Genomic DNA, 55,867 nt, shown 5'->3' on the forward strand with positions numbered 1-55,867 from the left:
AAGGCGCGCTCGTAGTCCCGTTCGACCCCGAGGCCCAGCGCGTACATCACGCCGATCAGCTCTTCGGCCTCGGCATTGCCCGAGCGCGCGGCAGGGCGCAGCTCGTCCATCGCGGCGGCGAACTCGTTCGCTTCCATCAGGTCGCGTGCGACTTCGAGATCCGCCCATGCCGGGCTTGCGAGAGCCAGCGAAGCTGCCAGAATTGCCACATGACACCGACGCGTGCCGCCCATCTGCTGCTCCTTTCGCTGTGGCCCGCCTGGGCCGCGGCCGGCGCCCTGCCGCCGCCACTGACCGACGCCGACTTTCGCGACGCCGATCCCGCGAAGGCCAGGATCGGCCAGCTCCTGTTCTACGACAAGATCCTCAGCGGAAACCGGAACATTTCGTGCAGCACCTGTCACCATCACGACCATGCGGGGGGCGACGGGCTGAGCCTGGGGATCGGAGAAGGCGGCAGCGGGATCGGCCCCGAGCGGACACCGGGAACCGGCGACGACCGGATCATGAAGCGGGTGCCGCGCAATGCCTCCGCGCTGTGGAACCTCGGCCACCGCGACATCGACGTGCTGTTCCACGACGGCCGGCTCGAGGCGTCGGACCTCTACGACAACGGGTTCAACTCGCCCGCGCAGGAATGGCTGCCGCTGGGCCTCGACGGCATCCTCGCCGCACAGGCGCTGATCCCGCTGACCGCGCAGTTCGAGATGGCCGGCAATATCCGGGAGAACGACGTCGCCGGCGCCATCAACGACCGCATCGACGCCGCGTGGCCGATCCTCGCCAAGCGTGTGCGCACGATCCCCCAATACGGCGAGATGTTCGTCGAGGCGTTCGACACGATCGACGATCCCGCCGAGATCACCATCGTCGAGATCGGCAATGCCATCGCGGATTTCGAGATCCTCGAATGGACCAGCCACGACAGTCCCTTCGATGCCTATCTGGACGGTGACGAACAGGCGCTCTCGCCGAAGGCCGCGCGGGGCATGGGGCTGTTCTACGGCAAGGCCGGCTGCGACGGGTGCCATTCGGGGCAGCTGCTGTCGGACCAGCAATTCCACGCGCTCGCCCTGCCGCAGTTCGGGCCGGGGCGCACGCGGCTCTTCGACCCCGCGGCCCGCGATGTCGGGCGGATGGGCGAAAGCGACCGGCTGGAGGATGCCTACCGTTTCCGCACCCCTCCGCTGCGCAACGTCGCCCTGACCGCGCCCTACGGTCACAACGGCGCCTATCCGACGCTGGAGGGGATCGTGCGCCACCATGCCCGTCCCCGCGCGATGCTCGAGGCATGGACGCCCGACATGGCCCACCTGCCCGACGTGCCGTGGCTGGAGCCGATCGATTTCGTCGTCGCCGAGAACCGGCGCGAGCGGGCACGCCACCGCGCCGCGCTGGACATCGAACCGGTTCCGCTGACCGAGGACGAGATCGGCGACCTCGTGGCCTTCCTCGAAAGCCTCACCGGCGCCACCGCCCGCGACCGCCCCTTCGGCCGACCCGTGACGGTGCCAAGCGGCCTGCCGGTGGAGTGACGTCGCACCCCCTGTCGACGGCCGCCGGATGGTCTAGGTGTCGCGGGCGACACCGAGGAGGCCGCGACACGTGCTGAGCGTCGATACCCTGAGCAAGACCTATCCCGGCGAGGCCGGACCTACCGCCGTGCTGAAGGGCGTGTCGTTCGGGCTGGACGATGGCGACACAATGGCGCTGCAGGGGGAAAGCGGCTCGGGCAAGTCGACGCTGCTGCACCTGATCGGCGGGCTCGACCGTGCCGACAGCGGGCGCATCGTGATCGGAGAGGACGAGGTCACGGCGCTGGACGATCGCGGCCGCGCACGCTTGCGGCGGGACAGTGTCGGCATCGTGTTCCAGCAGTTCAACCTGATCCCCTCGCTCACCGTGGCCGACAACCTGGCCTTCCAGGCGCGGCTCGCCGGACGGCGGGACACCGACTGGGACGCCCGCCTGACCGAGCGGCTGGGCCTGGCCGACCATGGCAAGAAGTATCCCGAACAGCTGTCGGGCGGACAGCAGCAGCGTGTCGCCATCGGCCGCGCGCTGGCCGCCAAGCCGCGTCTCGTGCTGGCCGACGAGCCCACGGGCAATCTCGACGAGGACACCGGAGAGCGGGTGCTGGACCTGATGCTCGACCTCGTGAGGGAGACCGGCGCGACGCTTCTGATGGTGACCCATTCCGCACAGCTCGCCGCGCGCATGAACCGGCGGCTCTACCTGGAACGCGGGGCGCTCAGCGGATGATGCAAGCCGGCCTCCACGCGCTGCTGTCGCATTGGTGGCGGCGGCCCTTCCAGCTTGTCACGCTTCTGCTGGGGCTGGCGACGGCCACCGCGCTGTGGTCCGGCGTCCAGGCGATCAATACCGAGGCGCGCGCCAGCTACGACCGCGCCGCTCAGGCGCTCGGGGCCGAGTCGCGGGACAGGATCGTGGCCCGCGACGGTGCCGCGATCAACCAGGACGACTTCGTGGCGTTGCGCCGCGCGGGATGGCTGGTGACCCCGGTCGTCGATGGCCGCGTCCAGACCGAAAACGGCAGCATCCGGCTGCTCGGCGTCGATCCCTTCACCCTGCCCGGCGGCAGCCTGCCAGGTGATCTAGCGGATACCGCCCTGGACCTGTCTTTCCTGACGCCACCGGGACAGGTCGTCGTGTCACCGGCCACTGCCGACCGCCTTGCCGGAACCGACCTGCCGCCCATCGTTCGGGTCGAGGGCGTCGCGCCCGCGATGGGCTATGCCGATATCGGCATCGCACAGGACCTGCTGGGGCTGAGGGGGCAACTCTCCTACCTCCTCGTTCTCGACGACCAGCCGCTGACCCGTCCGTCGCTGGACACTATTGCGCCGGACCTGCGTGTCCGCGAAGGCCAGGGTCAGGCGGACCTCGCCCGCCTGACCGACAGCTTCCACCTGAACCTCACGGCCTTCGGTCTTCTCAGCTTCGCGGTGGGGCTGTTCATCGTTCGCGGGGCCGTCGGGCTGGCGTTCGAGCAGCGCAGGCCGGTCTTTCGCACCTTGCGGGCGCTGGGGCTGTCGACGCGGGCGCTGCTGGGCCTGCTGATGGCCGAGCTTCTGGTCTTCGCGGTCGTCGCCGGGGCGCTCGGCATCGCGCTCGGCTACCTGATCGCGACGCTGCTTCTGCCGGACGTGGCGGCAACACTGCGCGGCCTCTACGGCGCCAGCGTCGAGGGTGAGCTGTCGATCGCGCCGGTCTGGTGGCTGACGGGGCTGGGGATCTCGGTGCTGGGGACGGCGATCGCCGCCGGATCATCGCTGTGGCAGGTGGCCCGGCTGCCGCTGCTCGCACCCGCTCAGCCCCGTGCCTGGGCGATGGCGCGCGAACGCTCGATGCGCTGGCAGGCCGTCGCGGCGCTGGCCCTTGCCGTCCTGGCCGCGCTGACCGGATGGCTGGGAAGCGGATTGGTGGCAGGCTTCGCGATGCTGGGCGCACTGCTGATCGCCGCGGCGCTGGCCCTGCCCCTGATCCTGCACGGCGCCCTCAGGCTGGGCGGGCGGATGGCGCGCGGCCCCGTGCGCGAGTGGTTCTGGGCCGATACGCGGCAGCAACTTCCGGGGCTGTCGCTGGCGCTGATGGCGCTGCTGCTGGCGCTTGCCACGAATATCGGCGTCGGCACGATGGTGTCGTCCTTCCGGCTGACCTTCACCGGCTGGCTCGACCAGCGGCTTGCCTCCGAACTCTACGTCACCGCCGAAGACGAGGCGCAGGCCGGCGACCTCCGCGCGTTCCTCGAAGAACGCAGCCGCGCGGTCCTACCGATCTTCTCGGCCGAGGGAGAGATCGGCGGCCTTCCGACCGAAATCTACGGTGTCGCCGACCACCCGACCTACCGGGACAACTGGCCGATCCTGTCGGCGCAGCCGGATGTCTGGGACCGGGTCGCGGAGGGTGACGGCGTCCTGATCAACGAGCAGCTGTCGTATCGCGACGACCTGTCGCCGGGCGACGCGATCATCGTGTCGGGCTGGCAGACCGAGGTGGCCGGCATCTACAGCGACTACGGCAATCCCCTGGCTCAGGTGCTTGTGGGCATGGACGCGCTCGACCGCTTCGAGGATGTGCGGCGGACCGAGTTCGGCGTCCGCATCGACCCGTCCGAGACCGGGGCGTTGACCGACGCGCTGATCGACACGTTCGGCCTGTCGCCCGACGCAATCGTCGATCAAGCACGGCTCAAGCAGATGTCCCTGAGCGTGTTCGAGCGCACCTTCGCGGTGACGGGGGCCCTCAACGTGCTGACGCTGGCGGTGGCGGGCTTTGCCATTCTGACCTCGCTGATGACGCTTGCCACGATGCGCCTGCCGCAACTGGCGCCGGTCTGGGCGCTGGGGCTGACGCGCGGGCGGCTCGCACGGCTGGAGATGTGGCGCGCGCTTCTGCTTGCCGGGCTGACAATGCTGCTGGCCCTGCCGGTGGGGCTGCTGCTGGCCTGGGTTCTGCTGGCGGTCATCAACGTCGAGGCGTTCGGCTGGCGGCTGCCGATGCACCTGTTCCCCGGCCAGTGGGTGCTTCTGATGGGATTGTCGCTGCTGGCCGCGCTCTTGGCCAGTCTCTGGCCGGCACGCCGGATCGCGCGGACGCCGCCGGCGGATATGCTCAAGGTCTTTGCCAATGAACGTTAGACACCAGTGGACACCGGTTGGCCCCGTCAGGGCCGCCACCCTCGCGCTGATGGCAATCGGGGGGCTGGCGGGACCTGCCGCGGCGCAGGGGTTCGCAGGGATGGGCACCGATGCCGAGGGATATGCCCTGCCGCAGCCCGGCGTCGCGTTCTCCTTCCCCGCCGACCACGGGCCGCACCCGGCCTTTCGCATCGAGTGGTGGTACATCACCGCCAATCTCGAAGGCCCCGAGGGCCGCGCCTACGGCGTGCAGTGGACCCTCTTCCGCAACGCCCTCGCCCCCGGCGGCACGGACGCGCCCGGCTGGGCGGCGACGCAGGGGTGGATGGGCCACGCGGCGCTGACCACGCCCGAAAGGCACTTCGTCACCGAGCGGATCGCACGGGGCGGCATCGGGCAGGCCGGTGTCGAGAGCGACCCGTTCGAGGCGTGGATCGACGACTGGGGCCTCTCGGGGCCCAGCCTCTCGGACGTGCGCATGACCGCCACCGGCCCCGACTTCGCCTATGACCTGGCCCTCGCCACCGACCGTCCGTTCGTGCCACAGGGCGACAACGGCTACTCGGTGAAGTCCGAGGCGGGACAGGCGAGCTACTACTACTCGCAGCCCTTCTACCAGGTCGAGGGCACGCTCACCCTGCCGGACGGCAAGGTTCAGGTGACCGGCGATGCCTGGCTGGACCGGGAATGGTCGTCCCAGCCCCTGGGCGACGATCAGACCGGGTGGGATTGGTTCTCGCTGCACCTCGACGGCGGCGAGAAGCTGATGGGCTACCGGCTGCGCGACGCGAGCGGCGACGATTTCTTCGTCTCGACCTGGATCGCGGCGGACGGCACGCCGACGCCCTACGAGGACGGCCACCTGCGCGGCACGCCGTTGGAGCGGACCGAGGTCGCCGGGCGCGAGATACCGACGCACTGGTCGCTGGCCCTGCCCGAGCGCGATCTCGACATCGAGGTGCGGGCGATCAACTCCGCGGCGTGGATGGACACCAGCGTGGCCTATTGGGAGGGGCCGGTGACGGTGACCGGCAGCCATGACGGGATCGGCTATCTGGAGATGACGGGATATGAGTGAGTGGTTCGAGACGCTGGACGGCTTGCGCGACGCGGCCTGGCGCCGGTTGGCCGGGGGGCCCGACGACGCGACGGGGCCGCTGCGGACGCTGTCGCTCTCCACGGTGGATGCCGACGGTCACCCGGCGGCGCGCACCGTGATCGTGCGCGCGGCGGACCGCGAGGCGGCCAGGCTCGACGTGCATACCGACCTCAGCTCGTCCAAGGTCGCGGAACTGCGCGGTACACCTCGCGCGGCGCTTCTGAGCTGGGATCCGGAGACGGCGCTGCAAGTGCGGCTGTCGGCTCACGCCGAGGTGCTGTCGGGCGAGGTAGTGGCGCCGATCTGGAGCCGCGTGCCCGACACCGCGCGACGCAACTACGGCGGCACGCCGCCGCCCGGGACGCCCCTGCACGCCCCCGGGACCTACGAAGAGACCATCGACCGCGACCGCTTCGCTGTGCTGCGCTTTCACGTCGAGACGATGGAGGTGCTGCATCTTGGAACACGGCACCGCCGCGCGGTCTTTGGTGGCCGCGGCGACGGACGGTGGATCGCCCCCTGACACTCCCGCCTCAAGAGGCTAAGGGACGTCAGACCGCCCAACACCCGGACCGACACCGATGCAGACCCTGCCCCTGACCCGCGACCTCGTCCTGATCGGCGGCGGCCATGCGCATGCGCTGGTCCTGCGCGCCTGGGGGATGAACCCCCTGCCCGGTGCAAGGCTGACCGTCATCAATCCCGGCCCGAGCGCGCCCTATACCGGAATGCTGCCGGGCTACGTCGCCGGCCACTACACCCGCACCGAACTCGAGATCGACCTGGTCAAGCTGGCGCGGTTCGCCGGGGCGCGGCTGGTGCTGGGCCGGGCGACCGGGCTGGACCGGGCGCGCGGTCTCGTCGAGGTGGAGGGGCGCGCGCCGCTGGCCTATGACGTCGCCTCGATCGACATCGGCATCCATTCCGAGATGCCGGCACTGCCCGGCTTTTCCGAAAACGGCATCGCCGCGAAACCGCTGGAGCGGTTCGCCGAGGGCTGGAGCGCGCATCTCGACCGGCTGCTTGCCGAGCCGACGCTGATCGATCGCGGCGCCGTCGTGATCGGCGGCGGTGTCGGCGGGGTCGAACTGGCGATGGCGATGGCCCACGGCGCGCAGGCCGCGACGGGCCGCGTGCTGCCCGTCACCGTGGTCGAGGCGGGCACCGCCCTGCCCGGTGTCGGCCGCCGGGCGCGCGCCGCACTGATGCGGCATCTAGACCGGCTGGGCGTGCAACTGATCGAGGGGCGGGAGGTACGCCGGGTCGAACCCGATCTCGTGGAACTGGCCGATGGCACGCAGGTCTCCACCGGCTTCACAACCGGCGCGGCGGGCGCGCGGCCCCACGGATGGCTGGCGCGGACGGGGCTGACGCTGACCGACGGCTTCGTCACCGTGGACCGGACACTGCGCAGCTCAGACCCGTCGATCTATGCCGCCGGCGACTGCGCCCATCTCTCGCACGCACCACGACCCAAGGCCGGGGTCTATGCGGTGCGGGCCGCCAGGGTACTGGACCGGAACCTGCGCGCCGCGCTCGGCGACGGCAAGACGCGGGCCTATCGGCCGCAGCGCAGCTATCTCAAGCTGATCTCGCTGGGGGAGAAATCCGCTGTCGCCGAAAAGGCCGGCTTCAGCGCCGAGGGGCCGCGGCTGTGGCGCTGGAAGGACCGCATCGACCGCCGCTTCATGGACCGACTGTCGGACCTTCAGCCGATGGCCGCACCCGCACTGCCCCGCCATCGCGCGGCGGGGCTGGCCGAAGAGGTCGCCGGCGGCAAGCCGATGTGCGGCGGCTGCGGCGCCAAGGTCGGGCGCGGCGCGCTGGCCAAGGCTCTGGCCGGGCTGCCGCCGATCACGCGCGACGACATCGTTACCGGCGCCGGCGACGACTCCGCGATCCTCAGGATCGGTGACACGCGGCTGGCCCTGACGACCGACCAGCTGCGCGGCTTTACCGAGGATTGGGGCCTGATGGCGCGGATCGCCGCGGTGCACGCGATGGGCGATGTCTGGGCGATGGGCGGGGCGCCGCAGGCGGCGCTCGCCACGCTGACGCTGCCGCGCCAGACGACGGAGATGCAGCAACGCATGCTGGCCGAGATCACCGCCGAGGCGAACGCGGTGTTCGAGGCCGAGGGCGCGGCGATCGCGGGCGGGCACACCGCGCTGGGGTCGGAGCTGTCGATCGGCTTCACCGTCACCGGTCTGTCGCCCCGCATCCCGATCACGCTGTCCGGCGCAGAACCGGGGGACGCGCTGATCCTGACCCGGCCGCTCGGCTCGGGCACAATCCTGGCGGCCGAGATGGCGCTCGAGGCGCGGGGCACATGGGTCGCGGCGGCGCTGGAGCACATGGCGCGACCGCAGGGCGACGCGGCGCGGATCCTCGCCTCCGCGAACGCGATGACGGACGTGACCGGCTTTGGGCTGGCCGGGCATCTGAGCGGGATGCTGGACGCCTCGCAGGTGGGCGCTCGGCTGCAACTGACATCTATCCCGCTGATGGAGGGCGCGCTCGAGCTGTCCCGTGCGGGGACGCGATCGACGCTCTACCCCTCGAACCGCGAGATCGCGCAGGCGATGATCCTGCCCACCGACGACCGCGCCGAGCTGTTGTTCGATCCACAGACGGCGGGTGGCCTTCTGGCCGCCATCCCGCCGGACGAGGCCGACGCGTGCCTAGCGGCCCTGCGCGAGGCCGGCCATCCGGCCGCCCGGATCGGCACGATCCTGGACGGTCCCCCGCTGATCGAAGTGAACTGAGCGCTACTCGGCGGCCTGCCGGTCGGGCACCATCGCGTCGAGCCGGTCCGCGATCCGCTCGACATCGTCGGGTTGCAGCCCCTCGGTCTTGACCGTGCCGAGGAAATCGCCCTCGCCCCGGCCGCGCTGCTTGGCGTACCGGGGGTCATAGTGCCGCTCCATCAACTCGGCCGCGAGGGTTTGGAACGCGCCCTCGCGCAGAAGCCCGGTCCAGCGCTCGACGGTCTCGGCCCCCTGCAGCCGCTTGAGGCCCGCAATGATCTCTTCCGTCCGCCCCGGCGCGGCGATGAGATCGGCATAGGCGCGGGTCAGGTATTCGGCGCGGGCCTCCAGCGGGGCCGAAATCTCGACCCGCGGGGCGCGGCGCATCTCGGCCCAGAGCGCGGGCGGCACGATCCGGGCGCCAACCTTGGACGATTCCGCCTCGACGAAGACCGGCCGCGCCGGGTCCAGCGCCGCGACCTCGCCCGCCAGCGCGCTCTCGAAGCCCTTCTGTTCCGGCTGGTCGGCACCGGTGCCGCCGAAGACCGAGCCGCGATGGCGGGCCAGCCCTTCGAGGTCGATCACCTGCCTCCCCCGCGCCCGGAGCGCGGCCAGGATGTCGGTCTTGGCGGTGCCGGTGTTGCCGTCGACCAGCACGACCCGGCTCGGGAACGGCCGATCATAGAGCGCGGCCTTCACCGCCCGCCGGTAGGATTGGTAACCGCCCGCGACGAGATCGACCCGCCAGCCGATCTGCGACAGGATCCCGGCGAACGAGCCCGAGCGCTGCCCCCCGCGCCAGCAATAGACCAGCGGCCGCCACCCGCCGTCGTGATGCGCCAGCGGCCCCTCGATATGCCGGGCCGCGTTGCGCGCCACCAGAGCCGCGCCGATCTTGCGGGCGCGGAAGGCGCTTTCCTGGACGTAGATCGTTCCGACCTCGGCCCTTTCGGCATCGGACAGCACCGGCAGGTTGATCGCGCCGGGCACGTGATCCTCGGCGTATTCCGACGGTGAGCGCACATCGATGATGGTGTCGAAGTCGAGCGCCCGGAGCGCGGCGAGGTCTGGGATCTGAACGGCCATGGGGCGAGGAATAGGCCCTCAGCGCAGAGAGGCCAAGAGCGCGTCCGCCATCGCGCGGCCGCTCTCCCAGGCATGCTCGGCCTCGGGACCGAGGGCCCAGTCGCCTCCCGCCAGAAGCGTCCCGTCATCCGTGGCAAGACAGCGCTGCCCCAGCGCCCGGGCGGTGCGGGCATAACGCCAGCGATGCGCCGCGGCATGGACCGGCGGCGTGGCGGGATCGAGCTCGGCCAGAAGCGCCTTCGCGGCCGCCTCCCTGTCGAGTTCGAGGTTCTCCGCGCTCCACGCCGCGTCGGCATGGGCGGCAATGCGGCGGGGGCGCGGCGCGCGGTCCGGCAGGCTCCCCTGCTCGACGATCTGGGCAAAGACACCGCCCGGCGCGGGAAGCGTGACCTCGTCCTCCCACGCGGCGAGAAGCGTCCAGCAAGGCGCCATGTCGACCCGCTCGAAGGCGTCGTCCGGCAGATGGGCGCCGACCAGTTCGGCCGCCTGCGGCGCCGGGATCGCGACGATCACCGCGTCGAACCGGCCGAGCGCGTTTCCTTCGCCGTCGGCAAGGCTCCAGCCGACACCGGCGCGGGCCACCTCGCCGACGCGGACGCCACGATGGACGGTCAGCCCCTCGGCCAGCGGCTTGCACAATCCGCTGGCCCCCGGAAGGCCGACGGCGTCGTTCCCCTTGCCGTCGTCGTGCCAGGCGGCGGCGCCGGCCTGCACCAGCGTTTCCACTAGCGCGGCGAAATCCTCGTTGCGAACGGCGATGCCCGGTGCGCCATGGTCATACGGGCCGTGATCGGTGCGGCGCGTGGCCAGCCGTCCGCCCAGGCCGCGCCCCTTGTCGAAGACGACCGGCGTTCGGCCCGCGTCGGCCAGGCGCCGCGCGGCGGTCAGGCCGGCCAGTCCCGCGCCAATGACGGCGATGGTATCGTGTGTCTCGGTCATTCCGGGCGACCTAGTGCCCCGCGGCACGGCGTCACGCCGGCGGACCCCGCCACGCGTCAAGCTATCTCGTCCGATCGGAAGATGACCGAAGGGAGGCTTTCCATGCGACTGCGCTTTTCACTCGCCCTCGCCGCACTTGGCGGCGCCACCGCCGCGCAGGCGGAGATCACGGGCAACTATCACGAATACACCGTCGGCGACCGGACCTTCGAGGGGTATGTCGCCACGAACACCGCTCTCGACGAGCCGCGCGGCACGGTGCTGATCGTCCACGACTGGGACGGGATGACCGAGTACGAGGAACGCCGCGCCGACATGCTGGCCGCGCTCGGCTATACCGCCTTCGCCATCGACGTCTACGGCGCGGATACCGACCCGCAGACGACCGAAGAGAACCGCTCCCTCTCCGGCGCGCTCTACGAGGACCGCGAGACGTTCCGCGAGCGGCTGATGGGGTCGATCGAAGAGGCCGGGAACATCCCCGGCGCGAGCGACGACATGGTGCTGATGGGCTATTGCTTCGGCGGCGCGGCGGCCCTCGAAGCACTGCGCGCCGGGGCCGAGCTGGACGGCTTCGCGACGTTCCACGGCGGGCTCGAGACGCCCGAAGGCCAGGATTACAGCGCCGCTGAGGGACCCGTGATGGTGTTCCACGGCTCGGCCGACCCTGTCTCGGGGATGGAAGCCATGGCGGGGCTCCTGAACAACCTGCAGGAGGCCGGGATCGAACACGGGGCCGAGGTCTTCGGCGGCGCGCGCCATTCCTTCACCGTCTGGGGATCGGACGACTACGACCTCGAGGCCGACCAGGCGGCATGGCGCGGCTTTCAGGAATTCCTCGAAGAGGCGCTCTGAAGCGCGGAACCGTGGTGTGTCGGGGGATGGTGCCGGTCGAGGGACTCGAACCCCCGACATCCTGATTACAAATCAGGCGCTCTACCAGCTGAGCTAGACCGGCCCTGCCCGCGTCTCTAGGACGTGCGCCGGGGCGGCGCAAGTCTCAGCGATTTGTCCGGGCCAGAACGATGACCGCTACCAGCCCGACACCCATCACCAGAAGCGCCGCGGGCGAGGCCTCGCCAATCCGTTCGAGCGAGGCCTGCTCGTGCACCCGTGTCGCCAGCGTGTTGTAGTTGAACGGCCGCAGCAGCAATGTCGCAGGCAGTTCCTTGACGCAATCGACGAACACCAGCAAAAGCGCCGTCCCCAGCGACGCGCGCATCAGCGGCGCGTAGACATGGCGCAGCGTCCCGCCCGCACCCAGCCCCAGCGCCCGCGCCGCCATCGGCAGGCTCGGCGACACCCGGCCCATCGCCGAATCGGCCGCGCCCTGGGCGATGGCGAAGAAGCGCACGCAATAGGCCACCACGATCGCCGCGGCCGAGCCGGTCAGGATCAGCCCAGGATCGTGCCCCGTGACCGCCAGGATCGCGTCCGCCAGTGCGTTGTCGAACGCGGCCAGCGGGATCAGGATGCCAAGCCCCAGCACCGCACCCGGTGCCGCATAGCCGATCGTCGTGACCGGCATCAGGCGCCGGGGCAGCGACCGGCCCGCCAGCCGCACGCCATAGACCAGCACCAGCGCCCCGAGCACCGTCAGCAGCGCCGCCGCGCCGCCGGCGACGACCGTGTGCATCAGCGACCGCCCCAGACCCGGCGCGAGCCACGCGTCGGGGTGGCGGAGGGCGTGCCAGCCCATCACGCCCACCGGCAGGACGAAGCCGACGGCGAAGGGGACGGCGCAGGCCAGCGTCGCCGCAACACCGCGCCAGCCGGTCAGGTCGATCGCCGGCATCGGACGCTCGCCGCGCGTCGCGCGATGGGTCCGCCCCCGCCGACGGCTGCCGCGTTCGAGCCCCATCAGGGCCAGCACCATCACCAGGATGACGCAGGCGATCTGCGCCGCGCCGCCCGCGCTGTTCATCTCCAGCCAGACGGTGAAGATGCCGGTCGTAAGCGTCTGCACGCCGAAATAGTCGACCACCCCGAAATCGTTGACCGTCTCCATCATCACGATGGCGGTTCCCGCCGCGATCGCCGGACGTGCCAGCGGCAGGGCCACGCGAAAGAACCGTGCCCAGGGGCCCGAGCCCAGCAGGCGCGCGACCTCGATCGCGTTGCCGGATTGCTCGCGGAAGGCGGCGCGCGCCATGAGGTAGACATACGGATACAGCGCGGCGGCAAGCACGACGATCGCGACGCCCTGCGAGCGGATGTCGGGAAACCAGTAGTCCCCCGCCGACTGCCAGCCGAACAGCGCCCTGAGACCGCGCTGAACCGGGCCCGCGTATTCCAGAAAGTCGACGATGGCGTAGGCGCCGACATAGGCCGGGATCGCCAGCGGCAGCAGCAGCAGCCATTCCAGCCAGCGCGCTCCGGGAAAGCGGTAGCTGACGATCAGCCAGGCGGTCCCCGTGCCCACCACCGCCGCCGAGATCCCGACGCCCAACATCAGGAGCACCGAGTTGCCGAAATAGCGTGGCAGCACCGTCGACAGAAGCTGCGGCCAGATGTTCTGGCCCGGCGTCAGGGCCAGCCAGCCGACCGTGACGAGCGGCAGGAGAACGAGCGCGGCAATAGCGATGGCGGCGACCGACCACAGGTCGATCCGCGGCAGCGGGCGGGCGTCCGGCGATGCTTGAGTCTTTTGATCGACCATGATGCGCACCTAGCGCCTCAGGGGGTCGGAAGTCCACCAAAAGGCGCTGGTCATCGCGGACGCAACGCCGCAGAAAGACGCGATGGAGATTGCCTTTCACATCGGCGCGCACTGCACCGATCACGACCGGCTGGTAAAGTCGCTGCTGCGAAACCGCGCGCGCCTGGCCGAACACGGCGTAAGCGTTCCCGATCCGCAGACCTACCGCCCGCTCCTGCGCGATCTGATCACGACGCTGCGCGGCGAGACCGCCACGAGCGAGCGGCAGGACGCCACGCTCGAAGCGATCCTTGAGGGCGAGGATCCCGCCCGGCTCGTGTTGTCGAACGACAGCTTCATCTCGGTGCCGGGCCGCGCCATCGGCGACGGGATGCTCTATCCGCGCGCGTTCAAGGCCGGGTGGCTGCGCCGGGCGTTCGCCGACCACACGGTCACGTTCCACCTCGGCATCCGCAACCCGGCCAGCTTCGTCCCCGCCCTCGTCGCCGCGCAGTCCGACGACAGGCGCCCGCAGCCGGACGTGCTGCACGGAACGGACCCGCGCGAGCTGTCATGGTCGGGCTTCGTCCTGCGCCTGCAGGAGGCGGCGCCGGACGCCGGCATCGTTGTCTGGTGCCACGAGAACGCGCCACTGCTTTTCCCGACGATCCTGCGCAGTATCGCGGGCCTGCCGTCCTCCGCGCACCTGCACGGCGATTTCGACATGCTGCGCCACATCATGTCCGACGAGGGCCAGCACCGCCTGCGCGCCTACGTCAAGCGGCACCCGCCCGCACAAGCAGAGACCCGGCAGCGGATCATGGCGGCGTTCCTCGACAAGTTCGCCCTGCCCGGCACGCACCAGACCGAGATCGATCTGCCCGGCTGGTCGCCCGCGCTGGTCGACGAGCTCACGGCGCTCTATGCGGCCGATATCGACCGGCTCGCCGCGATGCCCGGGGTCACCCTGCTGGCCCGGTAGACTGTCCGCCGCCAGGGGCCGGGCAGGCCTTGCCCTCGCAGGGGGCGGGCTGGGCGGGTGGCGATTTCGGGAACCACAGGCGTGGCATCTCGGGAATGGTCGACTGCGCCCGTGCCCCGCCCGCGATCGACAGGCACACGATGGCACAGGACAGGACTCGGTGAAACGTGAGGATCATAGTCTCGTCCCCCCTTGCGGCACATCGGGATGTGCCGGGCGATGACGGCCGGCCGACATGCCGGACGATGACGAGACTACCGCAAAGGCGCGTGCGCCGGTATCGACCCGAAGGGGTACATCATTCCGGTGGGCACGGCCTCGCGGGGATCAGCCCATGCCAAGCGCCTGCTTGTACATGTCAAGCACCGCCTCTTCCTCGGCGATGTCGTCGGGCTCACGCTTGCGCAGCGCGATGACCTTCTTCATCACCTTGGTGTCGTAGCCGCGCCCCTTGGCCTCGGCCATGACCTCTTTCTGCTGTTCGGCGATGTCCTTCTTGTCCTGCTCCAGCCGCTCGTAGCGTTCGACGAACTGTCGCAGCTCGTCCGCCGTCACACGATAATTGTCAGAAGGGGGATCGACGATGTCGCTCATGGGAAACGCCTTGCTTTCGCGGGATGAGCCCGCCTCCTACAAGCCCGCGCCGGCCGGGACAAGATGCGTCGATTGCCGCGCGCGGGGTTTCACGCTAGGCACGCGCACCTGAAGGACACGGCAACACGGAGGCTGGGGCGATGGAAGCACTTGTATGGGGCGGCGCCGCGCTTTCCCTTCTGGGTCTGGCGGGCCTCGTCTGGTGCATCGTCGAGGCCTGGCGCGCGCGGCGGGCCGGCCTGACGGACGAGGCGCTGCGCGCACGGCTTCAGCGCCTCGTCGCCTGGAATCTCGGAGCGCTGGCAATATCGGCGCTCGGATTGATGATGTGCCTGCTGGGTGTCATCCTGTCCTGAGGTCAAACCTCAGACAGGGACATTGTCCCACAGATCGTCGGGCTCGGCGGTCGCGACGGGTCTGGTCGAAGCAACGCGCAAGTCGGCGCTCGACGACAGGCGACGGCGCAGCGCCGCCTTGACCTCGTCGATGCGTTCGGGCTGGGTGAGCACAGTATCAACCAAACGGTCGATCTCGTCCGTCTTGCGGTATTGGCGCATTGGCCAGTCCTCCCATGGCAGCTCGGGTACGGCAGACTGTACCCTTATCCAAAAGTCTAACATGACGGAGCGTCAGCTGCGAAGCACGAAAGAGCAGCTTCGGCACATTGGCGCCCGCTCTGCCGATCAGGGTGGCAGGGTGACGTTCCGCTGCGCATCTCAGGTACGCGCCGACGCTGGAAACCCGCCGCGCGCGGCGATACTGTCCGCACATGGAAATCCGCACCATCACCCCCGCCTACGCCGTCTCGCCGCAGATCACGCCCGAGGATGTGCCCGCGCTGGCCGAAGCCGGCTATAAAGTCATCATCTGCAACCGCCCCGATTCCGAGGTCGGCCCGGACGAGAACGCCGCAGCCGTGCGCGCGGCGGCCGAGGCGGCCGGCCTTGCCTTCCATGACAATCCGGTGGTCAACGGCGCGCTGACCGAGGACAACGTCACGACCCAGGGCAAGGTGCTGTCCGAGGCAGAGGGCCCGGTCTTCGCCTATTGCCGGTCGGGCACCCGCTGCACCATCGTCTGGGCGCTGTCGCAGGCCGAGCATGCCTCGCCCGACGACCTGATCGAGACGGCGGGCCGCGCCGGATACGACATTGCCGGGCTGCGTCCGCAGCTCGAGATGATGGGCAAGCGGGGCATCACCCGCACCTAGCCCTCGTCGGTCAGCTGCTGCGGCTCCCAAGTGTCGGGCGCGGCGGCGTCAGCGGCGCCTGTCAGGCGCACCGCCCTATGCCCGCCGCTCTGTCCCAGATGCGCCCAGCCCAGCGTGGCGCCGCCCGGCCCCGCCAGGCGCGCACGGGACAGCGCGTCGCGCGGGATGGGAACCAGGTCGCCCCGCTGTAGATCGCGGGCCCGACCCACCGGCAGCGGCAGCCGGACCAGTTCGACCGAGACCGGAACCTCGGCCTGGAGAACCGCCTGTTCGAGCCGCCCGCGCCAGAGGTCGGGGTCATAGACATCGGCGGCCTTCGGCTGCGGCAGCAGCAACCGCAGGACACCGCTCCGCCCGGTGCCGACCCCCAGCGCCAGATCGAACCGCAGCACGAGGTGCGGCGCGTCGGCCAGCGCCAGCGCGGCCGCGCGGCCATCGGCCAGCCGGGTGCCATAGCGGAACCCGCGGCCCGGCGCGTCGTCGTATCCCTCGGCTTCGGCGTCGAAGGTGCTGAGCACCCGGTCGATCACGTCGGCCAGCATCGTGGCATCGGTGATCGTCGGCTGACGGCTGGGCGCGGCGCGGGCCAGCACCTTGCCCATCGTCTGCGCCTCGATCACCGCCGAGACGAGCTGCGACGACACCATCGCGACTCCGAGCGCGCCACCCGGCGCCTCGAGCAGCGCGATCAGGTCGTCCTCTTCGGGCAGGTCCGCCCGCTCGGCCGCCGGCACATCGGCCTGTTCGAACGCGGTCAGCGCCGCCGGCAGGCCGGCGCCGCCGGACAATCCCTTGACCAGCGCCAGCCGCCAGGCACGGCGCAGAGCCGGTTCGACACCGGCCAGCCGATCGTCGGCCCGGTCGATCATCCGGTGCAGCGTGGTCTGCCGTGCCTCGGCCGTCATGGAGTCCGTCCGCTCTTCCTGAGGGGCCTTCCTGCCAAAATGCCGTTACCAAACGCTTACGCCGCGCGGACATTCGCCAGAGGCAGCGTGACGCGGAACGCCGCACCGCCCTGCCCCGGCAGATACGAGATCCCGCCGCCCAGCCGGACCATGATCTCGCGGCAGATCGCCAGGCCCAGCCCCGCGCCGCCCGCCGCCGAGGTGTCCCCGAGGCGAGAGAACTTCTCGAAGATCACCGCCTGCGCGTCGCGCGGAATCCCCGCGCCGTTGTCGACGAAATCCACCGATACCGCCACGCCGCCGCGCCGCACCGCGATTCCCAGCTCGGGTTCGGCCGCGTCGCAGTATTTACGCGCGTTGGCGATCAGGTTGATGAACACCTGCGCCAGGCGGTCGGGGTCGGTCCGCAGCGGCACCTGTTCGTCGGCCGGGTTGCGGCGGATGCGCAGCCCGTCCGCGCGCGAGCCGGTGGCCGTCACCGCCCGGTCGATCACCTGCGACAGCATCACGTCCTGCTCGTTCAGCGTGACCTGCCCGTTCTCCAGCACGCTGAGGTCCAGCAGATCGTCCAGAAGCCGCGTCAGGCGCAGCGCCTCGTCATGGATGATGCCGGCATAGCGGCTGCGGGCCTCGGGCTCTTCGACGCCGCCGTCCCGCAGGATCTCGGAGAACGACCGGATCGAGGTCATCGGCGTGCGCAACTCGTGGCTGATCTGGCTGAGAAAGGCGTCCTTCTGGATCGACAGCGCCGTGAGCTTCTCGTTCGCCTCGCGCAGCTGTCGGGCGGTGCGGCTGAGTTCGGCCGACTTCGCCTCGAGCTGGGCGGAGTATTCCATGATCTGCGCGGTCTCGTCGGCCACGCGCATCAGTTCCTCGACCGACACCGCCGCCCCGCCGGTGATCTGCCCCAGCATCGCATGGGCCGTCGCCGCCCCGACCGACCCGGCCAGTTCGCGTTCGAGCCGGTCGAGGAAATCCGACGTGGTGTCAGGCAGGTAGCCCTGCTTGCCCTGCGCGGACGCCTCGGCCTGGAACAGCGCCTGCGCCTCGGACGGGCCCAGGATGCGCTGCGCCATGATCAGCAGGTCCTCGGCCTCGGCCATTCCCGGCGACCAGCCGCGCGCGCCGGCCGGGTGGCGGAAGACATGCACGAAATCGGCGCCCTGCAACCGCTCCAGCGGCGTCGGAAAGGTCAGCAGCGAGCCCGCGCAGAAGGCCAGCGTGTTCAGCAGGATCGACCAGAACAGCGCATGGATCACCGGGTCCATCGCGCCGGTGCCCAGCAGCGCCTGCGGCCGCAGCCAGCCCACGCCCCAGGGTCCGTCCTGCAGCAGCGCGGCGGGCATCGCGGCATCGGGGCCGAAGCTGGGCAGGAGCAGCGCATAGAGCCAGATCGCGAACCCCACGCCCACGCCGAGCGCCGCCCCGACCCGCGTCGCCCCGCGCCAGAAGATCCCGCCCAGAAGCGCCGGCAGCACCTGCGCCACGCCCACGAACGAGATCAGCCCGATCGCCGCCAGCGCGGTCCCGCCCCCCGACACCCGGAAATAGGTATAGCCCAGCCCCAGCACGCCGATGATCGACAGCCGCCGCGACAGCAGCAGCACGTTGCGCACGTCGCCCGACATCGACGCGCCGTCGGTGCGGGTGGCCAGCCAGATCGGCATGACGATGTGGTTCGACACCATCGTCGCCAGCGCGATCGCCGCGACGATCACCATCGAGGTCGCCGACGAGAACCCGCCAAGGAAGGCGAACATCGCCAGCACCTCGCGGTCGAACGACAGGGGCAGCGTCAGGACGAACAGGTCGGGATTGCTGCCCTCGGGCATTGTTGCCAGCCCCACGACCGCGATCGGGACGACGAAGAGACTCATCGCGAAGAGATACAGCGGAAAGGCCCAGCTGGCGGTGGCCAGGTGCCGCTCGTCCGCGTTCTCGACGACGAGGACGTGGAACATCCGCGGCAGGCACAGGAAGGCCGCCGCCGACAGGAAGGTCAGACCGATCCAGCGGCCCGGCGCCACCTGCCAGTCGCTGATCGGTGACGCGTCGATGTAGCGGTAGATGTCGCCCGGACCGTCCGCCACCGACCACACCACGAAGGCCCCGACCGCCAGCAGAGCCAACAGTTTGACCACGGCCTCGACGGCGATGGCGGTGACGACGCCGTGGTGACGCTCGTTCACGTCGATGTTCCGGGTGCCGAACACGATGGTGAAGATGGCCAGCCCCGCCGCGACCCACAGCGCCGTGGCCTCGAGGTCCGGGCTCTGCCAGTGCTCGGGCGTGGCGACATGGCTGTCGGTGGCGAAAACCGCGAAGGACAGCGTCACCGACTGGAGCTGCAGCGCGATGTACGGCGTGGTCCCGAGCACCGCCAGCAGCGTCACCAGCACGCCCAGCAGCGTCGACTTGCCGTAGCGCGACGAGATCAGGTCCGCGATCGAGGTAATCCGCTGGGTCCGGCCGATCCGCACCATCTTGCGCAGGATGCCCCACCAGCCGACCATGATCAGCGTCGGCCCGAGATAGATCGTGGCGAATTCCAGCCCCGAGCGCGCGGCATATCCGACCGCGCCGTAGAACGTCCACGCGGTGCAGTAGATCGACAGCGACAGCGTGTAGACCAGCGGCGAGCGCAGCCAGCCCAGCCGTCCGCCCTCGGCCCGCTTCTCGGCCCAGAAGGCGATCGCGAACAGCAGGACGACGTAGCACAGGCAGACGGCCAGAAGCAGGTTGAACGAAAGCATCAGCCGTCCTGGTCCGCGTCCTCGCCATGGCGCACCAGCCGTCCCGACAGAAGCGCCGCCAACACGATCAGGCCCAGCCACACGGCAAAGACGTAAAGCCCCGCATCCGCCGTGGCGGGGCGTGCCGCGGCCTCGTCACCGCCGGACCAGAACACCGGAAAGACGAAGGCGACGGCGCCCGCCAGAGGCAACAGCCGGGCGGCGTCGGCCAGCCGCCGACGGCGATAGGATTGCCGCTCGAGAAAGACGGGCGGCCGCGAGGTGCTCATGCCTGCCGCGCGGCGTCGCCGCCGGCCTCAGCGAACAGCGCGTTGACCGCATCGCGGACCTCGGCGTTCGAGAAGGGCTTGGTCATGAACCGGCTCGCGCCCAGCGCCAGCGCCTGCTCGCGGTCGCGGGTCTGTCCCCGCGCGGTGAGCATCAGCACCGGCAGCGCGCCATGCACCGGATCGGCGCGCAGGTCGGACAGGATGTCGAACCCCGACCGCCCCGGCAGCATCACGTCGAGGATCACCAGATCCGGCGTGCGCCGCGCCAGCGCGGTCATCGCCGTGGCGCCATCGGCATGCGTATCCACTGCCCATCCGTCGCGGGACAGGATGAAGCGGATCGCTTCGATGATGCTCGGTTCGTCCTCGATCAGCAGGACACGCTTGCCCATGCGACGATGCCCCTCCTCCCCAAGGTGCAGCCGTGATGTGAAACTATGACGCGCCGCTCCGGTCAAGTCAAAGAAAGCCGCCACTTGCGCGGCGGCGCTCTTCTCTAGCCGGCCGCGGCCACGATCGAGGGCTCGCGGCGCGCCGGGCACTCGGCACGGGGGCAGATGCGGCAACTCACGCCGACCGTATTGGGGACGACCTCCGCCGGCACCGCCGACGGATGCAGCAGCATCACCGCCTCGATCACCGCCGGGCCGTCGAAGCCCTCTGGATAGCTTGGCTCGGACACCGCGAAGGACAGGAACCGCTGGGGCGCCCGTCCCGCCGGCGCGATCCACGAGCGGATCGGCTGCATCGGCCGGGCCAGCGCCTGGAACAGCGGCCACAGCGGACAGGCCGCGCCGAACCGGGGCAGATCGAAGCCGGCCACCGGCTTGCGGAAGGTCAGCGTGCCCGAGCCGTCGCAGACGACCAGGCCCACCGGCCCCGGCAGACGGTCCTCGGGCATCTGGGCGAGGCGCCGCAGCACTACGCTCAGCCCGACACCGAACCGCGCCGCCAGCCCCGCGGGGTCCATGCCCAACGCATCCACGCTGTCGAGGAACGGCGCCATCGGCAGCGCCGCCGCGTCAGAGGCGTAGCGGCCGACATGGGCGAGCGCCAGCGCGCTGGACGAGGCGCTGGACAGCTCCGCTGCGCCGTCAACGACCGCCGCGGGCGCCGCGCCGTCCTCGATCTCGGGCATGTGGTGGCCCCGCGCCGACAGCCACGCCTCCAGTTCCTCCTGCGGGGCGGCGAGCGTCTTTTCGGCGTTGCCGCCCGCGTCGAGATAGCTGACCAGCGCCTGGGCGCTTTCCGCCAGCCGCCGGCTGTCCTCGTAGAGGTTGCGGTGGAACCGGGTCTGCCATTCGGGATCAACGGCCTCCTCCCCCGCGAGGATGCCGCTGGTCGAGCGGATCGCGGTGACCGTGGACAGCAGGTCGTGGATCGAGGCCGACAGGAAGGGGTCGTGCGCCAGGCGGTCATTCAGCGTCGCGACCGCGCGCTCCAGTGTGTCGATGCGCCGGGCCTGCGCGGTGACGAGTCCGGCCCAGCCGGGGAACTGCCCGGCGAACCGTTCGGCGCGCTCGCGCTCGGCCGTCTCGCCGCCGGGACTGGCCGCCGCCGCGCGCAGGGCATCCAGCAATGCCGCCTCGGCCCCCTCGGCCAGCTGGGTGGAGTCGGTGTCCAGCGCGTTGGCGATGTCCGACAGCAGCTTGCCGCCGATTCTGCGGCGGTTGTGTTCGATCAGGTTCAGGTAGGACGCGGAAATTCCGACGCGTCGCGACAGCTCGGCCTGCTGCAGGCCCAGATCCAGTCGCCGCGCCCGGATGCGCGTGCCCGTCAGGCCGCGTGTCGGCATCGCGAAAGCCCCGTCAAATCATGCACTTTCTGCACCCGCGTGATAATTTGTTTACAAAACACTTAGACGACTTGTTCATTTGTTTACAGAAAAATCACGCTTTTAGAGAGAGTTGTTGTTTTGTTTTCGACCTGCCGGCATATTTTTGCCTGTCCTGTAAAGGGACGCCCGTCCGCCCACGCGGCTGGACGGTGACGAAACGGGAGGAAGTCATGACGAAATCGAGACTGACACGCCGCGGCGTGCTTCGGACAGGTGCGGCCATGGGGGGAGTCCTGGCCACGCCGACGCTCTTCACCGGTGCGGCCTGGGCCCAGGACAGCGGGTTCACCAATGCCCCCACGGGCAGCACGGTCACGCTGGGCTTCAACGTGCCGCAGACGGGCCCCTATGCCGACGAGGGCGCCGATGAGCTGCGCGCCTTCGAGCTGGCGGTCGAGCACCTCAACGGCGAAGGCGACGGCGGCATGCTGCAGACCTTCTCGAGCGACGCGCTCGAGGGTGGCGGCATCCTCGGCAAGAAGGTCGAGTACGTCACCGGCGACACCCAGACCAAGTCCGACGCGGCCCGCGCCAGCGCCCGCTCGATGATCGAGAAGGACGGCGCGGTGATGATCTCCGGCGGCTCGTCCTCGGGCGTCGCCGTCGCGGTGCAGGGTCTCTGCCAGGAGGCCGGCGTGATCTTCATGGCGGGTCTCACCCACTCGAACGACACTACCGGCAAGGACAAGAAGGCCAACGGCTTCCGCCACTTCTTCAACGCCTACATGTCCGCGCAGGCGATGGCGCCGGTGCTCGAAGGTCTCTACGGCAGCGACCGCAAGGCATATCACCTGACCGCCGACTACACCTGGGGCTGGACGCAGCAGGAATCGATCCAGGCCGCGACCGAGGCGCTCGGCTGGGAGACGGTGAACAACGTCCTCACCCCGCTGGCGGCGACGGACTTCTCGTCCTACATCGCGCCGGTCCTGAACTCGGGCGCCGACGTGCTGGTGCTGAACCACTACGGCGGCAACATGGTCAACTCGCTGACCAACGCGGTGCAGTTCGGGCTCAAGGAAGCCACGGCCAACGGCAAGGACTTCCAGATCGTCGTGCCGCTCTATTCCGAGCTGATGGCGCGTGGCGCGGGCGAGAACATCGCCGGTATCCCCGGCAGCCAGAACTGGGACTGGAAGATCGAGAACCAGCTGGGCGACCGCTACAAGGGCACCAACGCTTTCGTGCAGTCCTTTGGCGAAAAGTACGGCTTCCCGCCGAGCCAGGCGGCGCACACCTGCTACGCCCAGACGATCCTCTACGCCGACGCGGTGCAGCGGGCGGGCTCGTTCAACCCGTGCGCCGTGGCCGAGGCCTTGGAAGGGTACGAGTTCGACGGGCTCGGCAACGGCCCGACCCTCTACCGCGCGTCCGACCACCAGTGCTTCAAGGACGTCGTCGTCGTGCGCGGCAAGGAGAACCCCGAGAACGAGTTCGACCTCGTGGAGATCGTCGAGGCCACCCCGGCCGAGAAGGTCACCTACGACCCCGAGCACGAGATGTTCGCGGGCGGCAATCTGGGTGAGTGCAACCCGGGCGCCTGATCCGCGCGGTCATCGGCCGGGCGTCAGGCAGCGGCGCCCGGCCGCCGAAGCTCCGCCGTCCCCTGATGGGGGCGGCGGAGTGATACGCGGCGACATCCCGCATCTTCCGAGAGGTCCCACGAGATGGACGCGATCCTACTTCAAATCCTCAACGGTCTGGACAAGGGCTCGGCCTACGCGCTCATCGCCCTCGGCCTGACGCTCATCTTCGGCACGCTGGGGGTGGTGAACTTCGCCCACGGGGCGCTGTTCATGATCGGCGCCTTCTGCGCGGTGACCCTGCAACGCATCCTGACGATCAGCTACGAGACGGTCGACGACAGCCGCACCGACTTTCTCGGCAACCCGATGACGGTCGAGACGCCCTACGTCCAAGCGTGGTTCGGCCCCGAGACCGGCGCCACGATCATCGACTGGTCGGTGCCCCTGGCAATCCTCTTCGCCATCCCGATCATGCTGCTCGTCGGCTTCGTGATGGAGCGCGGCCTGATCAAGCACTTCTACAAGCGCCCCCATGCCGACCAGATCCTCGTGACCTTCGGCCTGGCGATCGTGCTGCAGGAGATCATCAAGTATTTCTACGGCGCCAACCCGATCCCGACCCCCGCTCCCGACGTGTTCAGCGGGTCGTTCGACTTCGGCGTCCTTCTGGGCTTCGACCCCGGCGCGATCATCTATCCCTACTGGCGCCTCGTCTACTTCGTGTTCGCGATGGCGGTGATCTCGGGCGTGTTCGCCTTCCTGCAGTTCACGACCTTCGGCATGGTGGTGCGCGCGGGCATGGCCGACCGAGAGACGGTGGGCCTCTTGGGCATCGACATCGACAAGCGCTTCACCATCATGTTCGGCATCGCGGCCGGCGTCGCGGGACTGGCGGGCGTGATGTACACGCCGATCAACGCGCCGAACTACCACATGGGGATGGACTTCCTCGTGCTGAGCTTCGTCGTCGTCGTGGTCGGCGGCATGGGCTCGCTGCCCGGCGCGGTGCTGGCCGGCTTCCTGCTGGGCATCCTGGAATCCTTCGCCTCGATGACCGCGGTGATCGACCTGATCCCCGGCATCAACCAGATCATCATCTACCTCGTCGCCATCATCGTCCTTCTGACCCGTCCGCGCGGTCTGATGGGGCGCAAGGGCGTGATGGAGGAGTAATCCCATGCTCGGATTGAACACCAAGGACACGTGGCTGCTGGTCATCGTCGCACTGATGACCCTGTTCGCGCCGTTCCTTCTGAACCCCTTCCCCGCGAACAGCTCGCTGGCGCAGTTCAACGCGGGCTATCCCGACCTGATGCAGCGGTTCGTGATCTTCGGAATCTTCGCGATCGGCTTCAACATCCTGTTCGGCCTGACCGGCTATCTCTCGTTCGGGCACGCCGCCTTCCTGGGCGTCGGCTCCTACGCGGCGGTGTGGATGTTCAAGCTGCTGGGCTACAACGTCGTGCCGGCCATCATCCTGTCGGTTATCGTCGGTGCGGTCTTCGCCCTGCTCATCGGCTTCATCTCGCTCCGGCGATCGGGGATCTACTTCTCGATCCTCACGCTGGCCTTCGCGCAGATGTCCTTCGCGCTCGCCTACTCGGTGCTGACGCCGATCACCAACGGCGAGACGGGGCTGCAGGTCTACACCTCCGACCCGCAGTACTTCCAGCGGTCCGGGGCCCCCGACATCCCGCATTTCTTCGGGCTCGAGATGCGCGCGACCGAAACGCTGCGCATGGGCGGGTGGAGCTTCGACATCAACGCCGGCTACTACCTGTGCGCGGCGGTCCTGCTGGTGGCCTTCTACATGGCGATCCGGCTCTTCCGCTCGCCCTTCGGGATGATGCTGCGGGCGGTCAAGTCGAACCAGCAGCGGCTGAACTACACCGGTCTCAACGCGCGGCCCTACACCCTCGCCGCCTTCGTGATCTCGGGAATGTATGCCGGCCTCGCCGGCGGGCTGATGGCGTCTATGGACCCGCTCGCCGGGGCCGAGCGGATGCAGTGGACCGCCAGCGGCGAGGTCGTCCTGATGACGATCCTCGGCGGAGCGGGCACGCTGATCGGCCCGGTGCTGGGCGCGGGCTTCATCAAGTACTTCGAGAACATCTTCTCGAAGATCAACGACGGCGTGCTGCACGGCTGGTTCGGCTTCCTGCCCGACGGGATCGAGAACGTGCTGGTCACCGTCGTCCATCCCTTCGTGGGCAAGGGCTGGCACCTGACGCTCGGCCTGCTGTTCATGCTGGTCGTCATCTTCCTGCCCGGCGGGCTGGTCGAGGGCGGACAGCGCATCGGCAAGTACGTCTTCCGCCGTCGCGGCCGCAAGGCCGGCGGCGCCGAGGCCGAGGCCGCCCGCAAGCAACCCGCCGAGTGAGGATCACGACATGGGCATTCTCGAAGTCAAGAACGTCAACAAGAACTTCGGCGGCCTCAAGGCGCTCTCCGAGGTCAACCTCTCGGTGAAGGAGAACAGCGTCCACGCCATCATCGGCCCCAACGGCGCCGGCAAGTCGACCCTGCTCAACTGCCTGATCGGCAAGCTGATCCCCGACACCGGCAGCGTGATGTTCGACGGCCAGTCGGTGCTCGGGCGCAAGCCGCACGAGATCAACCAGATGGGCATCAGCCGGGTGTTCCAGACCCCCGAGATCTTCGGCGACCTCACCGTGTTCGAAAACGTGATGATCCCGATCTTCGCCAAGCGCGACGGCTCGTTCCGGATGCACGCCTTCGAAAGCGTCGCCCACGAACGCGACATCGTCGAAGAGGCCGAGGCGGTGCTGGCGGACGTGAACATGCTGGAAAAGCGCGACCTGCACGCCGCCTCGCTGTCGCGCGGCGACAAGCGGCGGCTCGAGATGGCAATGTGCCTCAGTCAGAAGCCCAAGCTCCTGCTTCTGGATGAGCCTACCGCCGGAATGGCGCGGGCCGACACCAACAACACGATCGACCTGCTGAACCAGATCAAGGCGAAGCGAGACATCACCATGTGCATCATCGAGCACGACATGCACGTCGTGTTCTCGCTGGCCGACCGGATCACCGTGCTCGCCCAGGGCACGCCGCTGGTCGAGGACACGCCCGACAAGATCAAGGGCCACCCCAAGGTGCAGGAAGCCTATCTCGGCGAAGCCGCGTAACGGAGACAGACGATGCTCGACCAGCGACCGTTCGACAAGAACGCCAACCACGCCAGCACCGCCCCCGCCTTCCTGTCGGTCTGGGGGCTCGAGGCGTATTACGGCGAAAGCTACATCGTCCAGGATGTCAGCTTCAACGTCCACGAGGGCGAAATCCTCGCCCTGCTCGGCCGCAACGGCGCGGGCAAGACCTCGACCCTGCGCACCATCGCCCGGCTCGGTTCGCCCGAGTTGAAGCACGGCGAGATCTGGCTCGACCACGCGCCGCTGCACACGATGAAGGCGCATCAGGCCGCCGGCGCGGGGATCGCGCTCGTGCCCGAGGATCGGCGCATCATCGCCGGTCTCACGGTCGAGGAGAACCTCAAGCTCGCCCAGATCGCCCCGCCCGTCGGCTGGTCGCTGGAGCGCATATACGAGCTCTTCCCGCGCCTGGGCGAGCGCAAGTGGCAGGAGGGCGTGACGCTGTCGGGCGGCGAGCAGCAAATGCTGGCCATCGCCCGCGCCCTGGCGCGTGACATCAAGGTGCTGCTTCTCGACGAACCCTACGAGGGACTCGCCCCGGTGATCGTGCAGGAGATCGCCAAGACCCTGAACATCATCCGCGAGCAGGGCATCACGACGGTGATCGTGGAACAGAACGCCGTCGCAGCGCTTAAGCTTGCGGATCGTGCCGTCATCCTCGACACAGGATCTGTCGTCTACGACGGGAGCGCCAAGGAGGTTCTGGACGACGAGAAGCTGCGCGCGGAATACCTCGCGATCTGAGGCGCTCCGCGTACCGACACACCGCCGGCCCGGCCCCGCGACGCGCTGCGCGCCGGCATGAGACTGGAGGAGACCATGTTGGACGAAAGTAACAAGACCTACCCGCCGACCGAGGCCTTCACCGCGCAGGCCCACGCGGACAAGGAAACATACGACCGGATGTATGCCCAGTCGATCGAGGATCCCGATGGCTTCTGGGCGGAGCACGCCAAGCGCATCGACTGGATCAAGCCGTTCAGCAAGGTCCGGAACGTCAACTTCGATCACGGCGACGTCTCGATCAAATGGTTCGAGGACGGCACGCTGAACGCCTCGGTCAACTGCGTCGACCGTCACCTCGCAGACCGCGGCGACCAGACCGCGATCATCTGGGAACCGGACGATCCCGCCGACGAGGCGCAGCACATCACCTACAAGCAGCTGCACGCCCATGTCGGCAAGATGGCCAACGTCCTCAAGGAGATGGGCGTCAAGCGCGGCGACCGTGTCGTGCTGTATCTCCCGATGATCCCGCAGGCCGCCTACGCCATGCTCGCCTGCGCCCGGATCGGCGCGATTCACTCGGTGGTGTTCGCCGGCTTCTCGCCCGACGCCCTGGCCGCGCGGGTCAATGGCTGCGAGGCCAAGGTCGTCATCACCTCCGACGGGGCGCCGCGCGGCGGCCGCACGACGAACCTCAAGGACAACGTGAACAAGGCGCTCCTGCACTGCGACGACGACGTCAAGACGCTGGTGGTCCGGCGCACAGGCCAGCAGGTCGCATGGCACGAGAACGACTACTGGCTGCACGAGATGGAAGAGAAGGTCTCGGACCAGTGCGAGCCCGAAGAGATGAACGCCGAGGATCCGCTGTTCGTGCTCTACACCTCCGGCTCCACCGGCAAGCCCAAGGGCGTGGTTCACACCACCGGCGGCTATCTGGTGTTCACCTCGATCACCCACCAGTACACGTTCGACTACCACGACGGCGACGTCTTCTGGTGCACCGCGGACGTGGGCTGGGTTACCGGCCACAGCTACATCGTCTACGGCCCCCTCGCCAACGGCGCGACGACGCTGATGTTCGAGGGCGTGCCCACCTGGCCCGACGCCGGCCGCTGCTGGCAGGTCTGCCAGGACCACAAGGTGAACCAGTTCTACACCGCCCCCACCGCGATCCGCGCGCTGATGGGCAAGGGCAACGAGCATGTCGAGAAATACGACCTGTCGTCGCTCAAGGTCCTCGGCACCGTGGGCGAGCCGATCAACCCCGAGGCCTGGACCTGGTACAACGAGGTCGTCGGCAAGGAGAACTGCCCCATCGTCGACACCTGGTGGCAGACCGAGACGGGCGGCCATCTGCTGACCCCGCTGCCGGGCGCGATCCCGACCAAGCCGGGCTCGGCCACCCTGCCCTTCTTCGGCGTCAAGCCGGTCGTGCTGGAACCCGAAAGCGGCAAGGTGATCGAAGAGACCGAGTGCGAGGGCGTGCTGTGCCTCGCCGACAGCTGGCCGGGCCAGATGCGCACGGTCTACGGCGACCACCAGCGCTTCATGGACACCTACTTCCAGCAGTACAAGGGCTACTACTTCTCCGGTGACGGCTGCCGCCGCGACAAGGACGGCTACTACTGGATCACCGGGCGCGTCGACGACGTGATCAACGTCTCGGGTCACCGAATGGGCACCGCCGAGGTCGAAAGCGCCCTCGTCGCGCACGAGGCGGTCTCCGAGGCCGCGGTCGTGGGCTATCCCCACCCGGTCAAGGGCCAGGGCATCTACGCCTATGTCACCCTGATGCGCGGCACCGAGCCCTCCGAGGATCTCCGCAAGGAGCTCGAGACCTGGGTGCGCAAGGAGATCGGCCCGATCGCCAAGCCCGACCTGATCCAGTGGGCCCCCGGCCTGCCCAAGACGCGCTCGGGCAAGATCATGCGCCGCATCCTGCGCAAGATCGCCGAGAACGACTACGACAGCCTCGGCGACACCTCGACCCTCGCGGAACCCGAGGTCGTCGACGACCTGATCGAGAACCGCCGCAACCGCGGCGAGGAGTGACGCATCGTTCCTTTCCCGGCGATCAAGGGCCGCTCCCGGCGGGGGCGGCCCTTTTCGCGTCGCCGCCGCCGGTTCCACCCGATCGCAACGCGCGCCGTCCGCCGGCACGTTTCCGCCGTCACACGCCTTGCGATGAGCAGAGACCGGCCCCGCCACGGCATTTTTCGCAACCTGCCTTGCACTGAGCGGAACCGGACGGCGCTGCCCGCTTTGTGGGCATGTAACGGGAAGGATAGCCAAGGAGGCTAAAATGTTCGATCCGAAAAAATTCCTCGCGGCCACGGCGACGGCCACCATTGCCCTGATGCCGATGCACGGCTTTGCGCAGGATGACGGCGGCAGCTCCTCCAACATGGAGCAGGCCGGCGAGAACATGGAAAACGCCGCCGAGAACGCGGGCCAGGCAGCCGAGAACGCCGCCGAGAACGCGGCGGAAGAGACTCAGGAGGCCGCCGAAGCCACCGAGAACGCCGCTGAACAGGCCGGTGAGGAAGCCCAGGAGACCGCCGAGGACGCGGCTCAGGCGACCGAGAACGCCGCCGAGGAAACCGGCGAGATGGCCGAAGAGGCCGGCGAAGAGGCCGCCGACACCGCGGGCGATGCGGCAGACGCGACCGAGAACGCCGCCGAAGAGGCCGCACAGGAGACCGGCGAAGCCGCCGGCGACCTCGCCGCGATGATGGAGGACCAGTTCTCCGACATCGCCGACATGACGATCGGTGACCTGACGGGAACCGACGTCGTGACCACCTCGGGCGAGGATGTCGGCGAGATCGACGGCTTCGCGATGCAGAACAACGAGCTCATGGCACTGGTCGGCATCGGTGGTTTCCTCGGCCTGGGCGAGCACAACGTCTCGCTCGAGATGACCCGCATGAACTATTCCGCCGAGGAAGAGCAGTTCGTGGTCGAGGGCTACACCCAGGAAGAGCTCGAGAACCTGCCGCAGTACAACGAGGACAACCTGACGATGGTCGAGGACGACGTCGCGCTCAGCGCCGCGGCGGAAGGCCAGGCCAGCGCGTCGGGTGATGGCTCGGGCAACGGGTCCGGCTCGGGCGAGATGAGCTCGGACAGCGGCTCCGGCTCGGGCGAGATGAGCTCGGACGGTGGTTCGGACTCGGGCTCGGGCGACATGGAAACCGAGGAAGACTCCGACTCCAACTAAGCGCGCCCGCACGCGCACAGGGATAGGCCCGCCCCTCGGGGCGGGCCTTTTCGCGTCCATGCCCCGCAAGAATTACCCCGTCACCCCGGATGGCCGCTACTTCGTCGCCAGGGGCCGCCTCTGGCGACGCACCGACCCGCGCCTCCCCGAGGCCGAGCGCCGCGCCGCGGTCAAGGCGCTGATGCAGGCCCGCCGCGCCGTGGGCCAGGCCACCACCGAGCAGGAAGAACGCGCCGCCCGCGACGCCGTCGACACCGCGAAACGCCGCCTCGGCGAACGCGGCCCCGTCTGGTGGACCGACGGCGCCCCGGACGTCTCCGGCCGCGCGCCCTGGACCTGCCACTATGCCGACTGGTGGCACGCCCTCGACCCCGCCACCCGCGACGACGCCCTCTAGCCCGTCTTCGGTCCCCCCAATATCCTCGCCGGAGGCACGGCCCCGTCTGGTGGACCCGACGACCCCCCGGACGTCTCCGGCCACCCTGAACCTGCCACGACGCCAACGGCCCTTACGCCCTCCACTTCACCACCCGCAACGACGCGCTCCCCCACTCTTTGGTCCCCAAAAATATCCCCGCCGGAGGCACGTGGCCCCTCGGGGCCGCCTCCAAACGAAAAACGCGGCCCCAAGGGGCCGCGCAAATCCGCTCACCGAGTCCCCCCGGTGCCGCTATTCCAGCGCCATGTCGGTGATCTCGTGCGTCCAGGCCGCGTCGCCCGGATCCTCTGTGATCACCGGGTCCGACCCGCCGGCCAGCAGCGTGTCGACGGTGCGCTGGAACGCCTCTGGGTCGAGCGAGCCGTCCGACCCCTCGGTCAGCTTGGCGATCTCGCGCATCATCCGCTTCTGGTGCTTCTCGGTCTGCGCCCCGGTCGCGTCGTTCTCCAGCACGATCTCCGCCGCCGCGTCCGGGTTCTCCTCCGCCCAGTCCCAGCCGCGCATCGAGGCGGCGACGAATCGCGCCAGCGCGTCTTTCATGCCGTCTTCGGCCAGCGTCTCCTCGGTGACGTACAGCCCGTCCTCCAGCGTCGCCACGCCGCGGTCCTCGTACTTGAACGTCACCAGCTGGTCCTCGCTGATGCCGGCATCGATGATCTGCCAGTACTCGTTGTATGTCATGGTCGAGATGCAATCCGCCTGCCCCTGCAGCAGCGGATCGACGTTGAAACCCTGTTTCAGGACCTCGACGCCCTCCTCGCCACCGTCGGTGGGAATCTCCAGCTGCGACATCCACGACAGGAACGGATACTCGTTGCCGAAGAACCAGACGCCCAGCGTGCGGCCGGGAAAGTCGTCGGGGCTCTCCACGCCGGTCTCTTCCAGGCAGGTCAGCATCATGCCCGATTCCGCGAAGGGCTGGGCGATATTGACCAGCGGCAGCCCGCGCTCGCGCGCCGCCAGCGCCGCCGGCATCCATTCCACGACGACATCAGCGCCGCCACCGGCCAGCACCTGCGTCGGCGCGATGTCCGGCCCGCCGGGACGGATCGTCACGTCCAGCCCGGCCTCTTCGTAGAACCCCTCGTCCTTGGCGACGTAATAGCCCGCGAACTGGGCCTGCGTGACCCATTTCAGCTGCAGCGTCAGCTCGTCGAGATCCTGCGCCGAGGCCATCGCCCCCGGCACCAGCGCAACCGCGATCGCGGCTCCCGTCAGTCTTTTCATCTCGCTATACTCCCAGTTGGTTGTTTGGCTATTGTCGTTGTTATCGTTGCGACGGATGCCAGAAGGTCACCCGGCGTTCGGCCAGCGCCACGGCCCCGTAAAAGGCCGACCCGGCCAGCGCCGCCACGGTGATCTCGGCCCAGACCATGTCCAGGCTCAGGCGCCCCACCTCGGTCGAGATGCGGAACCCCATCCCCCGCGTCGGCGAGCCGAAGAACTCGGCCACGATCGCGCCGATCAGCGCCAGCGTGGTGCAGATCTTCAGCCCGTTGAAGACGAACGGCATCGCTGCCGGCAGCCGCAGCTTCAGAAGCGTCGGCCAGTAGCCCGCGGCATAGGTCTTCATCAGGTCGCGCTGCATCGCATCGGTGGCGGCCAGCCCCGCGACGGTGTTCACCAGCATCGGGAAGAACACCATCACCACCACGACCGCCGCCTTCGATTCCCAGTCGAAGCCGAACCACATCACCAGGATCGGCGCGGTCCCGACGATCGGCAACGCGGCGATGAAATTGCCCACCGGCAGCAGCCCCCGCTGCAAAAACGGCGAACGATCGATCGCCACCGCCGTCAGCAAAGCCGCGCCGCAGCCCAGGACATATCCCGTCAGCGCCCCCCGCAGGAAGGTCTGCACGAAATCCTCCCACAGCGTCGGCACCTCCGCCCCGATCCGCGCGCCGATGGCCGAGGGCGGCGGCAGGATCACCGCCGGCACCCCGAACAGCCGCACCACCATCTCCCACAGGACCAGCAACGTCAGCCCGAACAACAGCGGCACCGCCAGCGTCGTCACCCGCGTCCGCCGTTGCGCCGCAAGCCACGTGTTCACCCACCAGGCGCCCGCCCAGACGGCGACCACCGGCACCAGCCGCAGGTCCACGAGCGCGGCGCAGACCAGCGCGGCCCCGATCCAGAGAGGGCCCGCGCCACCGCGCAGCAGCCCCGCCGCGGGCCCGTGTTTCAATTCGTTCAGCGCCAGGACGGCCCCTCCTTCTTCTGTCCGGAAATATCCTCGGGGGGGCGCCCGCAGGGCGCGGGGGGCGGACAGCCCCCCTCGGCGGCGGCCCGACCGCTCACCGGTCCATCCCCATGCGCCGCAGCACCGCGCGCTGCACCGCGCCGATGGCACCCACCAGCAGCGCCGCGCAGACCGCGGCCATCAACAGCGCCGACCAGATCTGCACCGTCTGCCCGTAATAGCTGCCCGACAGCAGCCGCGCGCCAAGCCCCTGCACCGCTCCCGTGGGCAGCTCGCCCACGATGGCGCCGACGAGGCTCGCGGCGATGCCCACCTTGAGCGAGGCGAAGAGATACGGGATCGACGCCGGCAGCCGCAGCTTCCAGAACACCTGCCCCCGGCTCGCCGAATAGGTCCTGAGCAGGTCCATCTGCATCGCGCCCGGACTGCGCAGGCCCGACACCATGCCGACCACGACCGGGAAGAACGACAGGTAGGCCGAGATGATCGCCTTCGGCACGATCCCCTGTATCCCGATCGAGTTCAGCACGACGATGATCATCGGCGCGATCGCCAGGATCGGGATCGTCTGGCTGGCGATGGCCCAGGGCATCACGCTCATGTCCATCGCGCGGTTGTGGACGATCCCCACCGCCAGCAGGATGCCCAGCACCGTGCCGAAGCCGAACCCCGCGAGCGTCGCGCTCAGCGTGACCCAGGCGTGGTAGACGAGGCTCCGGCGCGACGTGATCTCCTGGGCGATGACCGTGTCGTAAAGCTCGACCGCCACCTGGTGCGGCGCCGGCAGCATCGGCCGGTCCTGCGCCATCGTGTCGGCGACCAGCTCGGCAAAGCCCACCTCGCGGTCCGCCCGCGCAGCCTGGTCGAGGGTCCATTGCGCGTTCAGCGCGACCGTGCCCACGTACCACAGCGCGAAGATCGCCAGCACCACGGCCAGCACCGGTCCCGCCGCCGCACCCCGGCCGCGCAGCCACAGGCCGACGCGTCCCGATCGTCCGGCGCCCGCGCCCGGTGCGGCGATCGGCGCGCTCATGGATGCCCCCGGTGTATGTACCGATGGTGCACGGTTTGTGCACGCCCGGTGCACGCTCTGTGCATCGTCCGATCAGGCATCGCCATGCCCCGCCCGCAGCCCCTCGCGCACCCGGTGGGCCACCTCGATGAACGCGGCCGAATCCCGGATATCCAGCGGCCGCTCCGCCGGCAGCGGACTGTCGATGATGTCGGTGATCCGCCCCGGCCGCGGCGACATGACGACGATCTTGGTCGACAGATAGACCGCCTCGGGGATCGAGTGAGTCACGAACAGGCACGTCTTTTTCGTGCGAGCCCAAAGGCTTAGAAGCTGCTCGTTCAGGTGGTCGCGGACGATCTCGTCGAGCGCCCCGAAGGGTTCGTCCATCAGCAGCAGGTCGGCGTCGAAGGCCAGCGCGCGGGCAATCGACGCCCGCTGCTGCATCCCGCCCGAAAGCTGCCAAGGATACTTCTTGTCGAATCCTTCAAGATCAACAAGTTGCAGGACCTCTCTCATGCGGCGATCCTGCTCGGCGCGGTCGTATCCCATGATCTCCAGCGGCAGCTTCACGTTCTTGCCGATGGTGCGCCACGGATACAGCCCCGCCGCCTGGAAGACATAGCCGTAAGCCCTTGCCTTCCTTGCCTCTTCCGGTGTCATGCCGTTGACCGAGATGTCCCCGCCCGTGGGCGTCTCCAGCGCGGCGACCACCCTCAGGAAGGTGGTCTTGCCGCAACCCGAGGGCCCGATGAAGCTGACGAACTCGCCCTTCCCGATCTCGAGGCTCACATCCCTCAGGGCCTGCACGGCCCCGTCGGATGTCTCGAAGGTCAGGTCGACGTTTCTGGCAGAGACGACAGTGCCTTGGCCTGCGTCCTTCACCTGGGTGGTAGCCTCTGCCACGGCCATCAGACACCGCTCGCGGGGATGCCGGACCGCTCGACCTTGCGGGGCGCCGTCAGCTCTTTCCAGGTGCTGAGCGCGCGGTTCACCGGACCGTTCGCCGGCCGCTTGATGAAGCTGCCATAGCCCTCTTTCGGTATCACCTTGCCATCGTCGACCGCCAGGCGTCCGCGATTGAGCACGTAGCGCGGCAGGCCCTTCACATGCTTGCCCTCGAAGACGTTGTAATCAATGGCGGATTCCTGCGTCTTGGCCGAGATCGTCTTTTCCTTCGCAGGGTCCAGCACCAGGATGTCGGCATCCGCCCCCACCATGATCGCGCCCTTGCACGGGTAGATGTTGAGGATCTTGGCGATATTGGTCGAGGTGACTGCAACGAACTCGTTCGGCGTCAGCCGCCCGGTCCCAACGCCATAGGTCCAGAGCATCGGGATGCGATCCTCCAGCCCGCCGGTCCCGTTCGGGATCTTGGTGAAGTCGCCGACCCCCATCCGCTTCTGCTCGGTCGAGAAGGCGCAGTGGTCGGTCGCCACGACCGAGAGAGAGCCCGATTGCAGCCCCGCCCAGAGACTGTCCTGGTGCTTCTTGTTGCGGAACGGCGGCGACATCACGCGCCGGGCCGAGTGGTCCCAGTCGTCGCTGAAATATTCGCTGTCATCGAGTGTAAGGTGCTGGATAAGTGGTTCACCGTAAACGCGTTTTCCTTGCATCCGAGCCCGGCGGATCGCCTCGTGGCTCTCTTCGCAGGAGGTGTGCACGACATAGAGCGGCACGCCGGCCATGTCGGCGATCATGATCGCGCGGTTCGTTGCCTCACCCTCAACCTCCGGCGGCCGGGAATAGGCATGCGCTTCGGGGCCGTTGTTGCCTTCGGCCATGAACTTGGCCTGCAGGTCGGCGACAACGTCCCCGTTCTCAGCATGGACCAGCGGCATCGCCCCCAGCTCGGAACACCGCTTGAACGACGCGAACATCTCGTCGTCGTTCACCATCAACGCGCCCTTGTAGGCCATGAAGTGCTTGAAGGTATTGATCCCCTTCTCCTTCACCACGGTCTCCATCTCGTTGAAGACCTGCTCGGACCACCACGTGATCGCCATGTGGAAGGAGTAGTCGCAATGGGCCTGCGCCGACTTGTTGTCCCATTGCTGGATCGCGTCCAGCAGCCCCTGGCCGGGCTGTGGCAGCGCGAAGTCGACGCACATCGTCGTCCCCCCGGCCAGCGCCGCGCGGGTGCCGCTTTCGAAATCGTCGGTGGAGAACGTGCCCATGAAGGGCATCTCCATGTGGGTGTGCGGATCGATCCCGCCGGGCATGACGTAGCATCCCGTCGCGTCGAGCGTATCGTCGCCCTTCAGACCGCTTCCGATCTGGGCAATTTTTCCATCCTCGACAAGGACATCCGCCTCATAGGTGAGGTCCGCGGTGACGATGGTGCCGTTCTTGATGACCGTGCTCATCTTCTGTCCTTTCAGGTATCGCAGATTTGCGCGCCGGAGGCGTCGTTCAGGCGGAAGCCCACAGGCGGATCGCTCTGTTCGATCATGACGCCGTAGCAGCCATTCTCGTCGCGGATCAGTAGCGCCGGATCGACGCCATCGGGCAGCGCAGCCATCGCGCGCGGAGAGATGTCGCGCAGGCGCCCGTCCTCGTCGCGCTCACTCAGGGCGCACCCCGTCGCCAGGGCTAGAAGAGGCGCTGCAATCAGTAACTTGGACGTCATTCTTACTCCACGATTTCCGCTGTCTCGACCACGGCATGAAACAGGACGTTCGCCCCTGCCGCCGCCCATTCGGGGCTGATTTCCTCGGCTTCGTTATGGCTCAGGCCGTCGACGCAGGGGCACATCACCATCGCCGTCGGCGCGACGCGGTTGATCCAGCAGGCGTCGTGCCCGGCGCCGGAGACGATGTCGCGATGGGAATAGCCGAGCCGTTCGGCCGCGTTGCGCACGGCGGTCACGCACTGGGCGTCGAACTCCACCGGGTCGAACCCGCCGACCTTCTCAAGTTCGATCTGCAAGCCCATGTCATCGCATATCTTTTTAGCCCCCGCGTCCAGACGCTCTTCCATGTCCTTGATGACCGAAAGGTCCGGCGAGCGAAAGTCGACCGTGAACACGGCCTTGCCGGGGATCACGTTGCGCGAGTTCGGGTAGATGTCGATATGACCGGCGGCGCCCACCGCGTCGGGCTTGTGCGACCAGGCGATCTCTTCCACGAGCTCCAGGATACGCGCCATGCCAAGCCCGGCGTTCTTGCGCATCGGCATCGGGGTCGAGCCGGTGTGGCTTTCCTTGCCGGTCACCGTGACCTGCGTCCAGCTCAGGCCCTGTCCGTGGGTGACGACGCCCACGTCCTTTTCCTCGACCTCCAGGATCGGGCCCTGCTCGATATGCAGCTCGAAGAAGGCATGCATCTTGCGCTCGCCCACGGGCTCGTCCCCGCGCCAGCCGATGCGGTCCAGTTCCTCTCCGAATTTCAGGCCCTTGGCGTCCTCTCTTGATTCCGCCCAATCCTGCGCGTGCATTCCGGCGAAGACACCCGACGACAGCATCGCCGGGGCAAAGCGCGTGCCCTCTTCGTTGGTCCAGTTGGTGACGACGATGGGGTGTTTCGTCTTGATGCCGAGGTCGTTGAGCGAGCGCACGATCTCGAGCCCGCCCAGCACGCCCAGGACGCCATCATACTTCCCGCCGGTCGGCTGGGTGTCGAGGTGGCTGCCCACGTAGACCGGAAGCGCGTCGGGATCGGTGCCCTCGCGCCGCGCGAACATGTTGCCCATCGTGTCGAGCCCCATGGTCATGCCCGCGGCCTCGCACCACGACTGGAACAGCGCGCGGCCCTCCGCATCGGCATCCGTCAGCGTCTGGCGGTTGTTGCCGCCCGCCACGCCCGGGCCGATTTCGGCCATTTCCATCAGCGACTCCCAAAGCCGCGATCCGTCGATCTTGAGGTTCTCACCCGGCGCTGCCATCCAGCCCCCATCCCTGTTGTTGCAGGTCCTGCGCCCGGCGCGGCCCCGTCAGTGATATTCTTGACCAATTGGTCAGGATCACGCTAGCAGAGAGCAATAGGCAGTCAAGAATTTCGGCCGACGCTTCGTACGGGGCCAAGATATGCCCATTTGTCGGCGTCCTTCGCGGCGGCGTGATGAATAACCGGGCACCGGAGGAGCCGAGTCCCATGGATACGCTACCGCCCCGCACCACCCGCATCCAGAAAAAGAATGTCTCGCGCATCCTGGAAGCGGCGCTCGATGTCTTTTCGGCGAACGGATTCCGCGGCGCCACGCTTGAACAGATCGCCCGCGCGGCCGGTCTCTCGAAGCCGAACCTGCTGTATTACTTTCCCTCCAAGGAGGCGATCCATGTCGAGCTTCTGAGCGGGCTGATGTCCACCTGGCTCGATCCGCTTCGCCTGATCCATCCCTCTGGCGAGCCGGTGGAGGAGCTCATCGGGTACGTGATCCGCAAGCTCGAGATGTCGCGGCAATTTCCGCGCGAAAGCCGCCTGTTCGCCAACGAGATCGTGCAGGGCGCCCCGCGCATCATGCCGCTGATCGAGGGCGAATTGCGCGAGCTCGTGGAAGAGAAGAGCATCCTGATCCGACGCTGGCAGGACGCGGGCCGGCTGGCCCGGATGGAACCGCGGCACCTGATCTTTTCGATCTGGGCGACGACGCAGCACTACGCGGACTTCGACGTGCAAGTGCGCGGAATCCTTTCGGAAGAAGACGAACGGCATTTCGAGGACGCGCGTGCGTTTCTCGAGACGTTCTACCGGAACGCGCTCGACCCGGCCCGCGGTTGAGGTTTCGTAAAGAAACGGCGGCGATGATGGGGCAAGGACATCGCCGCAAAGAGTATCCGTCATGCTGTCCATGATCACGGGCGGGGCGATCGGACCGGTCGCCACCGACACCCGGCCCACCCTGACTGAGCGCCCACCAGCCGGCGTCGTTCCCGACCGCACGCCTCCCACGACCGCTCCGGTCGATCGCGTCGTCGCGGCGCCGAAGAGCGGACTGCGACCGGAAAGAGTATCGCCGCTCCTGCCGCCGCCGGACCCCGACCGGCCCACCGGACCGCCACCCGCATTTGACGAGACGCCGCTGCAGCGGTTGCAGGCCCGGCGCTTCGAGGCGCCTGACGCGGAGACGCGGTCGCGATCACCGGCAACGGAGCGAGAGACCGGTGCGGCGGCGACCGCGCAGGGGGGGCTTTGCTCCTGCGCCTTACTCGCATCTCACACCGGATGCCGCGGCGGCCGAGGCCCAGCTCGACCGCCGCCGCTGAACGTTATTCCGCGGCCTTGGCGGCGGGATTGTTCGGATGGCTCGTCCAGTTCGCGTATTCGCCGGCAACGACCTTGCCCGTCCGCGGATCGGTCTGGCCCGTCGGCAGCTCTTCCATCGTGATGCAATCCTCGACGGGGCAAACATTGACGCACAGGTTGCAGGCCACGCATTCCTCGTCGATCACCTCGAAGACGCGGCCCGGCTTCATCGCGATCGCCTGGTGGGACGTGTCCTCGCAGGCGGCATAGCAGCGACCGCACTTGATGCAGGCATCCTGGTCGATCCGCGCCTTCGTGACGTAGTTGAGGTTGAGGTACTGCCAGTCGGTCACGTTCGGAATGGCCCGGCCGGTGACCTCGTCGATCGAGGCGTAGCCCTTGGCATCCATCCATTCCGACAGGCCGGCGGCCATTTCCTCGACGATCTTGAACCCATAGGTCATCGCCGCGGTACAGACCTGCACGGTTCCCGCGCCGAGCGCCAGGAATTCGGCGACGTCGCGCCACGTGCTGACACCGCCGATACCGCTGATCGGCAGGTGGGCGGTCTCCGGATCGCGAGCGATCTCGGACACCATGTTCAGGGCGATCGGCTTGACCGCGGGGCCGCAATAGCCGCCGTGCGTGCCCTTGCCGTCGATCGTCGGCTCGGGCGCCATCTGGTCGAGGTCGACAGAGGTGATCGAGTTGATGGTGTTGATCAGCGAAACCGCGTCCGCGCCGCCGGCATGGGCCGCACGGGCGGGCTTGCGAATGTCGGCGATGTTCGGCGTCAGCTTCACGATGACCGGCATCCGGGTGTTCTGCTTGCACCAGCGGGTCACCATCTCGATGTATTCCGGGACCTGCCCGACGGCCGAGCCCATGCCCCGCTCGCTCATGCCGTGGGGGCAGCCGAAGTTCAGCTCGATCCCGTCGGCGCCGGTCTCTTCGACCTTGGGCAGAATCTCCTTCCAGGCCCATTCTTCGCACGGGACCATGAGCGACACGATCATCGCCCGGTCCGGGTAATCGCGCTTGACCGCCTTGATCTCGCGCAGGTTCGTCTCGAGCGGGCGGTCGGTGATCAGCTCGATGTTGTTGATGCCCATCACCCGGCGATCGCCGCCATGCAGAACGCCATAGCGCGGCCCGTTCACGTTCACGACGTGCGGGTCGAGGCCCAGCGTCTTCCACACGACGCCGCCCCAGCCGGCATCGAAGGCCCGGCGGACGTTGTATTCCTTGTCGGTCGGCGGCGCCGAGGCGAGCCAGAACGGGTTGGGGCTCTTGATGCCCACGAATTCGGTCGTCAGATCGGCCATTTCGGCCTCCTTTTCCTGTTGCCGTCAGCCGGCCCGAACGCTGCTTTCCTTACTCAGGGCGGTCATCGGGCGCTGACGTCGGCTGTCTCTGTCGCGGGGCACCGGCCCGGCCCCGGGCCGGACACGGCGCGGTCAGCCCATCAGCTGGGCGTGGATGTCCTCGGCGGCGTCGCGCCCCTCGGCCACGGCAGTGACGGTCAGGTCGTCGCCTCCTGCGGCGCAGTCACCCCCGGCCCAGACCTTTTCGACTGACGTGCGCCCGGCCCCGGTGACCGTGATCTTGCCGTCGCTCAGCATCATGCCCGCGGGTGCCCCTTCGAGCCGCTGGCCGATGGCCTTGAACAGCTGGTCGGCGGCCAGGCGGAACGTCTCGCCCGTGGGCTCGAGCCCATTCGGGCCGTCCTTGGTATACTCGAACTCCACCTCACGGACCGACCCGTTGCCGTGCACCGCGACGGGCTGGGCATGGGTGATGATGCGCACACCCTTGGAAGCGGCGAGATCCTGTTCGAAAACAGAGGCCGCCATCCGGTCACGCCCCCGGCGGTAGACCATCGTCACCTCTTCGGCGCCCAGCAACTTGGACTGCACCGCGGCGTCCACCGCGGTCATCCCGCCGCCGACCACGACGACGTGACGGCCGATGGGTAGCATCGAGAGATCCGAGGTCTGGCGCAGTTCGGCGATGAAATTCACCGCATCGCGGACCTCTTCCTTGTCCTCTCCGGGTGCGCGAAGGGCATTCACCCCGGCCAGCCCGATCCCGAGGAACACCGCGTCGTACTGGTCAGTCAGGTCCTCGATCGAAAGGCCTTCGCCGAGGCGCTTGCCCAGTTCGACCTCGATCCCGCCGATCTGGAGCAGCCAGTCGACCTCGGCCTGGGCGAAGTCGTTGGGGGTCTTGTAGCTCGCGATGCCGAACTCGTTCAGGCCGCCCGCCTTGGACCGCGAATCGAACAGCACGACATCGTGGCCCTTCATGGCCAGACGGTGCGCGCAGGCCAGGCCGGCCGGCCCGGCCCCCACGACCGCGATACGCTTGCCCGTGGGCGCCCCACGCGTGAAGGGATGCACGTTCCGTTCCATGAGCGAGTCGGTGGCGTGGCGCTGCAGGCGCCCGATCTCGACCGGCTTGCCCTCGGCCGCCTCGCGGACGCAGGCCTGTTCGCAAAGGTTCTCGGTCGGGCAGACCCGCGCGCACATGCCGCCCAAAATGTTCTGCTCGAAGATGGTCTTGGCGGCCGCCTCGTCCATCCCGGTCGAAATCTGGCGGATGAAGAGCGGGATATCGATTTCCGTCGGACAGGCCGTGACGCACGGCGCGTCATAGCAGAAATAGCAGCGGTCGGCGGCGACGGCCGCTTCGTGTTCGTCGTAAGCCGGGTGCAGGTCCGAGAAGTTGCTCTCGAGCCTGTCCTCCGGAAGCCGGCCGGACACGATGCCCGGCGTCAGTTCGCTTTGCGTCATGCTACACGCTCCCTGTTGTCTTTTTTCGAGACTGACAGAGCCCGTATTTTTATCAACTGGTAAAATTTCTGCGGTGACGGATCCTCTCGTCGATTGATGCGTTGCGCATCAAAATCAGGCACGATTGACCGGTTGCTTCGCGCTTTTCACCCCGGAGAGGCTGACGTATAACGCCCAAGACCTAGGAATCCCCCCACAGAACCGCCCATCCGGGGCGTCACGAGAAGGGCACCACCATTTCATGACCGACGAACCTCACGCCGCCGATGTCGCCTTCATCCGGGCGCTTGCCGAACTGCTGCACGAAAACGACCTGACCGAACTGAGGGTCAAGCGCGAGTACGGCGAGGACGACAGCCTCGATGTGAAGGTCAGTCGTGAAAAGCCTGCGGCCGTCGCCGCGCCTGCACCGGCGCCGGCCCCCGCCGCTCCGGCCCCTGCCGCACAGCCGGCCGCCACCGCGGCCCCTGCGGCGAACGAAGATCCGGCGAACCTCCCCGGCGCGGTCACCTCGCCCATGGTCGGCACCGCCTACCTGTCGCCGGAACCCGGCACCGCGGCCTTCGTCAAGGTCGGCGACCCGGTGAGCGAGGGCCAGACCCTGATGATCGTCGAGGCCATGAAGACGATGAACCACATTCCCGCCCCTGCCTCGGGCACGGTCAAGCGCATCCTGGTCGAAGACGGTGCGCCGGTGGAGTTCGGCGCGCCCCTGATGATCGTCGAGTGAGGGCGCCATGTTCGACAAGATCCTGATCGCCAATCGCGGCGAGATCGCCCTTCGTGTGGTCCGCGCCTGCCGCGAGATGGGCATCTCGAGCGTCGCGGTCCATTCGACGGCCGATGCCGACGCGATGCATGTCCGCATGGCCGACGAAAGCGTCTGCATCGGGCCTCCCTCCTCTTCGGAAAGCTACCTGTCGATGCCCGCCCTGATCTCGGCCTGCGAGATCACCGGCGCGCAGGCGATCCATCCCGGCTACGGCTTCCTCAGCGAGAACGCGAGCTTCGTGCAGATCGTCGAGGACCACGAACTGACCTTCATCGGCCCCTCGGCGGAGCATATCCGCATCATGGGTGACAAGATCACCGCGAAGGAGACGATGAAGAAGCTGGGTGTGCCGTGCGTGCCCGGCTCCGAGGGGGGCGTCGTCGATTTCGAGACCGCGCGCGGCATCGCCGCAGACGTCGGTTATCCGGTCATCGTCAAGGCCACCGCCGGCGGGGGTGGCCGCGGCATGAAGCTGGCCCGGACCGCCGGCGACCTTGAAAGCGCGTTCCGCACCGCCCGCGCCGAGGCGAAGGCCGCCTTCGGCAACGACGAGGTCTATATCGAGAAGTATCTCGGCACCCCGCGCCATATCGAGGTGCAGGTGTTCGGCGACGGCAAGGGCAACGCCGTCCACCTGGGCGAGCGGGATTGTTCGCTGCAGCGGCGCCACCAGAAGGTGCTGGAAGAGGCGCCAGGCCCGGCCATCGACGCCGAGACGCGGGCGCGCATCGGCAAGACCTGCGCCGACGCCGTGGCCGCCATCGGCTATGCCGGGGCCGGCACGATCGAGTTCCTGTACGAGAACGGCGAATTCTACTTCATCGAGATGAACACCCGACTGCAGGTCGAACACCCGGTGACCGAGGCGGTCTACGGCGTCGACCTCGTGCGCGAGCAGATCCGCGTCGCCGCCGGCGAGCCGATGTCGTTCGTGCAGGAGGATCTCACGCCGCTCGGACACGCGATCGAGGTGCGCCTGAACGCCGAGAAGCTGCCGAACTTCCAGCCCTCTCCGGGTCGCATCACGCAGTACCACGCGCCTGGCGGTCTCGGCGTGCGGATGGACAGCGCGATCTACGACGGCTACCGAATCCCGCCCTATTACGACAGCTTGATCGGCAAGCTCATTGTCTATGGCGGCGACCGGCAGGAGGCGCTGGCGCGGCTTCACCGCGCCCTGGGCGAGCTGATCATCGACGGCGTCGAAACCACGGTGCCGCTGTTCCACGCCCTGCTGGAAGAGCCGGACATCCTGACGGGCAACTACAACATCCATTGGCTGGAGCACTGGCTGGAGCGCAACCTCGGCTAGGGCGCAGATGCGGTGACCGAACGTTCGGACCTCACGCCGGAACTCGTGCTGCAGGCCTATGCGGCCGGCATCTTTCCTATGGCCGAGGCACGGGACGACCCCGAGATTTTCTGGGTGGACCCGCACCGGCGCGGCGTGTTGCCGCTCGACGGGTTCCACCTGTCCCGCTCTTTGCGCCGGCGCATCCGGCGCATGAGCTATGTCGCAACGGCCGACCGGGACTTTGCCGGCGTCGTCTCGGGCTGCGCGGATCGCGACGAGACCTGGATCAACGACACGATCTTCGACATCTACGCCGCCCTGAACGCCCGCGGCCACGCCCATTCGGTCGAGTTGTGGGAGGGGCAGCATCTGATCGGCGGCGTTTATGGCGTGGCCATCGGAGCGGCGTTCTTCGGCGAATCCATGTTCTCGCGCCGCACCGACGCCTCGAAGATCGCACTGGCCTTCCTGGTACACCGGTTGCGCGCGGGGGGCTTTCAGCTGTTCGACACGCAGTTCATCACGCCCCACCTCGAGACGCTGGGCGCCATCGAGATCCCGCGCGAGACCTACCGCGCGCAGCTTGCCTCAGCGCTGACCGGCAGGGCGGACTTCCAGACACTTGGGCCCGGCCTGCCGACGGCCGATCAGGTGTTGCAGCGCAGTACCCAGACGTCGTAGCGCGAATGCTCCAGCGCGTTCAGCGCGGGGCTCGAAGCGACCATCCACCCTTTGAACGCCGGTTCCTCGACGCCCGCGTCGCGGATCACGAGATAGGCATAGGCATTGCCTGCCGGGTTGTCGGCCGGATAGCGGCACTCGCCCAAAGTGATCTGCACGCTACCGAACGAACGCGTCTCGCCGGTGCCGAGCTGGATGTCCTGCGCCTCGCCCGACAGCTTGTCGAGACCGCGCAGCGTGGCGCCCTGGGCCGCGCGCACGTTCTCCTGCGTGGTGTTCTCGTCGACGAACTGCGCGGGGGCAGGCCCTGCGGCGAACGCCAGCGCAAGAAGCAGGGGCCGCATCATTCATCACCTCCACCGCCGACATAGCGCAACAGAAGATTCAACAGGCTGACCGAGCTCTGCGTGTCCTCGATCTCGGCGCCCGGTTCGATGTTGAACGGCGATCCGCCGGGCAACAGTTCGAGGTAATTGCCGCCGAGCAGCCCCTCGGAGGCGACGATGACCGCCGTATCCTCGGGCAGTGCCAGCGCGTCGTCGACGGTAAAGGTGGCGTCGGCGCGGAACGTCTGGGGGTTCAGCTCCAGATCCGTCACTGTGCCGACCTTCACGCCGCCGAGGCGCACGTCGGTGCCGACGGAGATGCCCTCGACCGAGCGGAAGCTGGCGGTCAGGTCGTAGGTCGGCGCGCGGGCCCCGATGTCAAAGCCGGTGGCCTGCCCGCCATAAAACAGGAACCCCGCCGCGGCGAGCAGGACAACCGCCCCGACCGCCGCCTCGGCCTTCGACTCGGACATGATCGTTACTCCGGCTTCCAGGCCTCGTAGTCGCTACGTGCCTTCGGCTCGGGCCGGCGGATCGATCCCGGCGGCGCATAGGCCAGATCGGTGCCGGTCATGTTGGCGATATGCGGCTTTTCCCATTTCTTGTGGGTCAGCGGCCGTTCGGTCGGCGGCTCGTCCCAGGTGTGGTGCAGCCAGCCATGCCAGTCAGGCCCCACCCGGCTTGCCTCGGCTTCGCCGTTATATATGACCCAGCGCTTCTTGCCGTCCTTCGAGCGGTAGAAGATGTTGCCGGCATCGTCCTCGCCGACCTTCACGCCGTTGCGCAACGTGAAGAGCTGCGTGCCCAGCGTCTGGCCGTCCCACCAGATGACGGCGCGCTTGATGGTATCGAAAATGCCCATCGGGTCCTCCGGGATCAGGGATACGGCAGATATGGCCGAGGAAGCGACGAAGGTCCAGAGCCGCCGTCGCGTTGCCGCTGGCCTATCGCGACAGGCCCGGTGCGGCAACGAAAATGCGGCGCCGGGACACCCGACGCCGCATTCGGAAACTTCGGTTCACGCACGGCGCGGTTTACCCGGCCGTCGCGGATTCCTTCTTCTGCTCGGCATAGATCATCAGCGGCGCAGCTTCCGACGTCACGGCCTCTTCGTTGACCACGACCTCGTCGACACCTTCCATGCCCGGCAGATCGAACATCGTGTCGAGCAGGATGTCCTCTAGGATCGACCGCAGGCCACGGGCGCCGGTCTTGCGGGCGATCGCCCGCTTGGCGATGGCCATCAGCGCATCTTCAGTAAAGGTCAGCTCGGCATCCTCCAACTCGAAGAGGCGCTGGTACTGCTTGACCAATGCGTTCTTCGGCTGGGTGAGGATCGTCACCAGTGCGTCTTCGTCCAGGTCCTCCAGCGTCGCGATGACGGGCAGACGGCCGACGAATTCGGGGATCAGGCCGAACTTCAGCAGATCCTCGGGCTCGAGGTCGGTGAGGGTCTCGCCGATGCCGCGCAGGCTTTCGTCCTTCACGTCGGCGCCAAAGCCGATCGCGCTGCCCTTCCCGCGCTGCGAGATGATCCGGTCGAGCCCCGCGAAGGCACCGCCGCAGATGAACAGGATGTTCGTCGTGTCCACCTGCAGGAATTCCTGCTGCGGATGCTTGCGCCCGCCCTGGGGCGGTACCGACGCGACGGTGCCCTCCATGATCTTCAGAAGCGCCTGCTGCACGCCCTCGCCCGACACGTCACGGGTTATGGACGGGTTGTCGGACTTGCGCGTGATCTTGTCGACCTCGTCGATGTAGACGATGCCGCGCTGCGCGCGCTCGACGTTGTATTCGGACGCCTGGAGTAGCTTGAGGATGATGTTCTCGACATCCTCGCCGACATACCCAGCCTCGGTCAGCGTGGTCGCGTCCGCCATGGTGAAGGGCACGTCGAGGATTCGGGCCAGTGTCTGCGCCAGAAGCGTCTTGCCGCAGCCTGTCGGGCCGATCAGCAGGATGTTCGACTTGTTCAGCTCGATATCCGTCTTGCCGGCGTGATTCAGGCGTTTGTAGTGGTTGTGAACCGCGACGGAGAGCACGCGTTTCGCATGCGACTGACCGATGACGTAGTCATCGAGGATCTCGCAGATCTCTTTCGGGCTCGGCACACCTTCCGACGACTTCAGGCCCGACGCCTTCGTCTCTTCGCGGATGATGTCCATGCAGAGTTCGACGCATTCATCGCAGATGAACACGGTCGGCCCGGCGATGAGCTTTCGGACCTCGTGCTGGCTCTTGCCGCAGAAGGAGCAATATAGCGTGTTCTTACTGTCGCCGGAAGTATTCGCCATGTCTTACCTCTCGGGCATTTCGCCCTTTCGTGTGGGCCCCCGCGGGGTGGCCGGTCTGCCCTCCGACCAAGCCTAGGGCAGACCATTTTCTGGCACAACGCGAAAAACGCGATCCCGGGTCCGGGTCAGGATTCCCCCTCGGGCGCGTCGCGGTTCTCGACGATGTCGTCGATGATGCCCCAATCCTTCGCCTCTTCGGGCGACATGAACTTGTCACGCTCGAGCGCGTCCTCGACGGTCTTCAGCTTTTGCCCGGTGTGCTTGACGTAGATTTGATTGAGCCGGTCCTTCAGCTTCTGCGTCTCCTGGGCGTGGATCATGATGTCCGTGGCCTGCCCCTGATAGCCGCCCGAGGGCTGGTGGACCATCACCCGGCTGTTGGGCAGCGAAAAGCGCATGCCCGGCGCACCCGCCGCCAGCAGGAGCGATCCCATCGAGGCCGCCTGCCCCACGACCAGCGTGGAGACGGCCGGCTTGATGTACTGCATCGTGTCGTAGATCGACAGTCCCGAGGTGACGACGCCACCTGGGCTGTTGATGTACATTGAGATCTCTTTCGAGGGATTTTCCGCCTCGAGGTGCAGCAGCTGCGCGACGATCAGGCTCGACATGCCGTCGTGGACCGGACCGGAGAGAAAGATGATACGCTCTTTCAGCAGCCGCGAGAAGATGTCGTAGGCGCGTTCGCCCCGGCCGGTCTGTTCCACCACCATGGGGACGAGGTTGTTCATGTACGTGTCGATCGGATCGGTCATTCCGCCTGCCTCGCGCTGTCTGGAAACCTAGCCTCAATTTGCCAACAGAGTCTTAGTGACGCGTCAGAGGGGCCGCAAGTAGACAGCCGGAAACTCTGGGCCTTGAAAGACACGCGCCGCGCGTTAACGCGTCCGCGATGGCGCGACCATCGGGCGCAAGCCGGCGCCCCCTGGCCCGCTTTCCTGTGCACCACCGCGCCCCGGACAACTTACCGAACGGAAAGTTAACGCAAGGTTAAGGAAAAACAGCCGGTTCGGACCGTTCCCCGTTCCGCTCGGGCCCCGGGCCTGTGGACAACCATGTGGTCGGCTCTCAGGACTCCACCGTCGCCAGGGTCGCCCTGATGGCCCGGCGCCATCCGTCGTACTTGGCTTGGCGCGTGTCCTCGTCCATCCGCGGCTCGAACCGCTTGTCGAGCGCCCAGCCCTCGGCAAAGCCATCCTGATCGGGATAGACGCCGGCCTTCATGCCGGCCAGCCACGCCGCCCCCAGCGCAGTCGTCTCGAGCACCTCGGGCCGGTCCACGGGGGCGCCGATGATGTCGCTGAGGAACTGCATCGCCCAGTCCGAGGCCGACATGCCACCGTCAACACGCAGGGTCTGCGCCTCGCCCTTGGACCAGTCCGCCTGCATCGCCTCCAGAAGATCGCGGGTCTGGTACCCCACGCTTTCCAGAGCGGCCCGCGCGAACTCTTCGGGGCCGGAATTGCGCGTCAGACCGAAGATGGCGCCGCGGCACTCGGCATTCCAGTACGGCGCCCCCAGCCCCGTGAAGGCGGGGACGAGGATCACGTCCTGCGAGGTATCCGAGCGCTCGGCCATCGGCTGCGTCTCCTTGGCGTCGCGGATGATCTTCAGCCCGTCGCGCAGCCATTGCACCACCGCCCCCGCGATGAAGATCGACCCCTCCAGCGCGTATGTGGGCTTGCCATCGAACTGGTAGGCGATCGTGGTGAGAAGCCGGTTCTGCGAGAACACCGGTTCTTCGCCCGTGTTCAGAAGCGCGAAACAGCCCGTCCCGTAGGTGGATTTCAGCATCCCGGGCTTGAAGCACGCCTGCCCCACGGTCGCCGCCTGCTGGTCGCCGGCAACGCCCAGGATCGGGATCTCGCGCCCGAACAGGTCGGACCGCGTGACACCGAACTCGGTCGCGCTGTCGCGCACCTCGGGCAGCATCGATTCCGGGATGCCCAGAAGGTCGCAGATCGTCGTCGACCAGCGCCCCTTGCGGATATCGTAAAGCATCGTGCGGCAGGCGTTGGTCGCATCCGTCACGTGCGACGCACCGCCCGTCAGCTTCCAGATCAGATAGCAGTCGACCGTCCCGAACAGCAGCTCGCCGGCCTCGGCCTTCTGTCGGGCACCGTCCACGTTGTCGAGAATCCAGGCCAGCTTCGTCGCCGAGAAATACGGATCGAGCAGCAGGCCGGTCCGTTCCGTCACCATCGGCTCGTGCCCCTCGGCCTTGAGCCGGTCGGTCATCTCGAAGGTGCGCCGGTCCTGCCAGACGATCGCCTTGTGGATCGGGCGCCCCGTCGCCTTTTCCCAGACCACGACCGTCTCGCGCTGGTTGGTGATCCCGATCGCGGCGATGTCGGAGACCGGAACGCTGGCGCGCTCGATCACCTCGCGGCAGGTGCCCGCAGTCGTGGACCAGAGGTCCGAGACGTCATGCTCGACCCAGCCCGAGGCCGGGTAGTGCTGGGTGAACTCCTCCTGCGCCTTGGCGACGATCCCGAATGTCTCGTCGAACAGGATTGCCCGGCTGGACGTGGTGCCCTGATCGATGGCCAGAATGTGTCCCATGACTCCTCCCCTCGTTCCTGCGGCGGTCTTGCGCGTCAGGCACACTCAAGCCGACACGCGCCGCCGTTTCAAACCCTCAGATCGGCCCGCCTATTCCGCGGCGCGGGCCACGCCGCGCGCCTCGGCCATCCAGGCGTCGAGTTCCGCGATCTCATCGGCGCTCATCCGCAGGCCCAGTTTCGACCGGCGCCAGACGACGTCGTCGGCCGTGCGGGCGAACTCCTTGTCCATCAGCCAGCGGATCTCGGCCTCGGTCAGCGTCGCGCCGAAGATTCGGCCGAGATCGTCGGTCGCCGCGGCGCTGCCAAGTATCTCGCGGGCGTCGGTACCGTAGGCGCGGATCAGGCGCCGTGCCCAGAACGCGTCGAGGAACCCGTATTCCTGTTGCAGTTCCGCGATCTGGCGGTCGACGGACGCCACCGGAAAATCGCCGCCGGGCAGCGGCACCTCGGCCGTCCACTCCCCCGGTGTGCCGGGGAAAAATGGCGTGATCTTGGCCAGCGCCTGCTCGGCCAGCTTGCGGTAGGTCGTGATCTTGCCGCCGAAGACGTTCAGAAGTGGCGGCTCGGATCCCAGGGGGCCGTCGGTCGCCGGGCCCGCGTCGAGGGTCAGCACGTAGTCACGCGTCGCCGCCGTCGCGGACTTGGCCCCGTCGTCATAAAGCGGCCGCACGCCCGAGTAGGTCCAGACGATGTCGTCGCGGGTGACTGGTTTCTTGAAATACTGCGAGGCGAACCGGCAGAGATAATCCGCCTCTTCTTCGGTGCATTCCGCCGGCTTCGACGGATCGTTTCCGTGGTCCTTGTCGGTGGTGCCGATCAAGGTGAAGTCGGTCTCGTATGGGATCGCGAAGATGATCCGCCCGTCCTCGCCCTGAAAGAAATACGCCTTGTCGTGGTCGTAGAGACGCTTGGTGACGATATGACTGCCCCGCACCAGCCGCACGTCCTCGCTCGAGTTCACGTGCACGGCGTTGCGGATGATGTCGCCGACCCAAGGGCCGCCTGCATTGACCAGCGTGCGGGCCTGGACGACTTCCCGGGTGCCGGTGTCCTCGTGCTCCAGCTCGATCCGCCAGAGGCCGGCTTCGCGCTCGGCCGACAGGACCTTGGTGCGCGTCATGATCCGCGCGCCGCGCTGTTCGGCGTCGCGGGCGTTCAGCACCACCAGCCGCGAATCCTCCACCCAGCAATCGGAATATTCGTAAGCCTTCTTGAACCGATCCGAGATCGGCCCGCCCTCGGGCCGCTCGGTCAGGTCCAGCGTGCGCGTCCCCGGCAGGATTTTCCGCCCGCCCAGGTTGTCGTACATGAACAGCCCCAGCCGGATCAGCCAGGACGGCCGGCGTCCCTTCATCCACGGCATGACCGTGTTCAACAGCTTCGAAGTCGGCGTCTCTCCCTCGAAGCGCATCTCGGCGCTGTACGGCAGCACGAACCGCATGGGCCAGCTGATATGCGGCATTGCCTTCAGCAGCGTCTCACGCTCCACCAGCGCCTTCTGCACCAGCTTGAACTCGAAGAACTCGAGATACCGCAGGCCGCCGTGGAACAGCTTGGTCGAGGCCGACGAGGTGGCCGAGGCCAGGTCGTTCATCTCGGCCAGTGCGACGCTCAGCCCCCGTCCCTGCGCATCCCGCGCGATGCCGGTGCCGTTGATCCCGCCGCCGATCACGAAGATGTCCACCGGGCTTCGGTCGGGGGGATGAGGTGTCGTCTCGGTCGCCGCCATTCGGGCCTCCGCTGTCGTCATCGGGCGCGGCGCGCACCCGGCCGGGACCTAGGGCACACCGTCGGGCGGCCAACCGCCGCCCCGACGCACGATAGCCAGCACCGCCGGCAATGGCTACCGCCGGAACAGCGTGCGCAAGCCGCGTGCCCCGAGATAAAGCAGGATCAGCCCGACAACCGCCTCGCCCTGCGCGACAATCGGGCGCGCGCCCAAAAGCGCGCCGCCGGTCGCGCACAGCGCCATCCCCAGCGCGAGGGCCAGTGCGGCGAGAAGGTATTCGAGCGGTCTCGGCAGCATGCGGCACAGGTGGGTCGTGGCCGCGGCGGATCAATCCCCGCCGGGCCCGTCAGACGCAAAAGGGCCCGCCCGGATGATCCGGGCGGGCCCCTTAAGCCACGGGACGGCGTCGTTCAGCTGCTGATCCTGCTGAGAAGGCCCTCGATGCTGGCCTTCGCGTCGCCGTAGAGCATGCGCGTGTTGTCCTTGAAGAACAGCGGGTTCTCGATCCCCGAATAGCCGGTACCCTGGCCGCGCTTGCAGACGAAGACGTCCTTGGCCTTCCAGACCTCGAGAACCGGCATGCCGGCGATCGGGCTGTTGGGGTCGTCCTGAGCGGCAGGGTTCACGATGTCGTTCGAGCCGATGATGATCACCACGTCGGTGTCGGGGAAATCGTCGTTGATCTCCTCCATCTCGAGAACGATGTCGTAGGGCACCTTCGCCTCGGCCAGGAGCACGTTCATGTGCCCCGGCAGGCGGCCGGCGACGGGGTGGATGGCAAAGCGCACCTCCTTGCCCTTGCCCCGCAGCTTGCGCGTCAGTTCGCTGACGGCGTTCTGCGCCTGCGCCACCGCCATGCCGTAACCCGGCACGATGATCACGCTGTCCGCCTCGTCCAGCGCCGAGGCGACCGCGTCGGCGTCGGTGGCGACCATCTCGCCCTCCATCTCCTGCGCGGGACCCTGGCTGCCGCCGAAGCCCCCGAGGATCACGCTGACGAAGTTGCGGTTCATCGCCTTGCACATGATGTAGGACAGGATCGCACCGGACGAGCCCACCAGCGCGCCGACCACGATCAGGAGGTCGTTCGACAGCGAAAAACCGATCGCCGCCGCGGCCCAGCCCGAATACGAGTTCAGCATCGACACCACGACCGGCATGTCGGCGCCGCCGATACCCATGATCAGGTGATAGCCGATGAACAGCGACAGGAGCGTCATCAGGAACAGCGGGAAGAACCCGCCCGAGCCGAAGAACCACACCAGGCACAGTGCCGAGCCGATGGCCGCAGCCGCGTTCAGCAGGTGCCCGCCCGGCAGCTTCGTCGCCGCGCTCGTCACCTTGCCCGCCAGCTTGCCGTAGGCCACCACCGAGCCCGTGAAGGTGATCGCGCCGATGAACACCCCGAGGAAAAGCTCCAGCCGCAGCACGTTGATCTCGGCCTGGGTCTTGTGCGCCACGATCGCCGCGAAGCCGCGGAAGCTCTCGGCCACCGCCGCCGCCTCGGCCTCGACCGCCGGCCGCGGGAACAGCGTCCCCGCCTCGGCAAAGGCCTGCGCCACCCGGCCGATCTCGAAATGGGCGTTGTAGCCCACGAACACCGCCGCGAGACCGACCAGCGAGTGCATCGCCGCCACCAGCTGCGGCATCTCGGTCATCTGCACCCGCTTGGCGACGATGACGCCGATCACGCCGCCACCGGCGATCAGGATCAGCGACAGCAGCCAAAGCCCCACGCCTGGGCCGAACAGCGTCGCCAGAACCGCCAGCGTCATGCCGGCGATGCCGTACCAGATCGCCCGCTTGGCGCTTTCCTGGCCCGACAGGCCGCCCAGACTCAGAATGAAGAGGACGGCCGCGACCACGTAGGCCGCTGTGGTAAATCCGAAATCCATGGTCCCCTCCTTACGATTTCTGGAACATCGCGAGCATCCGCCGCGTCACGAGGAAGCCGCCGAAGATGTTGATCCCGGCCATGAAGACCGACAGCGCGGCAAGGAGGATCACCAGGAACGACCCCGAGCCGATCTGCATCAGCGCACCGAGGATGATGATCGAAGAGATCGCGTTCGTCACCGCCATCAGCGGCGTGTGCAGGCTGTGGCTGACATTCCAGATCACCTGGAAGCCCACGAACACCGCCAGCACGAACACGATGAAATGCTGCAGGAACGAGGCCGGCGCCACCAGCCCCACCAGAAGCATCGCCACCGCGCCCACGCCCAGCAGCGTCACCTGCCGTTTCGTCTGTGACCGGAACGCGGCCAGCTCCTGCGCGCGCTTCTCTTCGGGCGTCAGTTCCTTCGGCTTCTCGGTCTTGGGCGCCGCACCGATCGCCTTGGTCTTGGGCGGCGGCGGAGGATAGGTGATCTCGCCGTGGTGGGTCACCGTGGCGCCCCGGATCACGTCATCCTCCATGTCGTGCACGACCTGGCCGTCCTTCTCGGGCGTCAGATCGGTCATCATGTGGCGGACATTTGTCGCGTAGAGCGCCGAGGATTGCGTCGCCATCTTCGAGGGGTAGTCGGTGTAGCCCACGATGGTGACGCCGTTCTCGGTGACGAACTTCTCGTCCTTGCGCGTCAGCTCGCAATTGCCGCCGCGCTCGGCGGCGAGGTCGATGATGACGCTGCCGGGCTTCATCGCCTCGACCATGTCCTTCGTCCACAGCTTCGGCGCTTCGCGGTTCGGGATCAGCGCCGTGGTGATGACGATGTCCACGTCGGGCGCCAGCTCGCGGAACTTCTCGAGCTGCTTTTCCTGGAATTCCGGGCTCGACGGCGCGGCGTAGCCGCCGCTCTCGGAGCCGTCCTTGGTCTCTTCGTCGAAGTCGAGATAGACGAACTCCGCCCCCATCGACTCGATCTGCTCGGCCACCTCGGGGCGCACGTCGAAGGCGTAGGTGATCGCGCCCAGCGAGGTCGAGGTGCCGATCGCGGCCAGACCCGCGACCCCGGCGCCCACCACCAGCACCTTCGCCGGCGGCACCTTCCCCGCCGCCGTCACCTGGCCGGTGAAGAACCGGCCGAAATTGTTGCCCGCCTCGATCACCGCGCGGTAGCCCGCGATGTTCGCCATCGACGACAGCGCGTCCATCTTCTGCGCCCGGCTGATCCGCGGCACCATGTCCATCGCGATCAGGCTCGCGCCCTGCTCCTTCGCCCGCTCCAGCAGGGCCTCGTTCGAGGCGGGGTAGAAGAACGAGATCAGCAGCTGATCGCGCCGCAGCATCCCCACTTCCTCGTCCGTCGGCGGGCGCACCTTGGCCACCACGTCGCAGCCGGCATAAAGCGCTGCCGCGTCGTCCACCACCTCGACACCCGCCTCGCGGTAGGCCGCGTCGGTGAACCCCGCCCGCATACCCGCGCCAGACTGGACCGCGCACTCGTGCCCCAGCTTCTGAAGAGCCTTCGCGCTCTCCGGTGTCATCGCGACACGGGCTTCGCCCGACATCACTTCCGTTGGCGTTCCGATCTTCACGTCCCTACTCCCTTCTGGCTCATTGGCGCGGGGCCCGCGTCCGGTTCCGTAACGGCATCGTGTATGGCAGCCCCAGGGTCAAGCCTGTGTATAGGCCGCAATTTTGTTGCGCAACCGGAAGCCATGACGACATGCAAGAGATGCGGCCCGCTCAGATCCAGCGCCGCACCCCGGCGCGATAGCGTTCGAAATCGTGGCCGAAGGCGGTGCGCAGGCGCTCTTCCTCGGGCCGGATGAACCGTCGGTCGAGCAGCCAGGCGAGAACCGGCACCGCGAGAAGCGCGAGCCACGAGCCACGCGCCAGCCCCGCCCCGGCCAGCAACAGAAGATCGCCCAGGTAGATCGGGTTGCGCGAGACCCGGAACACGCCCGTGCGCACCAGCGCCGAGGGCATGAGGTGGGGCAGCGGGGTCGTGCGCCGGCGCCGCATCTCGAGCACGGCGGCAAGCATCAGCGCGAGCCCCGTCGCGATCAGCAGACCGCCCAGGGGACGCCCCCAGCCCGGCCACGCAACGGGCCACAGCGCCGCCTGCGCCCAGCCGAGCGCGATGCACAGCGCCAACCACGTCGGGGGAATGTCGATCCATTTCGCCATGGCGCGCACCTCCGCAACGAGGTATCGCCGCACCCGGCGCGGCTGTCCAGCCGGACGCCGCTGCCGGAAAGAGGACGGACGGGAGGGCCGAGAGATGACCGATTTCGCCGCGACACGCGAGATGTTTCACCTTCC

At 67.9% G+C, this 55,867-nt stretch carries 54 protein-coding genes and 1 tRNA gene (2 of these 55 only partly in view); 23 read left to right on the top strand and 32 right to left on the bottom strand.

All coding sequences use genetic code 11. The features are described 5' to 3' along the window. Positions 1-233, bottom strand: partial view of a tetratricopeptide repeat protein gene (locus BMZ25_RS02385; protein ID WP_092688208.1) — the 5' end (the start) only. 259 nt of this gene lie to the left of the window's left edge; 233 of the gene's 492 nt are visible here — the first part of the coding sequence; its start codon is at positions 231-233; the stop codon falls past the left edge of the window. Here BMZ25_RS02385 and BMZ25_RS02390 point away from each other — a divergent pair. The 6 genes from BMZ25_RS02390 to selD all read left to right on the top strand — a co-directional run bounded on the left by BMZ25_RS02390 (position 210) and on the right by selD (position 8,525). After that, positions 210-1,535 (top strand): cytochrome-c peroxidase, encoded by a 1,326-nt coding sequence (locus BMZ25_RS02390; protein ID WP_092687782.1) that lies wholly within the window; start codon positions 210-212, stop codon positions 1,533-1,535. The genes BMZ25_RS02385 and BMZ25_RS02390 overlap by 24 nt on opposite strands. A gap of 70 nt (positions 1,536-1,605) precedes the next feature. Then, entirely contained in the window at positions 1,606-2,262 is a 657-nt protein-coding gene (locus tag BMZ25_RS02395) for an ABC transporter ATP-binding protein (protein WP_092687785.1), read from the top strand. After that, positions 2,262-4,661 (top strand): ABC transporter permease, encoded by a 2,400-nt coding sequence (locus BMZ25_RS02400; protein WP_177190366.1) that lies wholly within the window; start codon positions 2,262-2,264, stop codon positions 4,659-4,661. Before BMZ25_RS02395 ends, BMZ25_RS02400 begins: the two co-directional genes overlap by 1 nt. Next, a complete protein-coding gene (locus tag BMZ25_RS02405; protein ID WP_408033419.1) occupies positions 4,651-5,739 on the top strand; it encodes a lipocalin-like domain-containing protein in 1,089 nt (362 codons plus the stop codon). The genes BMZ25_RS02400 and BMZ25_RS02405 overlap by 11 nt, the downstream gene beginning before the upstream one ends. Beyond that, positions 5,732-6,283 (top strand): pyridoxamine 5'-phosphate oxidase family protein, encoded by a 552-nt coding sequence (locus BMZ25_RS02410; protein ID WP_092687793.1) that lies wholly within the window; start codon positions 5,732-5,734, stop codon positions 6,281-6,283. The genes BMZ25_RS02405 and BMZ25_RS02410 overlap by 8 nt, the downstream gene beginning before the upstream one ends. A 58-nt stretch (positions 6,284-6,341) precedes the next feature. Next, positions 6,342-8,525 carry a selenide, water dikinase SelD gene (selD, locus tag BMZ25_RS02415; protein ID WP_092687796.1) on the top strand — a complete coding sequence of 728 codons (2,184 nt, stop codon included), beginning with the start codon at positions 6,342-6,344 and terminating at the stop codon, positions 8,523-8,525. Between the two features lie 3 nt (positions 8,526-8,528). Here selD and mnmH read toward each other — a convergent pair whose 3' ends face one another. Continuing rightward, entirely contained in the window at positions 8,529-9,593 is a 1,065-nt protein-coding gene (gene mnmH, locus BMZ25_RS02420) for a tRNA 2-selenouridine(34) synthase MnmH (protein ID WP_092687799.1), read from the bottom strand. An 18-nt stretch (positions 9,594-9,611) separates the two neighbouring features. Beyond that, the gene (locus tag BMZ25_RS02425) at positions 9,612-10,532 is read right to left on the bottom strand and encodes an NAD(P)/FAD-dependent oxidoreductase (protein WP_092687802.1); all 921 of its coding nucleotides are present in this window, start codon (positions 10,530-10,532) and stop codon (positions 9,612-9,614) included. A gap of 102 nt (positions 10,533-10,634) precedes the next feature. Here BMZ25_RS02425 and BMZ25_RS02430 point away from each other — a divergent pair, with 102 nt between their 5' ends. Beyond that, entirely contained in the window at positions 10,635-11,387 is a 753-nt protein-coding gene (locus BMZ25_RS02430; RefSeq protein ID WP_092687805.1) for a dienelactone hydrolase family protein, read from the top strand. 27 nt (positions 11,388-11,414) lie between these two features. Here BMZ25_RS02430 and BMZ25_RS02435 read toward each other — a convergent pair. Continuing rightward, positions 11,415-11,490, bottom strand: a tRNA-Thr gene (locus BMZ25_RS02435). A 42-nt stretch (positions 11,491-11,532) separates the two neighbouring features. Next, a complete protein-coding gene (locus BMZ25_RS02440; RefSeq protein ID WP_092688210.1) occupies positions 11,533-13,191 on the bottom strand; it encodes an ABC transporter permease in 1,659 nt (552 codons plus the stop codon). An 82-nt stretch (positions 13,192-13,273) separates the two neighbouring features. Here BMZ25_RS02440 and BMZ25_RS02445 point away from each other — a divergent pair, with 82 nt between their 5' ends. Further along, a complete protein-coding gene (locus tag BMZ25_RS02445; RefSeq protein WP_092687808.1) occupies positions 13,274-14,152 on the top strand; it encodes a hypothetical protein in 879 nt (292 codons plus the stop codon). A 327-nt stretch (positions 14,153-14,479) separates the two neighbouring features. Here the strand turns inward: BMZ25_RS02445 and BMZ25_RS02450 are convergent, their stop codons facing one another. Beyond that, positions 14,480-14,746: a DUF2312 domain-containing protein gene (locus BMZ25_RS02450; RefSeq protein ID WP_092687811.1), complete on the bottom strand. Its 267-nt coding sequence runs from the start codon at positions 14,744-14,746 to the stop codon at positions 14,480-14,482. A gap of 140 nt (positions 14,747-14,886) precedes the next feature. On the opposite strand from BMZ25_RS02450, the gene BMZ25_RS02455 reads away from it, so the two are divergent. Further along, the gene (locus tag BMZ25_RS02455) at positions 14,887-15,102 is read left to right on the top strand and encodes a hypothetical protein (protein ID WP_092687814.1); all 216 of its coding nucleotides are present in this window, start codon (positions 14,887-14,889) and stop codon (positions 15,100-15,102) included. A gap of 9 nt (positions 15,103-15,111) precedes the next feature. Here the strand turns inward: BMZ25_RS02455 and BMZ25_RS02460 are convergent, their stop codons facing one another. Then, positions 15,112-15,303, bottom strand: a complete 192-nt coding sequence (locus BMZ25_RS02460) for a hypothetical protein (RefSeq protein ID WP_092687816.1) — start codon at positions 15,301-15,303, stop codon at positions 15,112-15,114. Positions 15,304-15,515: 212 nt separating this feature from the next. On the opposite strand from BMZ25_RS02460, the gene BMZ25_RS02465 reads away from it, so the two are divergent. After that, complete coding sequence (locus tag BMZ25_RS02465; protein WP_092687819.1) at positions 15,516-15,956, top strand: protein tyrosine phosphatase family protein; 441 nt, start codon at positions 15,516-15,518, stop codon at positions 15,954-15,956. Here the strand turns inward: BMZ25_RS02465 and BMZ25_RS02470 are convergent. The 5 genes from BMZ25_RS02470 to BMZ25_RS02490 all read right to left on the bottom strand — a co-directional run bounded on the left by BMZ25_RS02470 (position 15,953) and on the right by BMZ25_RS02490 (position 21,678). Beyond that, complete coding sequence (locus BMZ25_RS02470; RefSeq protein WP_092687822.1) at positions 15,953-16,861, bottom strand: FliM/FliN family flagellar motor switch protein; 909 nt, start codon at positions 16,859-16,861, stop codon at positions 15,953-15,955. The genes BMZ25_RS02465 and BMZ25_RS02470 overlap by 4 nt on opposite strands. 56 nt (positions 16,862-16,917) lie before the next feature. Further along, entirely contained in the window at positions 16,918-19,614 is a 2,697-nt protein-coding gene (locus tag BMZ25_RS02475) for an ATP-binding protein (protein WP_092687825.1), read from the bottom strand. After that, positions 19,614-19,883 carry a hypothetical protein gene (locus BMZ25_RS02480; protein ID WP_092687827.1) on the bottom strand — a complete coding sequence of 90 codons (270 nt, stop codon included), beginning with the start codon at positions 19,881-19,883 and terminating at the stop codon, positions 19,614-19,616. The genes BMZ25_RS02475 and BMZ25_RS02480 overlap by 1 nt, the downstream gene beginning before the upstream one ends. Beyond that, complete coding sequence (locus BMZ25_RS02485; RefSeq protein ID WP_092687830.1) at positions 19,880-20,275, bottom strand: response regulator transcription factor; 396 nt, start codon at positions 20,273-20,275, stop codon at positions 19,880-19,882. Before BMZ25_RS02485 ends, BMZ25_RS02480 begins: the two co-directional genes overlap by 4 nt. Before the next feature lie 104 nt (positions 20,276-20,379). Further along, positions 20,380-21,678: an XRE family transcriptional regulator gene (locus BMZ25_RS02490; RefSeq protein WP_092687832.1), complete on the bottom strand. Its 1,299-nt coding sequence runs from the start codon at positions 21,676-21,678 to the stop codon at positions 20,380-20,382. Between the two features lie 212 nt (positions 21,679-21,890). Between BMZ25_RS02490 and BMZ25_RS02495 the strand changes: the two genes are divergently transcribed. The 8 genes from BMZ25_RS02495 (at position 21,891) to BMZ25_RS02530 (ending at position 30,762) form a co-directional block, all read left to right on the top strand. Then, complete coding sequence (locus BMZ25_RS02495; protein WP_092687835.1) at positions 21,891-23,264, top strand: substrate-binding protein; 1,374 nt, start codon at positions 21,891-21,893, stop codon at positions 23,262-23,264. 123 nt (positions 23,265-23,387) lie between these two features. Further along, complete coding sequence (locus BMZ25_RS02500; protein ID WP_092687838.1) at positions 23,388-24,419, top strand: branched-chain amino acid ABC transporter permease; 1,032 nt, start codon at positions 23,388-23,390, stop codon at positions 24,417-24,419. A 4-nt stretch (positions 24,420-24,423) separates the two neighbouring features. Further along, positions 24,424-25,626 carry a branched-chain amino acid ABC transporter permease gene (locus tag BMZ25_RS02505; RefSeq protein WP_092687841.1) on the top strand — a complete coding sequence of 401 codons (1,203 nt, stop codon included), beginning with the start codon at positions 24,424-24,426 and terminating at the stop codon, positions 25,624-25,626. Positions 25,627-25,636: 10 nt separating this feature from the next. Continuing rightward, a complete protein-coding gene (locus BMZ25_RS02510) occupies positions 25,637-26,392 on the top strand; it encodes an ABC transporter ATP-binding protein (RefSeq protein WP_092687844.1) in 756 nt (251 codons plus the stop codon). 12 nt (positions 26,393-26,404) lie between these two features. Further along, on the top strand, positions 26,405-27,160 hold the full coding sequence (locus BMZ25_RS02515; RefSeq protein WP_092687847.1) for an ABC transporter ATP-binding protein: 756 nt from the start codon (positions 26,405-26,407) through the stop codon (positions 27,158-27,160). A 75-nt stretch (positions 27,161-27,235) separates the two neighbouring features. Beyond that, positions 27,236-29,197, top strand: coding sequence for an acetate--CoA ligase (acs, locus tag BMZ25_RS02520; protein WP_092687850.1), 1,962 nt, complete (start codon positions 27,236-27,238; stop codon positions 29,195-29,197). A 250-nt stretch (positions 29,198-29,447) separates the two neighbouring features. Continuing rightward, complete coding sequence (locus tag BMZ25_RS02525) at positions 29,448-30,365, top strand: PRC-barrel domain-containing protein (protein WP_092687853.1); 918 nt, start codon at positions 29,448-29,450, stop codon at positions 30,363-30,365. 58 nt (positions 30,366-30,423) lie between these two features. Next, complete coding sequence (locus BMZ25_RS02530; RefSeq protein WP_092687855.1) at positions 30,424-30,762, top strand: hypothetical protein; 339 nt, start codon at positions 30,424-30,426, stop codon at positions 30,760-30,762. Between the two features lie 273 nt (positions 30,763-31,035). Here the strand turns inward: BMZ25_RS02530 and BMZ25_RS02535 are convergent, their stop codons facing one another. The 7 genes from BMZ25_RS02535 to BMZ25_RS02565 form a co-directional block, all read right to left on the bottom strand. Beyond that, positions 31,036-32,031 carry an ABC transporter substrate-binding protein gene (locus tag BMZ25_RS02535; protein ID WP_092687858.1) on the bottom strand — a complete coding sequence of 332 codons (996 nt, stop codon included), beginning with the start codon at positions 32,029-32,031 and terminating at the stop codon, positions 31,036-31,038. A gap of 40 nt (positions 32,032-32,071) precedes the next feature. Continuing rightward, positions 32,072-32,890: an ABC transporter permease gene (locus BMZ25_RS02540; protein ID WP_408033421.1), complete on the bottom strand. Its 819-nt coding sequence runs from the start codon at positions 32,888-32,890 to the stop codon at positions 32,072-32,074. A gap of 214 nt (positions 32,891-33,104) precedes the next feature. Continuing rightward, a complete protein-coding gene (locus BMZ25_RS02545; protein ID WP_092687861.1) occupies positions 33,105-34,043 on the bottom strand; it encodes an ABC transporter permease in 939 nt (312 codons plus the stop codon). A gap of 72 nt (positions 34,044-34,115) precedes the next feature. Next, positions 34,116-34,934: an ABC transporter ATP-binding protein gene (locus BMZ25_RS02550; RefSeq protein ID WP_092687864.1), complete on the bottom strand. Its 819-nt coding sequence runs from the start codon at positions 34,932-34,934 to the stop codon at positions 34,116-34,118. Then, entirely contained in the window at positions 34,934-36,388 is a 1,455-nt protein-coding gene (hydA, locus tag BMZ25_RS02555) for a dihydropyrimidinase (protein WP_092687867.1), read from the bottom strand. Before hydA ends, BMZ25_RS02550 begins: the two co-directional genes overlap by 1 nt. 11 nt (positions 36,389-36,399) lie before the next feature. Next, complete coding sequence (locus tag BMZ25_RS02560) at positions 36,400-36,651, bottom strand: hypothetical protein (RefSeq protein WP_092687870.1); 252 nt, start codon at positions 36,649-36,651, stop codon at positions 36,400-36,402. Between the two features lie 2 nt (positions 36,652-36,653). Then, a complete protein-coding gene (locus tag BMZ25_RS02565; RefSeq protein ID WP_092687873.1) occupies positions 36,654-37,904 on the bottom strand; it encodes a Zn-dependent hydrolase in 1,251 nt (416 codons plus the stop codon). A 209-nt stretch (positions 37,905-38,113) separates the two neighbouring features. Here BMZ25_RS02565 and BMZ25_RS02570 point away from each other — a divergent pair, with 209 nt between their 5' ends. Further along, positions 38,114-38,740: a TetR family transcriptional regulator C-terminal domain-containing protein gene (locus tag BMZ25_RS02570; RefSeq protein ID WP_092687876.1), complete on the top strand. Its 627-nt coding sequence runs from the start codon at positions 38,114-38,116 to the stop codon at positions 38,738-38,740. A 488-nt stretch (positions 38,741-39,228) separates the two neighbouring features. Here the strand turns inward: BMZ25_RS02570 and preA are convergent, their stop codons facing one another. Continuing rightward, on the bottom strand, positions 39,229-40,530 hold the full coding sequence (preA, locus tag BMZ25_RS02575) for an NAD-dependent dihydropyrimidine dehydrogenase subunit PreA (RefSeq protein ID WP_092687879.1): 1,302 nt from the start codon (positions 40,528-40,530) through the stop codon (positions 39,229-39,231). A 132-nt stretch (positions 40,531-40,662) separates the two neighbouring features. Next, positions 40,663-41,997 carry an NAD(P)-dependent oxidoreductase gene (locus tag BMZ25_RS02580; RefSeq protein WP_092687882.1) on the bottom strand — a complete coding sequence of 445 codons (1,335 nt, stop codon included), beginning with the start codon at positions 41,995-41,997 and terminating at the stop codon, positions 40,663-40,665. Between the two features lie 241 nt (positions 41,998-42,238). Here BMZ25_RS02580 and accB point away from each other — a divergent pair, with 241 nt between their 5' ends. Genes accB through aat form a run of 3 tightly spaced genes read left to right on the top strand, consistent with a single transcriptional unit; the run spans position 42,239 to position 44,744 of the window. Beyond that, positions 42,239-42,727 (top strand): acetyl-CoA carboxylase biotin carboxyl carrier protein, encoded by a 489-nt coding sequence (gene accB, locus BMZ25_RS02585; RefSeq protein ID WP_092687884.1) that lies wholly within the window; start codon positions 42,239-42,241, stop codon positions 42,725-42,727. Positions 42,728-42,734: 7 nt separating this feature from the next. After that, on the top strand, positions 42,735-44,081 hold the full coding sequence (gene accC, locus BMZ25_RS02590; protein ID WP_092687887.1) for an acetyl-CoA carboxylase biotin carboxylase subunit: 1,347 nt from the start codon (positions 42,735-42,737) through the stop codon (positions 44,079-44,081). Between the two features lie 12 nt (positions 44,082-44,093). After that, positions 44,094-44,744, top strand: coding sequence for a leucyl/phenylalanyl-tRNA--protein transferase (gene aat, locus BMZ25_RS02595; protein WP_092687890.1), 651 nt, complete (start codon positions 44,094-44,096; stop codon positions 44,742-44,744). On the opposite strand, the gene BMZ25_RS02600 is transcribed toward aat, so the two are convergent. The 11 genes from BMZ25_RS02600 to BMZ25_RS02650 form a co-directional block, all read right to left on the bottom strand. Next, the gene (locus tag BMZ25_RS02600; RefSeq protein ID WP_092687893.1) at positions 44,711-45,091 is read right to left on the bottom strand and encodes a DUF2155 domain-containing protein; all 381 of its coding nucleotides are present in this window, start codon (positions 45,089-45,091) and stop codon (positions 44,711-44,713) included. The two genes, aat and BMZ25_RS02600, sit on opposite strands and share 34 nt — an antisense overlap. Continuing rightward, a complete protein-coding gene (mlaD, locus tag BMZ25_RS02605; RefSeq protein WP_092687896.1) occupies positions 45,088-45,543 on the bottom strand; it encodes an outer membrane lipid asymmetry maintenance protein MlaD in 456 nt (151 codons plus the stop codon). The genes BMZ25_RS02600 and mlaD overlap by 4 nt, the downstream gene beginning before the upstream one ends. 5 nt (positions 45,544-45,548) lie before the next feature. Beyond that, positions 45,549-45,932: an NADH:ubiquinone oxidoreductase subunit NDUFA12 gene (locus BMZ25_RS02610; protein ID WP_092687899.1), complete on the bottom strand. Its 384-nt coding sequence runs from the start codon at positions 45,930-45,932 to the stop codon at positions 45,549-45,551. 172 nt (positions 45,933-46,104) lie between these two features. Further along, a complete protein-coding gene (gene clpX, locus BMZ25_RS02615) occupies positions 46,105-47,364 on the bottom strand; it encodes an ATP-dependent Clp protease ATP-binding subunit ClpX (protein ID WP_092687902.1) in 1,260 nt (419 codons plus the stop codon). 125 nt (positions 47,365-47,489) lie between these two features. Beyond that, positions 47,490-48,119: an ATP-dependent Clp protease proteolytic subunit gene (locus tag BMZ25_RS02620; RefSeq protein ID WP_092687905.1), complete on the bottom strand. Its 630-nt coding sequence runs from the start codon at positions 48,117-48,119 to the stop codon at positions 47,490-47,492. 313 nt (positions 48,120-48,432) lie between these two features. Then, on the bottom strand, positions 48,433-49,926 hold the full coding sequence (gene glpK, locus BMZ25_RS02625) for a glycerol kinase GlpK (protein ID WP_092687908.1): 1,494 nt from the start codon (positions 49,924-49,926) through the stop codon (positions 48,433-48,435). Between the two features lie 90 nt (positions 49,927-50,016). Then, the gene (gene glpD / locus BMZ25_RS02630; protein WP_092687911.1) at positions 50,017-51,657 is read right to left on the bottom strand and encodes a glycerol-3-phosphate dehydrogenase; all 1,641 of its coding nucleotides are present in this window, start codon (positions 51,655-51,657) and stop codon (positions 50,017-50,019) included. A gap of 114 nt (positions 51,658-51,771) precedes the next feature. Continuing rightward, positions 51,772-51,954, bottom strand: a complete 183-nt coding sequence (locus tag BMZ25_RS02635; RefSeq protein ID WP_092687913.1) for a hypothetical protein — start codon at positions 51,952-51,954, stop codon at positions 51,772-51,774. A gap of 113 nt (positions 51,955-52,067) precedes the next feature. Continuing rightward, positions 52,068-53,552, bottom strand: a complete 1,485-nt coding sequence (locus BMZ25_RS02640) for an NAD(P)(+) transhydrogenase (Re/Si-specific) subunit beta (RefSeq protein WP_092687916.1) — start codon at positions 53,550-53,552, stop codon at positions 52,068-52,070. Between the two features lie 10 nt (positions 53,553-53,562). After that, positions 53,563-55,137, bottom strand: a complete 1,575-nt coding sequence (locus BMZ25_RS02645; protein ID WP_092687918.1) for a Re/Si-specific NAD(P)(+) transhydrogenase subunit alpha — start codon at positions 55,135-55,137, stop codon at positions 53,563-53,565. A gap of 151 nt (positions 55,138-55,288) precedes the next feature. Next, positions 55,289-55,732, bottom strand: coding sequence for a methyltransferase family protein (locus BMZ25_RS02650; RefSeq protein WP_092687921.1), 444 nt, complete (start codon positions 55,730-55,732; stop codon positions 55,289-55,291). A 94-nt stretch (positions 55,733-55,826) separates the two neighbouring features. Between BMZ25_RS02650 and kynU the strand changes: the two genes are divergently transcribed. Then, positions 55,827-55,867, top strand: the 5' portion of a protein-coding gene (kynU, locus tag BMZ25_RS02655) for a kynureninase (protein ID WP_092687924.1). Its footprint extends 1,153 nt past the window's final position; 41 of the gene's 1,194 nt are visible here — the first part of the coding sequence; its start codon is at positions 55,827-55,829; its stop codon lies beyond the right edge, outside the window.

This window comes from Tranquillimonas rosea (assembly GCF_900111315.1).
GTDB classification, from domain to species: domain Bacteria; phylum Pseudomonadota; class Alphaproteobacteria; order Rhodobacterales; family Rhodobacteraceae; genus Tranquillimonas; species Tranquillimonas rosea.

Bases quoted from the DNA above. Each gene is read 5' to 3' on its own strand.
- BMZ25_RS02475 (WP_092687825.1), bottom strand. From the start codon at position 19,614: ATGCTTTCGTTCAACCTGCTTCTGGCCGTCTGCCTGTGCTACGTCGTC.
- BMZ25_RS02440 (WP_092688210.1), bottom strand. From the start codon at position 13,191: ATGGTCGATCAAAAGACTCAAGCATCGCCGGACGCCCGCCCGCTGCCG.
- BMZ25_RS02500 (WP_092687838.1), top strand. From the start codon at position 23,388: ATGGACGCGATCCTACTTCAAATCCTCAACGGTCTGGACAAGGGCTCG.
- BMZ25_RS02505 (WP_092687841.1), top strand. From the start codon at position 24,424: ATGCTCGGATTGAACACCAAGGACACGTGGCTGCTGGTCATCGTCGCA.
- clpX (WP_092687902.1), bottom strand. From the start codon at position 47,364: ATGGCGAATACTTCCGGCGACAGTAAGAACACGCTATATTGCTCCTTC.
- BMZ25_RS02465 (WP_092687819.1), top strand. From the start codon at position 15,516: ATGGAAATCCGCACCATCACCCCCGCCTACGCCGTCTCGCCGCAGATC.
- BMZ25_RS02455 (WP_092687814.1), top strand. From the start codon at position 14,887: ATGGAAGCACTTGTATGGGGCGGCGCCGCGCTTTCCCTTCTGGGTCTG.
- BMZ25_RS02620 (WP_092687905.1), bottom strand. From the start codon at position 48,119: ATGACCGATCCGATCGACACGTACATGAACAACCTCGTCCCCATGGTG.
- BMZ25_RS02565 (WP_092687873.1), bottom strand. From the start codon at position 37,904: ATGGCAGCGCCGGGTGAGAACCTCAAGATCGACGGATCGCGGCTTTGG.
- BMZ25_RS02485 (WP_092687830.1), bottom strand. From the start codon at position 20,275: ATGGGCAAGCGTGTCCTGCTGATCGAGGACGAACCGAGCATCATCGAA.
- BMZ25_RS02510 (WP_092687844.1), top strand. From the start codon at position 25,637: ATGGGCATTCTCGAAGTCAAGAACGTCAACAAGAACTTCGGCGGCCTC.
- mlaD (WP_092687896.1), bottom strand. From the start codon at position 45,543: ATGTCCGAGTCGAAGGCCGAGGCGGCGGTCGGGGCGGTTGTCCTGCTC.
- BMZ25_RS02410 (WP_092687793.1), top strand. From the start codon at position 5,732: ATGAGTGAGTGGTTCGAGACGCTGGACGGCTTGCGCGACGCGGCCTGG.
- BMZ25_RS02640 (WP_092687916.1), bottom strand. From the start codon at position 53,552: ATGGATTTCGGATTTACCACAGCGGCCTACGTGGTCGCGGCCGTCCTC.
- BMZ25_RS02570 (WP_092687876.1), top strand. From the start codon at position 38,114: ATGGATACGCTACCGCCCCGCACCACCCGCATCCAGAAAAAGAATGTC.
- BMZ25_RS02445 (WP_092687808.1), top strand. From the start codon at position 13,274: ATGGAGATTGCCTTTCACATCGGCGCGCACTGCACCGATCACGACCGG.
- acs (WP_092687850.1), top strand. From the start codon at position 27,236: ATGTTGGACGAAAGTAACAAGACCTACCCGCCGACCGAGGCCTTCACC.
- BMZ25_RS02635 (WP_092687913.1), bottom strand. From the start codon at position 51,954: ATGCTGCCGAGACCGCTCGAATACCTTCTCGCCGCACTGGCCCTCGCG.
- BMZ25_RS02560 (WP_092687870.1), bottom strand. From the start codon at position 36,651: ATGACGTCCAAGTTACTGATTGCAGCGCCTCTTCTAGCCCTGGCGACG.
- BMZ25_RS02470 (WP_092687822.1), bottom strand. From the start codon at position 16,861: ATGACGGCCGAGGCACGGCAGACCACGCTGCACCGGATGATCGACCGG.
- BMZ25_RS02490 (WP_092687832.1), bottom strand. From the start codon at position 21,678: ATGCCGACACGCGGCCTGACGGGCACGCGCATCCGGGCGCGGCGACTG.
- BMZ25_RS02480 (WP_092687827.1), bottom strand. From the start codon at position 19,883: ATGAGCACCTCGCGGCCGCCCGTCTTTCTCGAGCGGCAATCCTATCGC.
- BMZ25_RS02430 (WP_092687805.1), top strand. From the start codon at position 10,635: ATGCGACTGCGCTTTTCACTCGCCCTCGCCGCACTTGGCGGCGCCACC.
- BMZ25_RS02650 (WP_092687921.1), bottom strand. From the start codon at position 55,732: ATGGCGAAATGGATCGACATTCCCCCGACGTGGTTGGCGCTGTGCATC.
- BMZ25_RS02460 (WP_092687816.1), bottom strand. From the start codon at position 15,303: ATGCGCCAATACCGCAAGACGGACGAGATCGACCGTTTGGTTGATACT.
- accC (WP_092687887.1), top strand. From the start codon at position 42,735: ATGTTCGACAAGATCCTGATCGCCAATCGCGGCGAGATCGCCCTTCGT.
- BMZ25_RS02450 (WP_092687811.1), bottom strand. From the start codon at position 14,746: ATGAGCGACATCGTCGATCCCCCTTCTGACAATTATCGTGTGACGGCG.
- BMZ25_RS02580 (WP_092687882.1), bottom strand. From the start codon at position 41,997: ATGACGCAAAGCGAACTGACGCCGGGCATCGTGTCCGGCCGGCTTCCG.
- hydA (WP_092687867.1), bottom strand. From the start codon at position 36,388: ATGAGCACGGTCATCAAGAACGGCACCATCGTCACCGCGGACCTCACC.
- BMZ25_RS02400 (WP_177190366.1), top strand. From the start codon at position 2,262: ATGCAAGCCGGCCTCCACGCGCTGCTGTCGCATTGGTGGCGGCGGCCC.
- preA (WP_092687879.1), bottom strand. From the start codon at position 40,530: ATGGCCGATCTGACGACCGAATTCGTGGGCATCAAGAGCCCCAACCCG.
- BMZ25_RS02610 (WP_092687899.1), bottom strand. From the start codon at position 45,932: ATGGGCATTTTCGATACCATCAAGCGCGCCGTCATCTGGTGGGACGGC.
- BMZ25_RS02545 (WP_092687861.1), bottom strand. From the start codon at position 34,043: ATGAGCGCGCCGATCGCCGCACCGGGCGCGGGCGCCGGACGATCGGGA.
- BMZ25_RS02525 (WP_092687853.1), top strand. From the start codon at position 29,448: ATGTTCGATCCGAAAAAATTCCTCGCGGCCACGGCGACGGCCACCATT.
- BMZ25_RS02550 (WP_092687864.1), bottom strand. From the start codon at position 34,934: ATGGCCGTGGCAGAGGCTACCACCCAGGTGAAGGACGCAGGCCAAGGC.
- BMZ25_RS02405 (WP_408033419.1), top strand. From the start codon at position 4,651: ATGAACGTTAGACACCAGTGGACACCGGTTGGCCCCGTCAGGGCCGCC.
- BMZ25_RS02535 (WP_092687858.1), bottom strand. From the start codon at position 32,031: ATGAAAAGACTGACGGGAGCCGCGATCGCGGTTGCGCTGGTGCCGGGG.
- BMZ25_RS02495 (WP_092687835.1), top strand. From the start codon at position 21,891: ATGACGAAATCGAGACTGACACGCCGCGGCGTGCTTCGGACAGGTGCG.
- BMZ25_RS02600 (WP_092687893.1), bottom strand. From the start codon at position 45,091: ATGATGCGGCCCCTGCTTCTTGCGCTGGCGTTCGCCGCAGGGCCTGCC.
- BMZ25_RS02390 (WP_092687782.1), top strand. From the start codon at position 210: ATGACACCGACGCGTGCCGCCCATCTGCTGCTCCTTTCGCTGTGGCCC.
- BMZ25_RS02515 (WP_092687847.1), top strand. From the start codon at position 26,405: ATGCTCGACCAGCGACCGTTCGACAAGAACGCCAACCACGCCAGCACC.
- glpD (WP_092687911.1), bottom strand. From the start codon at position 51,657: ATGGCGGCGACCGAGACGACACCTCATCCCCCCGACCGAAGCCCGGTG.
- accB (WP_092687884.1), top strand. From the start codon at position 42,239: ATGACCGACGAACCTCACGCCGCCGATGTCGCCTTCATCCGGGCGCTT.
- glpK (WP_092687908.1), bottom strand. From the start codon at position 49,926: ATGGGACACATTCTGGCCATCGATCAGGGCACCACGTCCAGCCGGGCA.
- BMZ25_RS02425 (WP_092687802.1), bottom strand. From the start codon at position 10,532: ATGACCGAGACACACGATACCATCGCCGTCATTGGCGCGGGACTGGCC.
- selD (WP_092687796.1), top strand. From the start codon at position 6,342: ATGCAGACCCTGCCCCTGACCCGCGACCTCGTCCTGATCGGCGGCGGC.
- BMZ25_RS02530 (WP_092687855.1), top strand. From the start codon at position 30,424: ATGCCCCGCAAGAATTACCCCGTCACCCCGGATGGCCGCTACTTCGTC.
- mnmH (WP_092687799.1), bottom strand. From the start codon at position 9,593: ATGGCCGTTCAGATCCCAGACCTCGCCGCGCTCCGGGCGCTCGACTTC.